This is a genomic window from Paenibacillus monticola (assembly GCF_009664975.1).
GTDB lineage: Bacteria > Bacillota > Bacilli > Paenibacillales > Paenibacillaceae > Paenibacillus_AQ > Paenibacillus_AQ monticola.
Genome location: NZ_WJXB01000005.1, coordinates 1 through 57,671, shown reverse-complemented (window position 1 = coordinate 57,671; position 57,671 = coordinate 1). Strand labels below are relative to the sequence as shown.

The following is a 57,671-nucleotide window of genomic DNA, read 5'->3' as shown; positions in this document are numbered from 1 at the left end:
TGAAACTCTATCTATTCAGTTTCCGCAATCATGGCGACTTTCACGAGGACTGTGTCAACATCATTATGAATGATCTGATTGCTCTGATGGAGCCGCGCTATATTGAAGTGTGGGGCAAATTCACACCGCGTGGTGGCATTTCGATTGATCCTTATTGTAATTGGGGACGACCTGGAACGAAGTATGAGTCGATGGCTGAGCATCGCTTGATCAATCATGACCTGTATCCGGAAAAAGTCGGCAATCGCTAATTCCCAAGGAATGAGAAGGAGATAATCTAATGATGAACAAAAAAGCACTCGTCGTATTCAGCGGCGGACAAGATAGCACGACCTGTCTAATCTGGGCGCTGCAGCAGTTTGAGGAAGTTCAGGTAGTGACCTTTAATTATAACCAGCGTCATGCCGCTGAAATTGAAGTCGCTACTGAGATTGCCGCGAAGTTTAACGTGAAGCAGCATATTCTTGATTTAGCCCTGCTTAACCAGCTGGCACCGAACGCATTAACCCGTGATGACATAGAGATTGCCGCAGGCGAAGGGGATGAGCTTCCTAGCACATTTGTGGATGGACGCAACCTGTTATTTTTATCCTTTGCCGCGATTTTAGCTAAACAGCTGGGTTATTCTCATATTGTGACAGGGGTATGCCAGACGGATTTCAGTGGTTATCCAGATTGCCGCGATGTATTTGTGAAGTCACTGAATGTTACGCTGAACCTGTCTATGGACTATGAGTTCGCAATTCACACCCCGCTGATGTGGCTGGATAAAAAAGAAACGTGGAAAATGGCCGATGAACTGGGCTATTTCGATTATGTTCGTGAGCATACCTTGACCTGTTATAACGGAATCATTGGCAGCGGCTGCGGAACCTGCCCAGCCTGTCTGCTGCGCAGCAGAGGCCTCGAGCAGTATGAGGCGGAAAGAAAGAAGGTTAGTTCTTAAATGCTTAATGAGGTTTCGGTATGTAAAATATTCACCTTTGATTCCGCGCATCAACTGGTTGGACATAAAGGGAAATGCAGCAATCTGCACGGTCACACGTATAAGCTTGAGGTTGTACTGAAAGGTAAACCTTTAGTAGAAGAAGGCCATTCTGATGAGGGTTTTGTCATTGATTTCAGCGACATCAAAAATAGTGTCCAGCAGAGTCTCATCGACCATTTGGATCATGCTTTTCTGGCTATGGGCAATGAACCTGTACTGGAGACATTAATAAAGACAGGCTCGAAAGTTGCGCTCTTGTCATTTCGGACTACGGTAGAAAATATGTCTTGTTATATTGCTTATAAGCTAAAGCAAGCCAGCCTGCCACTGTACTCTGTGAAGCTATGGGAGACGCCAACTTCTTGGGCAGAAGTGCTGGCTGCGGATATTCCAGAAGAGGGGCCTTCCTACCGCCTGTATGGAGGCTGCGATTGTGAGTAAGATACCTGTAATTGAAATGTTCGGGCCGACTATTCAGGGTGAAGGCGCAGTAATCGGTGTGAAGACGATGTTCGTCCGTACCTACGGCTGTGATTATCATTGCAGCTGGTGTGATTCTGCTTTTACTTGGGATGGATCAGCGAAGGCAAAAGTACGAATGATGGAACCAGCTGAGATTATGGCGGAGCTGCTGGAGCTTGCCGGGGACAACTTTAACTGTGTGACCATTTCTGGAGGCAATCCAGCTTTAATTGGCGAGGGCATGGGGGAGTTTATAAGCATGCTTCACGCTCGGGGTCTTCAAGCCGCTATTGAAACGCAAGGCAGCAGATGGCAGGAATGGTTCTATGAGGTTGACGTTCTGACGATCAGCCCCAAACCCCCAAGCTCGGGAATGTCCACGAATTGGGAAGTGTTGGACAGCATCATGAATAATCTAAGTGCGCGCAACAAGGTTACCCAGAGCTTAAAGGTCGTTGTATTCGATGATATGGATTATGAATATGCGAAAAGTATTCACCGGAGATATCCGTTGATACCGTTCTTTCTCCAGCCAGGTAATGAGGATGTCACAGAAGAGGGCGATATCTCGGGTAGACTGCTGGAAAGGCTGGAGTGGTTGTTTAATAAAGTCATCGTTGATAAAGAGATGAATCTGGCGCGTGTGCTTCCACAACTGCACGCACTGATCTGGCATAATAAAAGAGGTAAGTAATTAAAGCAGAAACGGGTACTGTCCATAAAAGGAGAGTATCCGTTTTTGCTTGTTTTAGAGAAACGCAGAAGACAGACCGAATTTTCAAATGACCAGCAATCCCACATTCTGCTATAATCGTCTTTATGGAAATATGTAAAGACGAACGAGGGGAGTGTTTATTTAATGAGCGGAAAAACTGCACTATTACTTATTGACGTACAAGAAGCGATGTTCTCCTATCCCGACCTTAAGCTGCACGATGAGGAAGGCGTGATGGAAAGAATAGTCTCGCTTCTGAACAAGGCTCGGTTGGCAGGTACGCCAGTTGTATATATTCAGCATACAGAAGACGAGGAGTATACTAAAGGTTTAGCCACCTGGCAGATCAGCAGCCGCATCACTCCGCTGGAAGGGGATCTTATTATTGAGAAACCGACTTGGGATGCCTTTCACCGTACGGCACTGCATGAGGAGCTGCAGCGTCGGGAGATAACGGGTCTTGTGATCGCAGGGATGCAAAGTGAGTTCTGTCTAGATACCACTACCAGACGCGCCTACAGTCTCGGTTATACAAGTGTATTGGTTAAGGATGCACACAGTACCTTTGATAATGCGAACTTAACGGGTGGAGACATTGTGAAGCATCATAATTCGGTGTTGGGAGGGAGATTTGCGGCATTGCTTGCGGAGAGTGAGGTGTTATTCTAGATGATCACGGTAAAAGCAGCCATGAAGCCCATTCGGCGCTCGCGCTTGAGATTATTTGCCGGCAAGCGATATTTTACCTGGAAAAGATACTATCAATGGTATACGCACCGGAGCAAGCTGGCGATATCACACACTGCTAATAATTTACCTTATGAGGTCATGAAGCACGCAACCCCGCTACTGCGCAGTCTTCGAAATGTAGATATGGAGCTGCAATATAATAAAATAACGAATCTACGGTTGGCTATAGGAAGGCTGGAGGGTTTGCTTATTCGACCTGGGGAGACCTTCTCTTACTGGAGAAGCATTGGCAAGCCCACTAGACGCAAAGGTTATGTGGACGGTATGGTTCTGTATTATGGGGGATTTCATTCTGGTGTTGGAGGCGGATTATGTCAGCTGTCCAATCTAATCTACTGGATGACGTTGCATACTCCGCTCACGGTTACGGAAAGACATCGACACAGCTACGATGTTTTTCCCGATGAACAACGGACTCAGCCTTTTGGCAGCGGTGCGACCTGCTCCTATAATTATCTTGATCTTCAACTACAGAATAACACGGAAAACAAATACCAACTGAAGCTGTGGTTGGATGATACGCATCTGCATGGTGCATGGAGATGTGATGCACAGCAGCTGTATGAGTATGAGATTTATGAAAGTGAACATATGATTAGTCTTGAGCCGTGGGGTGGTTATGTACGAAGCAACCGGATTCAGCGAAAAGTATTCACTCGCACCGGTGAGCTGGCCGGCGTTGAAGACGTAACTGACAATCACGCTCTAATGATGTATTCTCCGCTGCTGCATGGAACAAGCTAAAGAATCAAATCGCTTGAATATATTGCATAGACCTTCATCTGGAGTGGAGGACTATGCTTTTTTATGAAAAAGGGCTGCAATTTTCGGCGGTCTGCGTTACATTTACATATGTGACTTTATGATACGGAAAGGACGCTACTCCTGTGAATCGAAAAAACCCGCCCGTCCCCGTTCCGTTGCTGATGATTATTGGGATTGTGGCTGTATCTTTTTCTTCCATCTTTATTAAATGGTCAGCGGCTCCGGCATCTGTGCAGGGTATGTACAGGCTGCTGTTTACTTCACTGTTGATGCTCCCTTTCGCCCGGCCTTATAGTGGTGCAGCTTTTGCTCTGCGTAAAAAGGACTGGTTCATGCTTGGTTTGTCCGGCACCATGCTGGCATTGCACTTTTTGCTATGGATGGGTTCGTTGAAGTATACTTCTGTGGCCAGCTCGACGATGATTATGGCATTGGAGCCTGTGTTTATTATGCTGGGCGCCTATTTTTTGTATAAGGAAAGGACTGCATTATCAGCACTCCTTGGCATGGCCATAGCCATTGGTGGTGTGCTTTTTATCGGCTGGGGAGATGTGGGTGTTTCTGCAGACAACCTTAAAGGTGACCTATTATCTATCGGAGGAACAGCTGCAGTAGCGGTACATATGTTAATCGGCCAAAAGCTGGTAGTACGCATGCCTTCGTACTTATATAGCTTAATCGTCTTCCTATCGGCTGTTATCGTCTTTGCCGTCTATAATTTTTTCATGGGAGTTCCCTTCTTTAATTATCCAGCGAGGGATTGGGGAATATTTGTACTACTGGCTGTAGTTCCAACCGTATTCGGGCATATTCTCTTTAACTGGTTGCTGCAGTATGTCTCAGCTACAACAGTATCCATGAATATTTTAGGAGAGCCAGTAGGGGCGAGTATCCTGGCCTATTTGCTACTGGGTGAACAACTAAGCGCTCTACAATGGGCCGGAGGAGTCTTGGTCATGTTTGGACTCGCTGTTTATTTGTACGGAGGACGGAAGAAAGCGGCGAAGGCGTCTGCGACTCTACAGAACGTTTCATAACAGATATTTATATAACAAAGGGGTCATAGGTAATGGAAGAACAGGATAAAGAACAAGAAACGGATTTGGTTAACAACTCAGGTCCAACAAGTGAGGAACTGTGGAACGAGGACACCTATACGGCTTGGACAAGCCGCTTTGGAACGCCGGCTGAAGCCGCCGCGAAACTGGTGAAAGATCCGCTCGGCAGACTTTATCCGCTGGCATCCTATCTGGGTGAGGTAAACGGCAGGAAGATAATGAACCTAATGGGCTCCAATGGCATGAAAGCGGTCGCGCTCGGCCTGCTGGGTGCAGAGGTGAGTGTGGCAGATTTCTCCGAGGCTAATGCCCGCTATGCAGCTGATCTGGCGCAAGAAGCAGGGGTTCAGCTTACTTATATCGTGTCTGATGTACTCAAGCTGCCGGAAGAGATTATGGACGGATCGTATGATACCGTATTTGCCGAGCAGGGGATTGTGCACTATTTTACCGATCTCACCCCTTTTATGGATACCGTGTATCGGTTGCTTGCCCCAGGAGGGAAATTTATTCTGCGTGATTTTCATCCGATTACGACCAAGTTGATCTCCTCCAAGGGATCGACAGCAAAGGTGCGCAAACATAAAGTGACTGGTGATTACTTCGATACAACGCTGCAAGAGAAGAAAGTATCTTACTCCAAGTATTTGCCTGCAACAGGGGAGAATTCAGAGCAACCTGAGCATAGTGTTGTGTACTGGCGTCGCTGGACGCTTGGCGAAATCGTTACAGCAGCAGCGTCCAGCGGACTAGTCATCAGCAAGCTGGTAGAGGAGCCCAATTTATCATCGGATGTATATGATAAAGGGATTCCCAAGACATTTACAATAGTGGCAGGGAAATCCGAACGTTAATAAAAAGAATGAGCATCACCGGTAGATCCATGCTATGTTCTGTTAAAGAGCTAGTTTGGTCGTACCGGTTTTTTTGGTTATTCATCATCTGGAGTCCGTTAATAGATCTGCAAAAGCCTGCTGCACCGGTGTAAGCGTGTGGTCTTTCCGCCAGGCCAGTACAAAACCACTGTTCTCCGGCAAAATTCCTGGCAGAGAAGTGAATTTTAACTGACCAAGTGCTAGTTCAGCTTCAATTCCTGCTCTAGAATAGATGCCAACAGTTCCCCCTTCACGGATAATCCCTTTAACGCTTGCCGGAGAATTTAACTCTGCACGGTTCCACAGGCGGACATTGTTTAACTGTGCCCATCTATCGGCAGTCCCTCGTAAGGATGATCCGCTTACATGCTGAATCCATGGCTCACGGGCGACCTGCTCCGGAGTAAGGTTACGTACACCCTCAAAATGATGTCCAGGGGCAAAGATGAGCACAGCTTCATCGCGGGCAATTAACTGGAAGCTGAATGATTCATCACTCCAATCCGTACTATGTAGAACCGCCAATTGTATCTCCCTGCTCCGTAACCGCTCTCGAACAAGAGCATCTGATTGCACCGAAAGGGAGAATTGAACTCCCAGATTTATATTCATGAATTGGGATATTGATTTAGGTAAAATATAAGTAGCAGGAATATATCCAGCTTCGAGCTCTAGGCTTCCCTGAGAAGTTGAAGTGGATTGTTTCACACTACGCTCGGCATCGGCCGCAAGACTTACGATTTTGACTGCATATTGGTGAAGGGCCCGTCCAGCATCTGTTAGCAGCACTCTGCCGCTTCGATATTCGAATAAAGAGGTTCCAAGTTCACTTTCCAGGTTCTTCATATGAAAAGACACAGTGGGTTGCTTCAAGCCTAATTCGGCGGCAACATCCGTCACTTTTTTATATTTCTCGATTAGTACTACAATCTGAAGCTTCATAATATTCATGGCTTTCCTCCGACTGAATGATTAGCTATATTACAAATTATATCTTTATTATAGATTATATCTATAACGATATACATATTCTATTAGTATTTTTATCCTTCCCTTTACATAACTCAGATGTTTACCTAACGAACGAGCTCTAGAATAAGAAGAGTCAGAAGCGTCATTAAAACAATCAGGAGGAGACAAACAAATGCAATTTAAAAAAACGTGGGTCATGACTTTGGCTTTAACAAGTGTATTGGCACTTTCGGCATGTGGTAACAATAATGGTGGAAATAATGCAACAACCAATAATGGGGGTACTAATGCAGCTGCAACTAATGCACCTACAGAAACAAGCAGCGGCGCTGAATTAAGCGGTTCGATTCTGGCTTCAGGTTCCACAGCCTTGCAACCACTGGTAGAGCAAGTAGCTGAGAAATTCATGGATACCAATGCAGGTGTTGATATTCAAGTGCAAGGCGGCGGCAGCGGAACTGGCCTGACTCAAGTAGCTGAGAAACAAGTGGATATTGGTAACTCTGATGTGTTTGCTGAAGAGAAATTAAAAGATGCAGATGCAGAAAAAGCAGCAGCACTGGTTGATCATCAAGTAGCCGTTGTAGCCATTGCAGCGGTAACCCATCCGGATGCAGGTGTAACTACCTTGACCAAACAACAGCTGGTAGATATTTTCACTGGCAAAGTGACCAACTGGAATGAAGTTGGCGGCGCAGACCAAAAGATTCAAATTATCAACCGTCCAAGCAGCTCAGGAACACGTGCAACCTTTGAAAGCTTTGCACTTGGAACTAAAACCGAAGATGTTCAAGGCTCCATTCAAGAAGATTCCTCGGGTACAGTTAAGAAAATGATCGGAGAAACACCAGGCGCTATTGGTTATTTGGGGCTCTCTTACCTTGATGATTCTGTCAAAACACTTAGCTATGACGGTGTTGATCCATCTGTAGACAATGTGATTTCTGGTAAATATCCAGTATGGGCTTACGAGCATATGTATACAAACGGCGAACCCAATGAAACAGTTAAAGCATTCCTTGATTACTTCTTAACTGATGAAGTGCAAACAGGTGATGTTGTGGAACTTGGATACATTCCTGCTTCACAAATGCAGGTATCACGCGATGTAGCAGGTACTGTTACAACAAAATAATACAACATCATGTTAAGATTTACATCAGAATTTCAAGTGATTAGAGGCGGGATTTATCTGCCTCTCTTTTCACTTTAGAAAGAGGGAGCAGCTTGAGGGTGAAACCAAAGAAAGCACGTATTGAAAAACATCATATTGAAGACTTTATAGGACGTACATATATGTCCTTTTGTGTGGCGCTATTGATCATAATTATTGTATCGATGGTATATTTTGTAGCATCTAAAGGGATTTCTACCTTTATTGGCGGTGATGTTACTGTTTCTGATTTTTTATTCGGTACCAAGTGGTCACCTGAAGGGGACACGCCATCCTTCGGAGCCTTTCCATTTATTGCGGGCTCTTTCTTAGTTACACTGCTTGCTGCACTTATTGCCAGTCCGCTTAGTTTATGTGCCGCTTTATTTATGACCGAGATTGTTCCGGGCTGGGGCAAAAAGCTCCTGCAGCCTGTAATTGAGCTGCTGGCTGGTATCCCTTCAGTGGTTTACGGATTTATCGGATTGAGTGTTATTGTTCCGTTTCTGCGCAACACGCTGCCTGGTCAGGGCATCGGGGTAGCTGCAGGCGCGCTTGTGCTGGCTGTAATGATACTGCCAACCATTACAAGCGTGGCTGCAGACGCGCTGGCTTCATTGCCGCAAAATTTGAAAGAATCTTCCTTTGCGCTTGGTGCCACCCGGTGGCAGACGATATCCCGGGTCATCATCCCAACCACGTTTCCTGCCATCATGACAGGGATTGTTCTTGGCATGGCTCGTGCATTCGGTGAAGCACTTGCTGTACAGATGGTTATCGGTAATGCACCATTCATACCGCGCTCGCTTTTCGAATCGGCTTCTACCTTAACAAGTGTGATTACACTCGGAATGGGGAACACCACTATGGGCTCGGCGCATAATAACGCACTGTGGAGTATGGCGCTTGTGTTAATGCTGATGACCTTTGTATTCGTCTTCCTCGTAAGACTGCTTGAAAGGAGAAATAAAATTTGAAGCCGAGAACTGTAGACAAGATTGCCACTAGCGTGATTGTATTTTTCGCACTTTTTATCGTAGCCATTCTTGTAGGTCTATTAGGATATATTCTATTCCGGGGTTTAAGTCATGTCAGTTGGGACTTCCTTACCTCTGCACCACAAAAGATTCGTGCAGGCGGTGGGGTTGGGCCACAGCTGTTCAACTCCATTTTTTTGCTCGTATTGACATTGATTATTACGGTACCACTTGGGTTGGGCGCCGGTATTTTTATGGCCGAATATGCTCGCCCTGGCAAGCTTACCGGCTTCATCCGCCTGATCGTGGAAGTATTGTCTTCTTTCCCTTCCATCGTAGTCGGCTTGTTCGGACTGTTGTTGATTGTCAATTACTTTAATCTGGGCTTCTCCTTAATATCCGGTGCGCTGGCGCTGACGGTATTCAATCTGCCGCTGATGGTGCGGATTACGGAGCAGGCCTTCCGAAGTGTACCGAACCAGCAAAAGGAGGCAGGCTTTGCGCTTGGACTATCCAAGTGGAAAATCGTAACTTCCGTATTGTTACCGGTGGCTTTGCCTACAATTATAACCGGAACTATACTGTCCGCAGGTCGTGTATTTGGGGAAGCCGCCGCGCTGATGTTCACTGCAGGTATGAGCAGTCCACGGCTGGATTTCACCAATTGGAACCCGTTAAGCCCTTCTTCGCCGCTAAATCCATTCCGTCCAGCTGAAACACTGGCTGTGCATATTTGGAAGATCAACAGTGAAGGATTGGCTCCCGATGCGGCTCAAATTGCCGCCGGGGCTTCAGCTGTGCTCGTATTAACCGTATTAATCTTTAATCTGGCTGCGCGTTACTTTGGCAGATTGATATACCGCAAGCTCACTGCATCAAAAAGCATGGACTAATGCGGGCTTATAGCAGATACCTTTAGGAGGAGTAAGACATGGGAGCGACGGCGATAGAAACACCAGTTGGTGAAGCTTTTCAAACTGAGCAGTTGAGTATTTATTACGGAACCTATGAAGCGGTTAAAGGAATTAGCTTACCTTTTGCCCAGAATACAGTTACGGCGTTAATCGGCCCTTCGGGCTGCGGTAAATCCACCTTTCTTCGTTCACTGAACCGGATGAATGACGAAATCTCCGGATCGACAACCAAAGGCAGCATCTGGATCGATGGTATCGATATTAATGCTCCAGGCACGGATGTGATCAAGCTGCGGCAAAAGATTGGCATGGTCTGGCAGAAGCCCAATCCGTTCTATAAATCTATTTATGACAACGTCGCTTTTGGACCCAAATATCATGGAATTAAAGGCAAAAAAGCCTTGGATGAGATTGTGGAGAGCAGCCTGCGCCGCGCCGCACTGTGGGATGAAGTGAAGGACCGACTGAAGGATTCGGCGTTGGCTCTGTCCGGTGGACAGCAGCAGCGGCTATGTATTGCCAGAGCATTATCGGTTAATCCACAAATATTGCTTTTGGATGAGCCAGCTTCGGCGCTTGACCCTGTCTCTACTGGTAAAATAGAGGAGCTAATCAAAGAGCTGAAGGAAGATCTACGTATTGTCATTGTGACGCACAACATGCAGCAGGCAGCGCGTATATCTGATTATACCGCCTACTTTTACTTAGGCTCGCTTGTTGAATATGATAAGACTGAGAAGGTCTTTACGAATCCAACGAATCAAATGACTCAGGAATATATCATGGGCCGGTTCGGCTGATGGAAGAGGGGGCTGTCCCATAAGCCATGAAATGGCTGCTTGGGACAGCTTTTTTTTGGAGTCAGATAGACGGTTGCGCTTGTGAGGACGTTCCGCGAACGGACCGTTGCTCCAATCGCTGTGGTCTCCAGGTTTTTTTCATTCCCCTTAGCGGTGAAAATCCGGACATCAAGGCGACCGCTATCGCTTTTCCGCAATCATTCCGTCCTCTCCGCTGGTTTCAGCGGAAAAATCATACTCAAAATCTTCATTGAAATCACAAAAAGAAATCGTCCTTTGGTAAAATGGAAGGACCAGCAACCCGTTCAACGGAGCGATTTCTTTGTACAATCCATTGTCCATGGACCCACTTGGCTTGCCAATGGATTTAGAAGAAGATATCCCGAGCCATCACCTCGTTCGTGTCGTCAATACCGCCGTCAACCGGCTAGACGACACTATCTTTTCCGCAGCGTATCCCGGTGGCGATCGGGACAACTATCACGCCAAAATGCTAACCAAAGTCATTATTTACGCCTACACCCAGCGCCTCTATTCCTCCCGTCAAATGGCCAAGACTGTGCGAGAATATATTCCCTTCATGTGGCTAGCCGGAAGGCCAGGTCACTACGGATCAAAAACGAAAACGGGCCAGTCTCCAATAACCCGAAGACTGGCTCATTTTTTTTGCTTTTAAGGCTTTGAAATAAGCTATCTCATTCTTCAAAAATATCTACTTTTGAGACAGCCCCTATATTTTTTTTGCGTTTTGAGAATTTGCTAAAAAATTAAGGATGTTGTAATATTTATGATAATCATTCTCACTATCATAATTGGAGGACATCCTATGAATCAGATCCAATCGACACCGGTTTCCGGCATTGCTGCTGTGATTAAGGAACGGCGCTCTATTAAACAATTCAAGCCTGATCCACTCCCTGTGGGACTTCTGGAAGAGCTGCTTAATGTCGCTGTATGGGCACCAAATCATGGGCTGCGCGAGCCGTGGCGGTTTATTGCTTTTCAGGGAGAGGGTGCGAAGTTCTTGGGCGAGGCTGCCTTTTCGTTTATGAAACGTACAGTAGCTGACTCGGATTTTGCAGTGAAGCGCAAAGAATATCTCTCAAGCGTTCCGTTGACCTTAATTGTGATCATGCCGGAAGATCCGCGGCAGCGGGAATGGGACGAGGATTATGCCGCCGTATCCGCACTTGTGCAGAATTTTCAGCTCGCCGCATGGGAACAGGGTGTCGGCACAATCTGGAAGACTGATCCCTATATTTATGCACCGGAATTCCGTAACAAGCTTGGTGTACAGCCGGGTGAAAAGATCGTAGCCATGGTCCACGCTGGATATCCGGAGACCGTGCCGGGCAGCCGCCCACGTACCGAAGCCTCCAAGCTGCTGAAGATTGTAGACAGTTATCCGGAGAGTGGAGTAGTAGAATAATAAACATGGAGTGAGTGGGACTATGGCAATAGATCAAATCATTTACTGGATCGGCGGCTCGGCATGTTCAGGGAAAAGTACGTTAGCCAAGAGGTATGCAGATAAGTATGGGCTTGAACTTTATGCATGTGATGAGTACTATGATAAACATATGCAGAACATTTCACGGGATAAACAGCCCGCTATGCATAAAGTGTCTATGATGAATCCGAACGAAGCTTTCTATACCAGGGATGTCCAAGAACAATTAAGAGTATATCTTCAATTCTTTAAGGAGGATTTCTTATTGGTCTTGGAAGACCTTGCTGCCAGACCTAACGTTCCTATTGTCGTAGAAGGAAATCAATTATTACCCCATTTGGTGCTGCCCCATTTGAGACCCAATCATAAGGGCATATGGATTATTCCTTCGGAGCGTTTTCAAAGGGAACATTATAGCCAGAGATCTTGGATACAAGAGTTATTACAGCAAACAGAAGATCCTACAGTATCTTTTAATAATTGGATGTCGAGAGATGTTTTATTTGCTGAGCTTATCCAACAGGAAGCCAATCATTTAAAGCTGAATTTGTTAAAGGTAGATGGGGTCAAAAGCTTGCAGGATAATTTCGAACTTATTGAGGAATATTTCTCTATTGGGAAAAATGAAAATTGAAGTATAGAGGTTCCTATCCAAGAGGGAATTTCTATATTGCAAAACTAATTACATTAGTTTATATTTAAGCTAATGTAATTAGTTTATTGGAGGGATACCTATGAGAGTTACTCGTGAAGGTCAATTGCTGCAGCTTACTTGGATGCCAAGACTGTTTCCAGTGAATTGTTACATTGTGGAAGAAGAGCTGGACCTGACACTAATTGATGCGGCGATGCCCTTTAGTGTGAAAGGGATTGTCCGTACAGCAGCGAATTTAAATAAGGATATCACCAGAATCGTCTTAACTCACGCTCATGATGACCATGTGGGCGGGTTAGACGGACTTAAGAAAAAGTTTCCTAATGCACAAGTTTATATTTCGGAGAGGGATGCGGGTTTACTACGTGGAGACCGTTCTTTACGGGATGGAGAGCCCCAGAGTCCTATAAAGGGTGGTGTGCCCAAGAAGGTTATGACTCAAGCGGATGTATTGCTTTATGAAGGGGATACGATTGGATCATTGACTGCGATTAGTACACCGGGTCATACTCCAGGTTCGATGTCATTTCTGGATAGCCGCAGCGGCGCTGTTATCGTCGGAGATGCTTTTCAGACCTTCCGTGGGACGGCGGTAGCGGGAACGATTGTTCCGTGGTTTCCTTTTCCGGCCATGGCTACCTGGAATAAAGGCTTGGCCCTGACCAGCGCCCTCAAGCTTCTAGAGACTGCACCGTCATTACTCGCGGTAGGTCATGGGGATTTGCTTAAAGAGCCCGTTCACAAGATTAAGGAAGCTATTCGCAAAGCACAAACTATATAGGGATAGGAGTAGATCAACATGTCACCAAGAGCAGGCTTGGACACCCATACCCTTGTAATTGCTGCAGCAGATATAGCTGATGAACAAGGAATCGAAGCAGTAACCCTGGCTGCACTAGCAGCCAAGCTGGGCGTACGTTCCCCATCCTTGTACAATCATATCAATGGGTTGCAAGGTTTGCGGACTTTACTGGCTATTTACGGATTGGAGCAGCTCTACACTATGATGTCAGCGGCTGTAGAGGGAGTTAGTGGTGATATCGCAGTTCACGCTATGAGCCAAGCGTATGTCGATTTTGCAAGAAGTCGTCCGGGTCTGTATGAAACGACACTGCGGGCACCAGAATTGGAGAATGTTCCACTGGAATTGGCAGGCAATCTTATTTTGTCGCTGATGATTCATGCGCTAAAAGCTTATGACCTGGGAGAAGAGGGAGAACTGCATGCCATTCGGGGGCTGCGCAGTATTCTGCACGGCTTCACTTCATTGGAGCATAAAGGAGGGTTTGGTATGCCGCTTGACGCCAATATCAGCTTATCCCGACTCATCAGTACGTTTATTGCTGGTATAGGAAATATGAAGGATGTAGGAAAGGGATGAACGTGCAATGAAGAGTATGGAAGAACAGATTAGAATTACCACTTATGAAGAGGCGGCGGAAATATTAGCGAAGGTCGGTGTTTTGCCACTAGCCCCGCTAATCCCTGAGCATCCTTCGATAAGTGGTATCACAAAGGCTGAGAATTGGCATACCGGAACTGAGCTGGACCCATGGGCGTGGCGTGCACGATTTCCAGGTGAGGGTCTGGCCGGATACGGAAAGTTTATCAAGAAAAAGGCAGTATTAGTAACTAAAGAGTGGTTTCCCGTATTCGTAGCAGCATCCGGAAGTACTCTAGCTCTTGAAGAACGATACAATAATGGTCTATCTAGCCGAGAAGCACTGACCTTGCTGAAGATCATTCGTGCGAATCAAGGAATTGATACACGCAGCTTGCGTGCCGAAGCAGAGATGAAGGCGAAAGAAAAGAAGTCGTTGTTTGATAATGCGGTTACAGAGCTGCAAGGATCACTCGATATCGTTATTTCGGGAGTGAAGGAGCGCCATAATGCGGAGGGAGAGAAGAATGGCTGGAACAGTACTTCTTTCGAGACGGCGAGTCACTGGTTGAAGGAGAGTGGGTTGTCCACGTATCCCGGCAGCAGGGAGGAAGCCATTCAGTGGCTGCATACAAGAATGGATGGCGTATGGTCACCGGCTGCGATAGCGTGGATCAATAAGGCATTATCCTGGTAAACATAAAAACGGCTAGTCATTGCCCAGGGTGAGCGAGATTAGCCGTAAGCGTTCTCTATTGAGTTGTATATACATAGTCAACGATTACAGCATAGGCGCCAAGTATTCAATAACGAAGTACAGAAATCCGAATAGCAGCATGACAAAGGCGGTATATTTAATTGCATTAGATGCAACGATACTTGAATCAGTGGGCTTTTGGTCATCAGTCCGTTCTGTTTCTACCAAATCCATGTCTTTTGATGATGGATCCTTAATCATGTTGATCTCCTCCTTGGAAATTCAATCCTTAACTGTATTGTGACATATTTGTGAATAAAAATCAACGATATTGTGAACATTTTTTGAACAAATATTCAAATTTGATGTATTTGTACTGCGGATAATCGTTTGCACACAAAAAAACAACCCACATTTCCCTTTGTAAGAAGGAAACGCGGGTTGTTTTCTAATTAAGCTATATAGAGATTTAGACGTTTAGGCCCAATTGCCATTTCGGAATATCGGTTCACTTACTCCATCGTCGGTGATCCCATCAATATTCATGTCCGGAGAACCCATCATGAAGTCAACATGGGTAAGGCTTTGGTTCATGCCTTTATCCGCTAACTGCTCTTTAGTCATATGGATACCTTCTTGCAGGGTGAAGGCGTAGGCTGCACCTATTGCCAGATGGCAGGAAGCATTCTCGTCAAACAACGTGGTGTAGTAAAGAATTCCGCTTTCCGAGATTGGCGAGTGGAAGGTCACCAATGCTACTTCACCAAGAAAAGCAGAACCTTCGTCCATGGAAAGTAGCGCAGCTAACGTTTCACTGCCTTCTTCTGCAGTATAGTCCGTTACCTTTCCGTTCTCCAAGGTAAGGGTAAATCGATCAATGATGTGGCCACCATAGCTGAGTGGCTTCGTGCTGCTGACCTTGCCGTTAACACCTGTCTTGAGCGGAGCCGTAAATACTTCTTCTGTCGGAATATTAGCCACAAAAGGGACTCCACGGCCGTTCACGGCACCGGCTTGACACCAAATATGTCCTTCGGGCAATTCGATTGTCAGATCTGTTCCCGGCGCTGTATAGTGCAATTTGCGGTATTTTCTATTGTTTAAGGTATTGCAACGTTTCTGTAATCCATCAAGATGTTGCGTCCAGGCGGCGATAGGGTCCTCCTGGTCCGCACGGACCGCTTTGAAAATGGCATCCCATAATAGATCAACCTGTTGCTCAGGCGGAGCATCAGGGAAGACTTTGGCCGCCCAAGAAGGTGAAGAGAACGCAAGGCCGTTCCAACTGATATGATTTCCCATCATTAGCTCACGGTAAGGAGTCATAGCCTGGCCAGTCGTCCGTTGGTTGTCAGCAATCCGTCCAGCTTCAATTCCATTTAGTAAATCCGGATTGGTGGAGATGATCGTCAGAATCGCGGCACCCTTCTTGGCAAGATCCTCCATCTCATCCGCATGCCATTGTGGTGCTTCCAGAAAGGAAGCGGAGGGAGCCAGCTCGTAGCGGGCGCGTGTAACGAATTCATCACTATAAATAACTTTGACAAGCTTGGCGCCTTCTTCATAAGCCTTGCGCACCACTAAGCGTACCAGTTCTGAGGCTACAATATCGGCATTTACGACAAGTGTCTGTCCGGGTTGGATATTAACTCCGATTTTCACAGCCAGAAGTGCGTAATTCTCCAACTTTTGCTTGAAATCCAACATGGTTTCTGCTCCTCCTAATAACTCTGATCTCTCTATTTGCGATCCTAAAACGCCCAATTCCCTTTCAGGAATACGGGCTCCTTGCTGCCGTCAGCAGTAATCCCGTAAATATCCATCTCCGGTGAACCGATCATGAAATCAACATGAGTCACGCTGGTGTTCAGTCCGTGTTCGATCAGTTCCTCTTGAGTCATTTCTTTGCCACCCTCTAGACAGAATGGATAAGCTGTACCAATGGCCAAGTGATTGGAGGCATTCTCGTCAAACAGTGTGTTGTAGTATAAAATATTGGATTCGGAAATGGGAGACTTGTGCGGAACCAGCGCGACCTCGCCGAGGTATTTCGCACCTTCATCCAGACTGATCAGGTACTCCAGTGCTTCCTGTCCCTTTTCGGCACTTACACTTACAATTTTGCCGTTCTCAAAGGTAATGGAGAAATCGTCAATGATGTTGCCACCGTAGCTCAGCGGTTTCGTGCTGTGGACAGTACCATTAACTCCTGTCTTGAGCGGAGCTGTAAATACTTCTTCTGTCGGCATATTAGCTACAAAAGAGTGGCCTTTAGCGTTAACGCTGTCTCCTTGCGCCCAGATATGTCCTTCAGGCAGCTCAATACTAAGGTCAGTGCCTGGTGCTATGTAGTGCAGCTTCTTATATTGCTTGGCATTGAGAACATTGGCCTTTTGCTCCAACGTATCCAAATGCTCTTGCCAGGCTGCCAATGGATCTTCACGGTCAAGACGCACCGTATGAAAAATAGCCTCCCAAAGAGTACTCATTCGTTCTTCGGCAGGCACGTCGGGAAATACTTTGTCTGCCCAAGCCTGCGAAGGTACGGCTACGACACTCCAGCTAATCTTATCCGACATTTGGTATTCACGGAATTTGGACATGGCCGTTCCCCGCGTTTTTTGAAAATTGGCAATCCGTTCGGGATCAATGCCTTTAAGGGCATCTGGATTTTCAGCTACAACGGCAAGGATAGCGGCACCATTCTCGGCAAACTCGGTCATCTCACCCGCTAACCAGGTCGGAGCTTTAGTGAACACCTCTGGCGCTGCATGCTCGAATTGCTGGCGCGTAATACTCTCGTCACTCCAGTTTACTTTGACTAAACTTGCACCTACGGCATAGGCCTTGGCTGTAATGAGGCGTACAAATTCTGCAGCTGTAATCGGTGCATTCACGACCAAAATCTGTCCGGGTTGAATGTTCACACCTATTTGGACAGCCAAATCTGCGTATTTGCTAAGCTGAGCCTTGAAATCAGTCATTGTTATTTCCTCCATTTGTTAATAATCTAGATCTTTACAAGCGTTGCTCTAAATTATTAACCGCCGGATGAAAAAAGTCAATTACAGCTTAAAGAGAGGCAATTACAGCCCGTTCAATGATATAATGAGAGGGTTAGAATGATTAGACGAAAGGAAGGAAATTGCATGAAGGTTGAGATATTTAGTGCAGAGATGGGCCGCAAAGAGGACCGGAGTTATGTAGGAAGAACCATATTTACTCTTGAAAATCATAAAGCCCAATATGAAATCACTTTTTTCAGTACGAGAGGTACGGAATGGGATTATAGTCTCAGCTTTGCCGGGGAGCCAGGAAATGAAGACCAATTTCTGGAAACAGACGCCTTACTGGAAAATGATGATGATGTTTACAATCAATTGCTGGATGCAGCACTCGATACCCAGGAAATTCCAGAAGAAGAATAGAAACTAAACAAGCCAGGTAACGATTAACGGTTAAACAACACCGCTTGATCGTTACCTGGCTTTGTAAGAGCTTTATCCAATGGTAATATTGCCTTCGGGATAACGGTAAAGTTCCTTACTATTCTTGGGTTTAAGTGCGTAAGCTAGGGTGAGTGGGCCTATCCGTCCAACAAACATCAGAATAATCACAAGCACCTTGCCGATCGCAGTAAGCTCAGTAGTAAGACCCATTGTGATGCCAGAGGTACCAAAGGCGGATACGGCTTCAAACAGCACACTCAGAAAATCAGCATTTTCTGTTACAGACAGCAACATGGTCGCGATAACTACTAGCATTAGAGATAGTAAAGTCATGGTAATAGCTTTGTAGACATTCCCTTTAGCAATTCTATTGCGGAACAATACAATATCCTCTCTACCCCGCAACTTGGCGTACACAGCAGTCACCAGAATGGCAAAGGTTGTAATCTTGATGCCCCCGCCAGTTGATCCAGGTGCCGCGCCAATGAACATCAGCAGAATCATCAGAAATTGAGTGGATTCACGCAATAATGGAATTTCAATGGTAGTAACACCTCCGGAACGCGGCGTAATGGCTTGCAAGAAAGAGGCCATAATTTTACCACCGGTATGTAGAGGTTTCAGGGTGTGATTCAACTCCAGCAAGAAGAATACTGCCGCACCGGCCAAGACTAAGATTACAGAGGTTGTGAGCACAACCTTGGAGTGAAGAGTCAGCCGTTTGCGTTTCGGGAAATCAATTACATCAGACAGTACAATAAAGCCGATGCCGCCAAGGAATATTAACAGCATGGAGGTAAGATTGACAATCGGATCTTCCACATAACGTGTCAGCCCACTAAACGGTCCATGTATATCCCCAAAGAGATCAAAGCCAGCATTATTGAAGATGGAGACGCTATGGAATAGCCCGTAATATATGGCTTTGCCAAAAGGCATATCCGCCATAAATCTTCCCGCAAGTAATATAGCTCCACTGAGTTGAATGATAAGTGAATAGATCAGTACTCGGCGTATCAGCAGGACGATGCCCTGCATGGAATGTTGATTCATGGATTCTTGCAGCAGCAATCGTTCCTTTAGTGAGATGCGTTTATTTAGCACAAAGGTGATCAAGGTTGCCATCGTCACGAATCCAAGACCACCGAATTGAAACAGCACGAGCAATACTACTTGTCCGAAAGTGGTCAATTGCGTTCCGGTATCAATAACGGCAAGACCTGTAACGCAGGTCGCTGAGGTAGCCATGAACAAAGCATCGATGAAGGAAATTCTTCCTTCAACAGCTGCGGCAGGCAGACTTAACAGTGCAGTCCCAACAGCGATAAGCAACATAAAGCCAAGTGATAATATTTTGGGCGGTGTTAGTCTTAAGTCGCCGAAGTTTAGGTTGGCCAATGATATTCTCCTGACGTTTTTATTAGAAATATGCTGACAAGAGTATAACACAACTGTTTATAGCTTCTCCAAGAGAAGGAAAATGACATATTATATCGAATTGGTTTAGAGTATATCCCACCCTGCAACTACAAAGAGGAGGTTTACTTACTGTGACAAGTCCGATTGTAAATCAGATTGGCGCTGTCTTCATTTCGGTTAGTGACATTGAAAGGTCAAAGATATGGTATTGCAGCTTGCTCGGACTGCCGCTCGATGGAGATGTACTGTTCGGGCATTTGTATGTGGTTCCCATGAAGGGTCCGGGAATAGTATTGGACAGCAAAATTTTCACTTCTGAGTCTGTCTTGAACTTACCTACCTTTCACCTCCTTACTGAAGATATTGATGCCGCTTATGACTTTGTAAAAGCGAGCGGAGCAGAGATTCTAACCGATATTGAGCATGATCATTGGTTTAACTTCAAAGACCCGGACGGTAATGTTCTGATGATTTGCCGTATTTAGATGAGACATTCAGGGAGTGAGTTATATGATTATTACGCTGAGGAAGCTTGTTCCAGAGGATGCTGGTGACCTGCTTCGTCTTCAGCATCGATTAGACCTGGAATCAAGCTTCATGCTTCTGGAGCCAGAGGAGAGACAGACAGGTCTGCAGCAGGTAGTAGAGATGATTGAGAGCTTTGCGAAGGCGGAAACTTCAATCCTAATTGGTGCTGAAGCGGATGGAAGTCTGGCTGGATTCATGTCTGTCAGAGGGGGAAGCGTGAACCGCAATCGGCATACTGCTTATATTGTGATTGGGATTCTGCAGCAATTCCAAGGCATGGGCATCGGTAGTGGATTGTTCCGGGAATTGGATACTTGGGCTTTGGGCAACGGAATAAGTCGTCTGGAGCTTTCGGTCATGACTCATAATCAAAGAGCCTTGGCCTTATACACCAAAAGTGGCTTCGAGATCGAAGGAACTAAGCGGAAAGCACTTAAAGTGGATGGACAATGGGTAGACGAATATTACATGAGTAAAATTTTAGACTAGGTTTATAGTAGACAGACTTTTTAGAAGAAGGTGAGAGCTATGTCTAGAAAATTGAATAGCAGAACAGGCGCTCCGCTGACGGAACGCCTGTTTTATTTTGATTAGCTTATTACTTTTACTAATTCTGTCTATAGTTTTTATTTCGCACTACCAGCCTGCTCCATAACAAGCTCGACCTTACGAATGCGGTGCCTGTTCATCTCACGAATGGTCAGCTTTACATGATTAAGGACAATGCTCTTACCCACCGCTGGGTCTGGCAGGTGACTATATAACCATCCACCCACGGTAGTAACCTCTGCATCATCGAAATCCAGCCCCGTTAGCTGCTTAATCTCAAGCAAGGAGACCTTTCCGTCGAACAAATAATTGGACTCACTCAGCTTTTCTACATTTTTGCGTTCATCCCCGTCGAATTCATCGCGAATCTCACCGACGATTTCTTCCAAGATATCCTCAATCGTAATCAGACCGGAGGTCCCGCCGTACTCATCCAACAAGAGGGCGATATGCACACGCTCGAGCTGCATGCGGGTCAACAGGGTTTTGACCGGTGTGACTTCAGATACGGTCAGGACTGGCTGAATCAAGCTTTTGAAATCGAAATCCGGATTGTTGTCGTACTGTAAATACAGTTGCTTCGTATTAATCATCCCAATGATATTATCTTTACTGCCTTCCGCAATGGGAAAGCGCGTATACTGCTCCTTGCGAATAATATCGAAATTCTCTTTAAGTGAATTATTACTGTAAAGACATACCATATCTGTGCGGGGAACCATGATTTCTTTGCCTAGCATTTCATCAAAAGCAAAGATCCGGTTCACATAACCGTATTCTGCTTTATTAATTTTGCCGCTCTCATAGCTCTCGGACAAGATCAGTCGAATCTCGTCCTCGGAGTGTGCTTCCTCATGCTCACTGGCAGGCTTCATTCCAAACACACGAACCAATAAATTGGCAGAGCCGTTTAGGAGCCAAATGAGAGGATACAGGATTTTGTAGAACAAAATGATCAATGGAGCCGTAAAGAGACTGATTTCTTCCGGTTTATTAATAGCTGCAGTCTTTGGAGCAAGTTCTCCAACTACAACGTGCAGGAATGTTGCAATAAAGAAAGCTAAGGCAAAAGAAAGAGGAAGACTTAAGCTTCTATTAATACCGCTCCAATCAAAAAAAGGAAGCAGTAAATGTTCGAAGGCTGGCTCCGCGAGCGCACCAATTCCCAGTGCTGTAATCGTGATACCCAATTGGCAAGCGGATAAATATCCATCCAGATTGGCAGCCACACGTTGAACGGCTAATGCATTCTTGCGTCCGTCAATCACCAATTGGCTAACCTGACTTCCTCGTATCTTTACCAATGCAAATTCCGTAGCTACAAAAAAAGCGGTTAAAATAATCAAAATGGCCACCAACATCAAACTAAGTCCTATACCCATAAAATCTTTACCATCCCTCTCGTTCTATAAAATAGGTTATACTCAAATTATGAGTTCTTATGAACCTATTCTACGAACTTTTCAATGAAATATCAAATAGGGAGGGCTATCCAATATGGAAGCATTCACTTTAAGCCGAATAGAAATGTCCTGCTTGATGCATTCACTGGCAGGGGTTTCAGACCAGAAGCCGTTACATATTCTAAAGGAGGCTTGGACCAAGTTTCATCATGAAGAGATTCAGAAGGGCATGTCCCTACCAGCCTTTTTATCCACAGATGTCCCACCCATTCTGCAAAAAATAATTAAAGGCGGCTGCGCGAAAGGTTTATCCCTTGGGGATATTGCCACGCTGGGCCACCTCATAGAGTATTCCACACTTTCGGTTACCGCTATGCAAAATTGGGTGAAACGCGATTTTAAGGAATATCTGGGCTCGCCAATGGAAGGAAAGAAATATTCGGTGAATCAGGCCGCGCTGCTGTTTATGATTGATGATCTAAAGGCAGCGCTTGATTTTGAGAGTATCCGCCAGCTGTTCCGTATGTTGTTCCTGAAACCGGATCGGGATGATGATGATTTAATCGAGCCCGCACAGCTTTACTACGCATACGCCAGTCTTTTTGAAGAGATCAAGCGTGATCCCTCCCAACAAGTCCAAGGGCTGGATGAACGGAGTTTACACCAGAAATATTCAGTGAAGGAAGATAGTCTACTCAGAGCTTCTTCTCGTAAAATCATGATGAGGCTAACCCATCTCACACGAACACAACGGGAAGCTGTTCATAATATGCTGCTCATCGCGGCTATATCTGTGCAGACCTGTTATTTTCAAGCACTGGCCAGACAATACTTTAATGCGGCGTTATTCCTTGATTTTTGAGCGCAGCAATTTTAGAATGTGTAAGAGAAACAAGCTGTAGATAGCTTTAACAGACGGAGTTGGGAAAGAGAGGTCCTGAAAGTGAATCAAATGACGCTGCTGCGGAATCCCAAGCAAAGAAAGCTGCTCTTTAGTGCAGGCTTGAGTTGGATGTTCGACGCGATGGACGTCGGGATGATATCTTTTGTAGTTGCCGCTCTGGCGAAGGAATGGAAGCTCGGACCGGAGCAGATCGGGCTATTGACGAGTATTAACTCTTTAGGGATGGCCGCAGGTGCTGCGGCAGCAGGTATTCTGGCGGATCGTTTCGGACGGAAGCCTGTGCTGCTGTGGACGCTGTTGATTTTTTCTGTGGCGAGTGGATTATCTGCTTTCGCCGCTGGCTTCGCTATACTGTGTGTGTTGCGGTTTGTGGCAGGTTTTGGATTAGGCGGTGAACTGCCAGTCGCTTCTACCTTAGTTTCCGAAAGTATGCCTGCAGCTGAGAGAGGGCGGGCCGTTGTCCTGTTGGAGAGCTTCTGGGCAGTCGGCTGGATCGTGTCAGCCTTAATCGCTTTCTTCATTATTCCTGATTACGGCTGGCGTATTGCTTTTGCGATTGGTGCGGTTCCAGCTTTATATGCTCTATACTTACGGCGCGCAATTGATGATTCTCCCCGGTTTGCCGAGATTAAGAAAGCGCCAGTCTCTTTGCGCAACCGTGTAATTGCTGTCTGGTCTTCAGAATATCGCCGTTCGACGATTATGCTCTGGATTCTGTGGTTTACTGTTGTCTTTTCCTATTATGGAATGTTTCTGTGGCTTCCTACGGTGATGGTTCTCAAGGGATTCAGTCTGGTCAGAAGCTTTGAGTATGTACTGATCATGACCTTGGCTCAATTGCCTGGATATTTTACAGCCGCCTATTTGATAGAGAAATTCGGACGTAAGTTTGTACTTGTAGTCTATCTATTATTTACGGCAGTAAGTGCTGCCTGGTTCGGAAACGCTACGACGGAAGGAATGCTTCTGGCGGCGGGGATTTGTCTTTCTTTCTTTAATCTTGGGGCTTGGGGCGGGATGTACGCCTATACACCGGAGTTGTATCCGACTGCTATCCGCTCTACGGGAGCAGGATTGGCGACATCTTTTGGGCGGATTGGCGGCATTATTGCTCCTCTATTGGTTGGAGTTCTCGTAGGACGTGATATGGCCATCGGCTCTATCTTTATGATATTTTTCGTGACGATTATCATTGGTGCGTTGGCCGTGTTATTCCTGGGTAAAGAAACCAAAGGAACTGAACTTCTATAGAGCAAATTCTTCGTTAACTTTACTTGAAGTTGTTCTACCAACAATGCTAATATTACAGATATGAGAAGTTTTTCGGATGAATTCGACAGAAGTGCAAAACGGTTCCTTCACAACTGTGAACAGGACCGTTTTTTACTTTTCTTTTCCAGAATGGGGTGATGGAACATGAGTAATGACGGGAAGCAACCACATTTCACTGAATTGGTCTGGGAAAGCCTGGAACAGAATGTGGCCATCCCTCCGCGAGATTCCGCTGAAGAAGCTCCGCCACAGCAGACTTCTACTATTAGAATAAAGTCAACTTCTGAGGATACCGTACAGCTGAAATTGTGGGATATAGAAACCACGCCGGAACCGGTAACTACAACGGAAGGTCAGTTCGTGCTGCGGGCCAAGGAACTGGTACAGCGAAGCGAAACTGTGGCGGCCCTCTTTGTTCCTTTTAAAAGCTATTGGCCTACTTATGGTCATATGACAGGTGCGCAGAGCAACTGGTATTTCTATTGGCGTACTGAAGTGAGGCAAGGCAGATTTCATAAGACAGATCTTTCCTATATTTTTCTGCATGTATATGAGCTCATAAATGGAGTAGGCTGGGAAGAACCTGCTGATGGCTATAGGAAGCTCTGCCAAATATGGGAGGCTTATCGGGATAAGTATAAGAGGCTGGATCAATATCTCGGCGGCTGGATCGCTGATTTCTCCCTTGTTCATAAGCTCGATGTCCCACTCTCGGTAATCGTTGCTCGTTCTCGCGGACTTGCTGGAGATCTTGCTGAGCTTGAATTGATGCGTTGTTTGTCTTCTGCACCAGAGCAACTGTCTTTTGCAGTTTTAACAGCCATGTCGGATTATGATATCAGCAAGTCCAAATTCTATATGGGTGAGGGTAAAGAAGCAGCTGAGTTATATATTCCTCAGGTTATCGCCTTGATCGACGCTTACGTTACTCGGAAACATGGATCGAATCTGATCCAAATGTTTCCGCCTGCTCCTCCAGTGCTGCGTGAACGTTTTTTATTCCGTAGTGCAGTATATGACATTTCGCTGTATGGGTATTCTGTGCTTGTACCCGTTGTACGCATCAGTAAATCCGCACCGCTGCGCAGCCTGATTACACGCCTGTTCCGCCTAACTGAGAATAAGCTGCGGGAATTGCTGGGATATAGAGGAAGACTTAAGGGCGTTAACGTAGACGATGATATGGCCGACCTTGTGACCCGCTTTTTACAGAGGGAGTTCCATAAGCGCGAGCAGGAGGAGGCAGGTCCGGTTGTTGTTATCGATCAAGGGAAGCTGGAGCGTCTTCAGACCGACTCGGAGATTGTCCGCACATTGCTTACGGTTAATGATACGGATGTCGTTACTGATCCTGATGAGTCCAATGAAAGCTCTGATGCGACTGATGTTCCTGTAACAGACCTCGTAGAGGACCGGCATGATGAAGAACTCTTGTCCGAGTCAGTTGTCGAAGATGTAGCTGCCAGTAAGCAAACAGACGCTATTACAGAATGGGAGCAATTTACGATTGCGCTCAGTCCGCTGCAGCGGGAAGCCTTGCTAACCCTGATGGGTGACAATGGCTTGATTACGCTGCAGCAGCTGGCTGCTGAGAGCGGAACTATGCCGGAGCTGCTGATCGACGAGATTAATGAACTTGCAATGGACAATCTCGGTGACCTGCTAATCGATGGGGAAGAGATTTCCGAGGAATTTGTGCCTATGCTTTTATATATTAAGAGGTGACCCACTACGATGAATGAATTGAAAATACCAAAACGAATGACGACAGCAATCGTTAACTCGCTGACCGCAGGTGTAGTCCCGCGAATTGGACTGGAGCATATAGCTGTAGGACGCCGTCCTGAGGTGGAAGCCATCTTAAGAGATATGGACAATATCGCCGAAGGCGGAGCCGCCTTTAAGCTGATTACCGGAAAATTCGGCAGTGGCAAAAGCTTTCTTTTGCAGATTATTCGTAACCACGCCATGGACCGGGACTTTGTAGTCGCGGATGCCGATCTTTCACCAGAACGGCGGCTGGTGGGGACAAAGGGGCAAGGTTTAGCTACATATCGGGAGTTAATGAGCCATTTATCCACCCGTACACGTCCAGACGGCGGGGCGCTGGAGATCATCCTGCAGAAATGGATTTTCTCACTGCAGCAAGCTGTCATGCAAGAACAGGGGTATAGTCCTGATGCACCGCTGCTCGGTGAAGAGGTAGAGAAGCGGATATATGCGGTAACTTCCGAAATGCGGGGACTAGTGCATGGCTTTGATTTTGCCAAGGTACTGGCTTCATACTGGAACGCCCACAAGCTGGCTGATGACGAGCTGAAGCAGGATGCGCTACGCTGGCTGCGCGGTGAATTTGCCACTCGTACCGAAGCGCGGAAGGCTCTGGGTGTAGGTGTTATTATCGACGACGATAATTGGTATGAGTATATGAAGTTATGGGCGGAATTCACGGCTGCTATCGGCTATAAAGGATTACTGTTGTTTATTGATGAGGGTGTTAATCTATACAAAATCACCAATAGTATTTCCCGTCAGAGCAACTATGAGAAGCTGCTCACCATGTTTAATGATACGATGCAAGGCAAAGCCGAGAGTCTGGGCATCTTTCTGGGGGGAACCCCACAATTTGTTGAGGATTCACGGCGCGGGTTGTTCAGCTATGAGGCACTGCGATCCAGGCTAGTGGCGGGCCGTTACGGCGGAACGAGCATGAATAATTTCACCGGACCGATCATTGCGCTGGACATGCTTTCTCATGAAGAAATTCTTGTGCTGCTCACTAAGCTAAGAGATATTCATGCCCTGCATTATGGATATGAAGCGTTGCTGAATCAAGATCAGCTGGTGCATTTTATGGAGGAAGCCGTAGGGAGATTGGGTGCGGACGAGCTGCTCACTCCGCGCGAGATCGTCCGCGATTTCATGGATCTGCTGCATACCTTGCGCCAACATCCGGAGATCTCCTTTGAGAAGCTCGTTGGCGAACGAACCTCAAGTCCCGCCGAGGCTGAACAAAGTGAGCTAGACGGGTTTCTGGCGGAGTTTGAATTATGAGCGATAATCCGTTTTATCGGCTGGCTCCTTTCATTAAGGAATTTATATATAAGAACCGTTGGGAGACATTGCGTGAGGCGCAGGTTGATGCCTGCCGTGTGTTATTCGACACGACGCATCATCTGCTGATTGCCTCTGGCACGGCCTCGGGGAAGACAGAAGCGGCTTTTTTTCCGGCGCTTACAGAGCTGTATGAACGGCCATCCACCTCTGTCGGGATACTCTATATTGCTCCACTCAAAGCGTTGATCAATGATCAATTTACGCGGCTGAATGATTTATTGCGTGAAGGTAACATTCCAGTCTGGCATTGGCATGGGGATGTGCCACAGGCAGACAAGACGAAGCTAATGCAGAATCCCTCCGGAGTCTTACAGATCACGCCAGAATCGCTGGAAGGCTTGCTGATGAACCGTCCGAATGCCATTCCGGCCTTATTCCATGATTTAAGATTCATCGTAGTCGATGAAGTGCATGCGTTCATGGGAGCGGATCGCGGGATACAGGTTCTTAGCCAACTGGCGAGAATCTCACGGATGGCTGGGTGTACTCCGCGTAGAATCGGGCTCTCCGCCACGCTAAGTGATTACGCTTCAGTGACGGAGTGGCTGAGAGCAGGGACGAGAGAAAGCGTGGAAGTATCCGCTCCGCAAGGAGGTCGTAAACTACGACTAAGTGTGGAGCATTTCTCATTCCCAGACGCGCGAGATGAGGTACAGGCTGAGCATTTAGAACGGGCCCAGCGGGCTTATTTCGATTTTATTTACGATCATACCTATCTCAAGAAAGCTCTAATCTTCACTAATAGCCGCTCGGATGCCGAGAGTGCTATTCTGGAAATGCGGCGGATAGCCGCAAAACGAGGGGAACGAGATGTATTTCACGTTCACCATGGCAGCATTTCCGCAATGCTGCGTGAAGAGACGGAAGCTGCACTGCGACAAGGCATAGGCCCAGCGGTCGCCGCAGCAACGTTGACCTTGGAACTAGGTATCGATCTTGGCGATCTGGAGCGGGTGCTGCAGATTGGTGCACCTTACAGCTGCGCCAGCTTTGTGCAGCGGCTGGGACGCTCCGGCAGGCGCGATGGTGCAGCATCTGAGATGATCTTCGTGACACCAGAGGAAGAGGATGAGGAAGCACAGCTGCCCGCTCGCATGCCATGGAGCTTGCTGCGAGCGATTGCGGTCATTGAGCTGTATGTAAAGGAGAAATGGGTCGAGCCGCTGCTCGTACGACAATTGCCTGTCGGGTTACTATATCACCAGACGATGAGCATATTGAAGAGCATGGGCGAAGCCGAACCTGACGATTTAAGAGAGGCAGTGTTGAGCCTGCCATCTTTCCAAGGAATCGATCCTGAAGACTATGAGACCTTCATGACCTACATGCTGGGCATGGGACAGATTGAGAGGATGGATGAAGGAAACTTGCTCATTGGGCTTGCTGGAGAAAAGATCGTCAACAATTTCCGCTTCTACGCTGTGTTTAAGGACGATGAGGAGCATGTCGTCTATAACGGAACTGAGGAGATTGGCTCCATTACCACGGTTCCACCTCCAGGTTATTGTTTCACTTTGGCTGGCAAACTGTGGAAGGTTGAGGAGGTAGACACTCGTCATAAGGCGGTGTATGTCAAGAGTTCACGTGGTAAAGTGGATACCTTGTGGCTTGGAGCGGGAGGAGATGTGCATACCCGCATTATGACGAAGATCCGTGAAGTTCTGGGAGAGACAACCTTGTACTCTTATTTGGCCCCAAGTGCAGCAGCACGGCTGGAACGGGCCCGCCGCTTAGCCAAAGAGAGTGGCTTGCTCACGCGATCCGTTCTGCCAGCAGGCGGTGATTCCATGTTCGTCCTGCCTTGGGCGGGTAGCCGCCAGTTCCGCACCTTGGAACGTTTGCTTAAGAACAATCTGAAAGGTCCGCTTGGGCTCCGTTCGATTGTCCCAATGGAGCCGTATTATATGGTTGTCGCCGGGAAAACGGATGCCGAAACACTGGAAGCGGAGATCCTGGCCGAGAGTGCTGCCGCAACAGATCCCCTATCTCTATTGTCACCGGATGAAGCACCTTATCTCGGAAAGTATGATGAGTTCATTCCACACGAACTTCTGCGCAAAGCATTTTCACTGGACGGGCTTGATGTTCCAGGATTAATTAATGTGCTGAAACAATGGCGGTAGTCTAATTAGAGTGAAACACAAAGAGCAAGTCACCTGGTAAACGGGTGACTTGCTCTTTGTGTTTGAGGTCCATTACGGATTATAAGATTAACGAGCCTACTGCCCCACTCAGTAAACCTAATGCAATAACAGACACGAGTACGAACCAGACTACCCGACGCGGGAAGGACCGGTAAACCATAAGCAAAGAGGGCAGGCTGATGGATGGAAGAGTTACAAGCAGTGCTCCTGCAACACCCGTGCCAAAACCAAAGGAAAGAAATGTTCCAATAATCGGGATTTCGGCAGCGGTCGGAATGACGAACAGTGTGCCAGCAATCGAAAAAATAACAACAGCGAGAATGCCATTGGCAGCGCCTTCTCCGAGAACTGGAAACATCCAGGCACGTGTTGCCCCAAGCAAAAGGACACTTATAATATAGGCGGGAACAACCGTCAGCAGCATCGAACCTGCCCCCTTTAACCAACGACTAAGAAGCGATCCTTCCGGTTCGATGTTATCGTTAATCAGTTCATCAACAGGTTGAGGGACTGAGGAATTTCCAGCGAATCGATTAGCGAAATAACTAACAGCAAAGGTAAGTATCAGGCCAAACACTAACCGCAATAATGTGAATTTCCATGATAGCACAAACGTCATAAAGATAAGTGTAGCTGGATTAAGCACCGGATTACCAAGCCAGAAGGCCAGGCTGGCGCCTACTGAAACATTTTTCTTGCGCATACCTACGACAATTGGAGCAGCACAGCAGGTACACATCATGCCTGGAATAGAGGCGAGACCGCCATACGCAGTGCTTTTAAAATCCGTCTTACCCAGAACTCGCAGCAGCCACCCCGAAGGAATTAGCACCTGTACCAAAGAGCCGAGTAAAATACCAAGAACTGCAGCTTTCCACACCGATTTAAAATAACCAACAGCATAGTCCCAGGCAACCTGCAGAGAAGGGTCTGGGGCAACTGAAGAGTCGCCGGTCAAAATAGATGAGCCGATCGTATGCTCGGCTGCGGCCTTTATTGCTTTGTGATAGTAAGGCCACCATTTGACATAGGATAGACCGGCAACCGCAACGAGTATGAAGATTACCGTCAATAGTATAGCTTTATAACTAGCAGGACGCTTATAGCCAAGCGAGGAACCATCTGAAATTGGTGACATTATTATTTACCCCCATATTTTCTAAACTTCAAGTTTACAATTATAACATAGCAGATTAAACGAAGTGACTTAATATTTTGTACTTTGGCAGCGGTCTCGTGTAGTATTAATATGTTAAATCATTGAATACTAAAGGAGCTGAGTCAACATGTCTCAAGCTGAAACTATAAAACTTACTTCATTTTCTTCAAAAGGAGGCTGCGGTTGCAAAATCGGGCCTGCTGATCTGATGCAAGTTCTTCGGAGCCTGCCACCTACCGTTCCCAACCCTAATCTGTTAGTTGGACTTGATACGAGCGATGATGCGGGAGTATATCGCTTAACTGACGAGTTAGCGTTAGTGCAAACCGTTGATTTTTTCACACCCATAGTGGATGATCCGTATTCCTTTGGGCAAATTGCCGCCGCGAATGCTTTAAGCGATATTTATGCTATGGGTGGGAAACCTCTTACGGTGCTTAATATCGTTGCCTTTCCTATTTCAGTTCTGGACAAAAGCATCCTTGCAGATATTCTGCGCGGAGCAGCCGATAAAGTTGCAGAAGCCGGAGCGACCCTTGTAGGGGGTCATTCCATTGACGATCAGGAGCCTAAATTCGGATTAGCTGTAACAGGGCTTGTTCATCCGGACAAAGTAAGAACAAATGCGGCCGCACGACCGGGTGACATGCTTATCTTAACGAAACCTATTGGTGTAGGTATCCTAACTACATCAATCAAAAAGGATCAGTTGTCTCCAGAAGAGACAACACGCCTTACGGCTGTAATGTCAATGCTCAACAAAACAGCTGCCGAGATTATGACACCCTATGAGGTACATGCCTGCACGGACGTTACCGGATTCGGATTACTCGGTCATGCCTCAGAAATGGCAAAAGGAAGCGGCGTAGGTCTGATTATTCACCATGATACAGTGCCTATGCTGCCAAGAGTAAGAGAACTTGCTGAGAAGGGTTTCGTCCCCGGAGGGACTAAGAACAACTTTACCCATCTCGAAGGCTCCATTGTGTATCCGGAAGACATGGACCAGATTAACCGGTACATTCTCTGTGATGCGGTAACTTCAGGCGGTCTGTTGATTTCTGTAGCTCCAGAACAAATGGAGAAATTATTACAGGAACTTACGGATGCTGGTGTAGAAGCTGCATGGATTGGAGAAGTAACGAAGGACCATCCTGGCTTGATTACGGTCACAGCTTCAAAGTAAGAATCCAACTAGTCGGAAGTGAATGTGAAGATAGTTAGATTTTAAGAGGAGAGAGAAGCCATTTGTTTCAGGATATTACGTTGGAAGAGTTAAGAGCACTTCAAGAGAAGAAGCAAATGACGGTTATTGACGTCCGGGCTCCTTCTGAATATAGGGATTCAACGTTGCCCCATTGTATCAATATTCCTTTTTTTGATGATCAGGAGCGAGCAGAAATTGGCACACTCTACAAACAGACTAGTGTACAGGCAGCCAAGGATCGCGGTTTGGAGATCATCTCTGCCAAGCTGCCCACTTTCATTAAAAAGTTTGCAACAATCCAAGGAGATAAGGTTGTCTTTTGTTGGAGGGGAGGCATGCGCAGCCGAACCACCGCGACTGTTCTTTCTTTAATGGACATTCACACTTATCGACTTGTTGGTGGTTACAAAGCATACCGGACATGGGTTTTGGAAGAACTGGAAAAGCATAATTTCAAGCCAAAGTCATACGTTATTCATGGCAATACTGGAACGGGTAAAACAAACCTTTTACATCGTTTGAAGGCACAGGGATATCCAGTTTTAGATTTGGAAGGTATGGCTGGACATAGAGGTTCGATCTTCGGGCAGATCGGTCTGCATGCGAATAATCAAAAAACATTCGATAGTCTGTTATTGGAGGATTTGATTACGCTCGGGCCTTCTCCTTATGTTCTATTTGAAGCGGAGAGCAAAAGAATCGGGAAGATTGTCATGCCGCCGTTCATGGCCCAGCAGAAAGAAACCGGAACACAGATTTGGATCGATATGCCACTGCAGTCCAGGGTGCAGCAAATCCTTGCGGATTATAAGCCAGAACAATTCAAAGAGGAATATATCGCTGCGTTCCGGAATATTAAATCCCAAATCCATATTCCAGTAGCAGTAGAGATCGAACGAAACTTACAGGCTGATCTGTTTGGTGAGGCTGTAGCTTTATTGCTTGAGTATTATTACGATCCTAAATATGAGCACTCGACTAATCAATATGAAGACATCGAGAAGATTGTCTTCTCGGTGAATAATGTGGATGAAGCCGAGGCTGCTGTAATTTCGTACCTGAATAGTCTGACTTAACTGACTTCAATATCAGAGACTTAGCTCCAGACCATACTTTTCTCTATGAAGGAGTTAAGGGCGTGTCATACAGCAAGTTGCCGTTTATTCGGTGACTTGCTGTTTTCTTTAAATATAAGGATAATATAGCCAGTTTTACTTGAACTCTAGATAACTAATAATTTCCAAATATTTGTTGTTTAAATAATATAGAAAAAACAAACCTTAAACCTACATTTCCTACCTTGATGGAAGCGCTTCAAAGAATGATAATAAACCTATCACTAAAACATCAATAACAGGGGGCATTAACGAATGGATAAAAAAAGAGTAAAACAATCAGTTACTTTAGCATTATCAGCAGCCATGGCATTAAGTTTAGCGGCTTGTGGAAATTCAAACAACAACGCTAACACCAGCACTAACGAAGCTACAAAGGCACCTGATAACGCTGCTGCCGCTACAACTGCTCCAAGTGACAAAAAGGTCACCATTACATTCCAAAATATTTATCCTGACCCTGCAACACCAGCTTACAAAATGATTCATGAGCTGTCTGACGAGTATCACAAGGCTCATCCGAATGTAACAATAGAGCTAGATACTTTGAATACGGATCAGCAAAAAGTGAAATTGAAAACACAAGCTGCCTCAAAAGAAATACCTGATATCACGATCGTTAACCCAGCTGCACAAATGAAGCCTTTTGTAGATGCAGGATTGTTCTCACCACTGAACGACATGCTCGATCAAAATGGTCTGAAAGATACTTACCAAGCAGGATTGCTCGACTATTACAGCTTTGACAACAATGTCTACGCACTTCCTGACGGTAACAATATCGAAGTTGTGTACTACAACAAAGATCTGTTCGCCCAAGCCGGAATTGCAGCACCTCCGACAACTTTTGATGAATTGCTCCAGGACGTTAAACTCCTGAAAGACAAAGGCATCACACCACTGGCAATCGGCGAAAAAGATTCCTGGACGGGTTCATTCCTGTTCATGAATATCCTGCTTCGTACGAACGGCGGCCCTGGCTTCCTGAAAGACGTTGTAGACGGCAAGAAAACATTTGAAGATCCAGCATTCGTTGAAGCCGTTGATGCATTCCAGAAACTGGTTGCAGCTGGCGCATTCCCTGACGGTGCAACTTCCATCGATGCCAATGCCGGCGGTAACATCTTCAAATCCGGTAAAGCAGCTATGTGGGTAATTGGTACTTGGGAAACTGGCGCAATTGACGCTTCTTCTGTAGCTGGTAAAGTTGGAGCTTTCCAATTCCCTACAGTAGACGGTAAAGGCGATCCAAATGAATTCATGCTTGCACCAGGTAGTGCGTTTGCGGTATCCGCTAACAGCGAACACCTGCAAGAAACTAAAGATTTCCTCAACTTCTTCGCATCCAGCTACCCTAAAAAACAATTTGAACTTAAAAATGCTGTAGGTCTGGGACAAAAAGTTGACGGCGACCTGAAAGCTGCTGGTTACTCTGATCTGGCTATCACTGTTGCTGGCTTGTTCAACCAAGTTAAAGGCGGCGACCTATCTTTTGACAATACGATGAACCCTGCAACATCACAAGTACACTTGAGCAGCATTCAAAATCTATTCGTACAAAAAGTAGATTCCGCAAGTGTTGCCAAAGAACACCAAACTGCATTTGAAGCTAATAAATAAGTAATAGAATGATTGACTTAATCGATGCGAAGCGAGCTGACCCAAGCTTCTTCGCATCGAATTATGATAGAGATAGAAAAAAAGAATCTGCTTGTTTAGGAGGCGGGAAAGATGAAAGTACTTAAGGTACCAGCACGCACAATAGCCGTCTTCATAGTGCCATGTCTGCTCTTGTATGTGTGCCTTGTGTTTGTTCCCATATTGGTTTCATTGTATACAGGCTTATTGAAGTGGGATGGTCTTACTTCAGCGCATTTTATCGGATTTGGCAACTTTAAAGAAATGTTCTTTCATGACCCTGTTTTCTGGCCTTCGGTAAAAAGAACATTGCTGTACTCAGTAGCATCCATGCTGGAAATTCCATTATGTCTTGGAATGGCAATTTTACTTAACCGTAATTTGAAAAAAGGTAATACCTTGGTATCGATCTATTTCACACCAGTTATTCTTTCCGTTGTAATCATCGGACAACTTTGGAAAACGATCTACAACCCAGCCTCCATGGGAGGTATGTTGAACGGAGTTCTGATTTCACTGGGACTGGACAGTTGGACACACAACTGGCTTACTGAACCCAATATCGCCATGTTCGCACTTTATGTAGTGTCTCTGTGGCAGTATTTTGGCTACCATCTGCTAATTCAATATACTGGGGTACAGAATATACCGGATGAACTTTATGAAGCGGCAAAAATCGACGGAGCGGATGGATTCAAAGCGGATCGTTACATCACACTTCCGCTGATCGTTCCGATCTTTAAAATATCTATTATCCTGGCGTTTATCGGTTCTTTGCAGGCTTTCGATCTGGTTATGGTTATGACCGCCGGCGGACCCGCACATGCGACCGATGTAATCTCCACACATATGTATAACAGTTCCTTCATGTCCTTCAAGTACGGGTACGGCAGTGCTATTGCTACCTTCCTGGTTGTTGTCTGCCTTGTCTTCACCGCATTCATTAATACCATATTCAATAAACTCGAGAGAAAATACACTTAAGAAAGGAGTGCGCGAACATGTCGAAATTAAAAAAAGGAGTCGTGTATCTTCTTTTTGCAATCCCAGTAGTAACCCAACTGTATCCATTGCTATGGTTGGTGCTGTATTCTTTGAAAACCAATGAAGAGATTATGGATGGCAGCTTTTTTTCCTTTCCAAAATCTATTCAATGGCATAATTACACCGAGGCTTATACATCAGGAAGCTATCTGAAGTATCTCACCAATAGCGTTTTCGTTACGGGTGTAACCATGATATTCGTTATTCTACTGGCTTCGATGGCGGCTTATGCGATCTCACGGTTCCGCTGGAAGTACGGAAATTTGGTAATGACGATCTTCCTAATGGGAATGATGATTCCTATGCAGGCAACTTTGTTACCACTAATGATCATCTTCAAAAATATTCATGTACTTAATACGCATTGGTCCTTGATCTTGCCATACGTTGCTTTCTCCACTCCAATTGCCGTATTCATCTTAACCGGATTTATGAAGGCCATCCCTCATGAAATCGAAGAATCGGCGTTTATTGATGGAGCTAATATTTACCGGATCTTCCGCAGTATTATTCTTCCGGTTTCGGTTCCACCAGTAATGACCGTATGTATTCTGACCTTCATTAACATTTGGAATGAATACATCTTGGCAGCAACCTTTATTTCTTCGGAGAAGTTGAAGACTTTGCCTTTCGGGGTCTACACTTTCGTCAGTCAGTATTCAGTCAATTATGGAAACATCGGTGCCTTTCTGGTTATGGGCGCGCTGCCAGTCATCTTGATCTATTTCTTCCTATCCAATCAAATCACAAAAGGTATGGTGGCTGGGGCAGTAAAAGGATAAACTTCATTGCAAACAAAATCGAAATAGCTTTATAATAAAGGAACGGCAGGACAGGGTGTTGAAAGGAGGAGAGTCCTATGCTTAATGGCTTTCATTCCATTCACCATCGTTTGTTCATGCTGTTTCTTTTTTGCATGTCAGGAATTCTGTTGATTGTCAGTCTGCTGTACTATAGCCGGACTACGGTGCAGATTCATGAGAAGATTAGTGATCTATCGCAGAAAAATGTGGCTCAAACCGCCGGTTTGTTCAGTTTACTCTACAAGGGTTATGATAGTCTTTCCAAATCGCTCAGCAATAATTTCGAGATGATTCGTTTGCTAAATGAAACAACAGATGAACCGGCAGTAGCCTATATCAATGAGCAAACGATTACGAATATTATCGGTGCCATCTTTTATTCACGCGATGACCTGATTGGTATTCACGTTATTTCCGATAAAGGAAAAATTTATAATTATGGTAACTACTTGAATGTAATGGACCCAAACTACAAGACCGAGGAGTGGTATCGTCAGATTCAGGCTTCTTCAGGCAAAATGGTCTGGCTTGGCGTGTATAAACATTCTCTCATAGATCAAGTGGAGGACAGTCCGGTCTTTGCCTTTGGTCGGCAAATCTATGACCTGAATGAGCATAAGCCGATTGGGATCGTGCTGTATGAAACGAATCCTCAGCCTGTGCTGGATGCCTTGGACAATCTGAAGATCGGCGAGCATAGTCAGGTTTATCTGATGTCTCCGGATGGTCGTTTTGTATCGTCATCTACAGATCCGGCACCAGATCTGAAGACTTTGCCTTCTTTGCAGAATTCCAGCAATGTTGTTGTTAAGCAAGAGAAGGGACGTCTGATCGTCGCTTCCAAGCTGTCCTTTTCTGGTTGGTGGGTATTAAGTATAACGCCTAACCGTGATTTGAATGTAGAATTGGTGGAGATGAAGCGTTATCTGCTGATTGTGATCTCTATACTTATTATTGTCTCGACCTTGATTGCTTCCATCGTCTCGAAGACGATATCCTCGCCACTCAAGAAGCTGATTCGTGAGATGAAACAGGTGGAGATCGGGAATTTTCGTGGGATGGTGAATGTGTCTTCCTATCAGGAGATCAATATTCTGGTCGCTTCGTTCAATCGAATGGTTAACCGTATTGAAGAGTTAATTGAACGGGTGAAGCTTTCCTCTGTTAGTGAGAAGAATGCCGAGCTCCACGCTTTGCAATCTCAGGTGAATCCCCATTTTCTATACAATACACTGGATATGATCTATTGGATGCTCGATGAGGAAGGTAATGAGCAGTTGGGTGAACTTGTGCTCTCACTTTCCTCGATGTTCCGGTACAGCAGCCAGTGGGAAGACGGGGTCGAGGTAACACTTCGTGAAGAATTGGAACAAATCGGCCACTATTTAAAAATTATCTCAATCCGGCTAGAAGGCCGGGTACAAATTGTGATGGATATCGACGAGCGTTTTTTGAATATACGTATTCCCAAGATGACAGTGCAACCTGTCATTGAGAACGCGGTCAAACATGGCTTAGAATCATTGGGTCGCCAGGGAATCCTGAAGCTGTACACCCAAGAAGAAGGCTCTTCCCTAAAAATAATTGTTGAAGATAATGGTGTGGGTATGGATGAAGAGCAACTGAATCATATGCTTGATTCTCTATATGGGCAGAGTCCTAAAGAGTCGGGCAAAAATGGAATCGGACTCCAGAACCTACACCGCAGACTTCAGCATATGTTCGGAGAGAGTTATGGTCTGCAAATTCAAAGTTTCCCGGGAGAAGGAACACAGGTAGCCATTGTGCTGCCGATTCCAACGGAAGGAGAAATACATTCGTGAACATTCTGATTGCTGACGATGAACGAGTTATTCGGGAAGGTATCAAGCGAAGCATCAGACAACTGTGCCCTGAATATGAAGTGTTTATAGCTGCTTCAACTGAAGAAGCAATCAAAATCATGGAGGAACAGCGAATTCATATCGTGCTGACCGATATTCTAATGCCGGGGATGAACGGCTTGGAGTTCATGAAGATTTCCAAACGCCGGTATCCCTATGTGAAATGGGTCGTTATTTCGGCGCACAGTGAGTTCTCCTACGCGCAAGAAGCTGTGCGTCTCGGAGCAAAAGATTATTTGCTGAAGCCGATCGGTAAAAATCGCTTGTTAGAGATCATCAACAACCTTGCTGTAGAAATTCAACAGGATACTGAAATATCGAAGAAAGGTGAACGACTGAAAGTAAGCCTGAAATTCCTGCGGGAAGGCGTGTTTCAGCGGTTAGCTTCTGGACTCGATATCGGAAATCTCGACATTGCCTCTTTCGTTGAAGACTTCGACAACTATTATTTAATTATGGTGCAGTTGGATGCCGGAGATAAAAGTGTCCGTTTGGAACATTTTATTGTTGAGAATGTGTTGTCCGAACTGATCGAGCAGCGTGGGGGCGGTTTTGTGGTCAGCTATGACCGGCAAAGTCTGCTAGGTCTGGTCACTTTCAAAGATGACTTTCAGATTGAGCAATTTCAAGAAGAGATAATGGTTCATCTGAAGCATTACTTGAAGATACCATTCCAGATTATTCATTCAGGTTTATGTGTAGATTTCAGTACGGTTCCGCAAGTAGTGACACGGATGAGGAAAGCCTCGGCTTCGCAAGCCTTTGAATTTGAACCGATAAAAGGAAGCGGCGAGAAAGCTATCGATGTTGCTCTTCACTATATAAAAGAACACTATTATGAGGATCTCACATTAGAGAAAATGGCTTCAGTAGTGTTCTTGAATCCGGCTTATTTCAGCCAATTGTTCAAGCAGAAGACAGGCCAGGGGTATAAGGAATATGTTACTACACTGCGACTGGAACAAGCGCAGCAGCTGTTGTTAAATCCTAAGCTGAAGCTGGCAGAAATAGCTGAACGTGTAGGGTATCAGGACATGCGGCATTTCACTCAAATGTTCCGTAAACGATTCCAGCTAACTCCAACAGAGTATCGGCAGCAGCAGAACATTAATATTCACATGGCCAATGGGACATCTCAGCAATGACAAAGAATCTAGCACCGATGGGTATCGGAACTAGCTTCTTTTTTTTGAGTGAGGAACTGTACTAATCTAAATGTTACTAAAGTTACTAATATTACTTATGGGATCTAAGTTGAAAACTACAAACGCCAAAATAATCAATACAATTATAACTGCATAGAGAATGGTGCCTACAATTCCACAGACCAGACCCGCTATAGCCAACCCTCTTCCTTGTTCATTCCCCATCCGGATTTCCTTAAAGGAGATAGCGGAGAAAATGATGGCGATAATTCCAAACAGTAGGCCGATGTACGGGATAACAATGGACAAGATACCGAGCACCAGAGCAGCAATTGATTTGCCGTTAGTACGTGCCGGTGGAGGTTGGGGTGAATAAAATTCCTGATTTCCGTAGGGCTGATAACTCATTATACAATACCTCCCAAATTATCTCTTACTTCATAATAAATGATTTCTCATCAAAAATATGTATTTTATTTACTAAGGTAGGGTAATTAAGTAGTTAATCCAATGTTCCAGCTTTACGGCTGGTTTTAGTCCAATGGATTCTGCTAGCTGGATAGAGGCATAGTTGTCCTCAAGCACATGGTAACGTGGGATATAACCTCTATTTAAAGTATGAAATATCGCAGTGCGGACCACATTTTGCGCCAACCTTTGTCTTCTTGCAGACTCCACTGTATGAACCGCTCCGATTTCCCATATCAGCTTCGTATTCCTGAAAGCGAGACAGGTGCTAACAGCTACGCCCTCTTGAAATACCGACACAGAGAACGCACCTTCTTGAAAATACTCTGTTATTTCCTCGATATTATATTGGTTTGCTTCCCATAGCGGAATCAGTCTTTCATCGATGCTGTGATTTAATACGGTTTCTATATCCTGTGGGAAAACTTGGCCAGCCGGAGTACTATAAGAGATGAAACCGCGGACTTTGTGCAGCGAAAAATGTTCCGCAAGTGCAACTCTGTATTCTTCCTCCTGCAGCTTGAAGACGAGTTTGGCCTGTACAGGCAGCAGATCCAGCATAGCAAGGAAAACAATGGGGCTGCTGTAATCCATAAATACAATGAAATCAGCTTCAGAATATACCCGATTATCGTATGAATAGGCCGTTGAGGGTAGAAGCAGAAGTATTCCCCATTGCTCCCCTTGTTCAACAAGATGAACATCCATTACATCAGGGTATGCGCTTAGCATTTTTAACAGGCTTATATTTCGCAAGGGGTTAGTACCTAATCGCTCGATAATTAAAGGAATTTGCTCCACTTCATTCAACTCCTGATTCGTAATGATATGGGATCAATAGATTTAGTATATAATACAACGGGTTGACAGTGATTGATATAATAAACATACAATTAGAGCTTGCTGTTTGTTGCAGCCTAGATGATCGGAGGAACTCATACATATGTCACAACCCAATGCAGTCACTGCAAGTAAAGCGGGAGGAGCAGGCTTATCCAAAAGTCTCATTCTGATACTGGCTGCAACCTCAGGTCTTGCTGTAGCTAACCTGTACTATAATCAGCCACTCTTGGCTGATATTGGGCGGACGTTTCACGCTTCCTCGAGCGCTATCGGCTATGTCTCGATGCTGACACAGATCGGATATGCGCTTGGAATGCTTTTATTCGTACCTTTAGGTGATATCCGCGAGCGCCGGACTTTGATCACAATTCTCCTAGTGGCTGTATCGCTCTCGCTGATTGGCTTCGCCACGGCTCCTAGCCTGATCTGGCTCTATATCGCGAGCTTTGCAATTGGAATCACAACGGTAGTGCCGCAGATTATTGTGCCTCTCTCAGCACAGCTGGCTTTGCCAGAGGAACGTGGCAAGGTTATAGGGACGGTAATGAGTGGTCTATTATTCGGCATTCTGTTGGCTCGTACCGTCTCTGGAATTATAGGTGATGTCTTTGGCTGGAGAGCCATGTACTGGATCGCTGCAGCCATTATTTTGGTGGCTTCAGTGTGTTCTGGACCTCACTCGCTTTCTACCTGGAAGGCTCACCCTACCATTATAGCAGCTCGATTGCCGGATTGTTTGGGCTGGTAGGCGTTGCTGGTGCAGCAGGTGCTCCTTTCGTCGGCAGGCTGGCAGATAAGGTTGCACCTAAGAAGATTATCGGCGTTCTAATTGTACTGACATTGCTCGCTTACGGATTGTTTGGATTATCCGGGCTATCCATTTGGAGTCTGATTGCCGGAGTGATTGTGCTCGATCTTGGAGTGCAGGGAACACAGGTTAGCAATCAGACACGAATATACGCGTTGGAGCCGGCCGCTCGCAGCCGGATCAATACGGTGTTTATGGTCAGTACCTTTGCAGGAGGTGCTGCTGGCTCTACACTGGGAAGCTATGCTTGGCATCTATGGGGCTGGAGTGGTGTCTGCTGGACAGGGGGAACCTTCATTGCTGCAGCTCTAATGGTTTGGGGGAGTGCATCGTTTAAGAGAATAGAGGTTCTTCCCTATAATCCCGTATGGAAGACGGAATTCGACAGAATTAGGAAACCCCATTATTGATATTGATCTCGTGATGGAGAGCTATGAGGTATTTCCGGAGAAGTGAGAATGACGGATTTATGAACTATCATCTGTATGTATGCCCGAAGAATGGTAAAGGCTATGTGGAGCATATCGCTTTTCGTGACTATCTGCATTCAAATGCCGCGGCCCGGCTGGAGTATGAAGCGGTGAAGTTGCGGTTGGCGGAGCAATACCGATATGACATTGATGCCTATGGTGAAGGGAAGACCGCAATTGTCACTTCTATCCTTAAAAAAGCAATGAAATAGAATAGTAATTATTGCTAAAGACGATTCGGACATTTCTGTAATGTTCCGGCTTGTCTTTTTTGTTCAAAGATAAGGAATGTATCCGAGAATTAAAGCGTGGGACTTGATCTAGCTGGATTTAATGCTGCCGGGTCTGAATGGCCTGGAGTTGTGCCGACGAATATGAAGGTGGTTGATGTGTATATCAGCTATATTCGAAGCAAAATAGATGAGACGGGGACAACCGAGCGTAGTGCAGACACTGTGTGGCTTGGGGTATGTGATTCGAAAAAAAAATTACGCGAGCGGAAGCAGAACTTTCCTCCGGATATCACTTTTCGGCAGTTATTAGAGATACAATAGAATATACCTTGAAGAATTTCGTTATGAGGATATGCCTTATGTGTTCCAGCGCTTTTACCGTGTGGATAAATCAAGAAGTCGCGAGCAGGGAGGCACGGGTCTGGGTCTGGCCATCGCAGAACGGCTGGTTGCCAGATATGATGGCCAGATCAGTATTGCCAGTATTTCTGGCAAGGGAACCATCGTAACCTTATCCTTTTCTCTTTCCGGGCAAAACAGTAATCAGCCGCTCTAAATTTATATGTTCTTAATGATTGTTTCACAAGCAGTTAATCATTGGGATGTATTGTAAATCTAAATAGACGTTACCACAAAGGAGAAACCTACCGTGCAAATTGTTCACAATTTCCCCCTTATGGCTGCTCTGCTCGCAATGATTGCCGCGCAGCTCATTAAAGTTCCATTTAATCTAGTGTGGAGTAAATCCTGGAATGTTGCGCTAGCTATCGGAACGGGAGGTATGCCTAGCTCTCATTCGGCTGCTGCTGCCTCACTAACGGCGGCAATTGGCATAAGCGAGGGACTGGATTCTTCTACTTTTGCTATTGCTACTGTACTTAGTGCCATTACCATGTACGATGCAGCAGGAATCCGCCGACATGCCGGGCTGCACGCTTCATTCTTGAATCGCATATCGAAATCTTCTCCCTCACTGCTCAAGGATGATGGTCCAAAGGTGATTGAGCTAAAGGAACTGCTTGGGCATCGTCCGATTGAAGTGCTTGCTGGTGCGATATTTGGGATCGGGATTAGCATTCTTTTGCATTCCACGTTATATGCATAAGAGAGTAAAGAGAGAGTCAACGTTGTAGGATGGAGTGAGGAAGCATGCATCAAATCGTAGCCTGGATATCAGATACGGCCCTGAACCTTGTTAATACCATGGGTTTATGGGGCATTTGGATCGGAATGATTCTGGAGAGTGCCTGTATACCGATTCCGAGCGAGGTAATTATGCTAAGCGGGGGTTTGCTGGTTGCTCAAGGAAAGTTAACGTTTACCGAAGTGGTGGCGGTGGGTGTATTGGGGAATCTTATAGGTTCGATCATCGCTTTTTACGTTGGAGCTGTCGGTGGTCGAAGATTGCTGGAGAAATACGGGAAGTATATCTTCTTTAATGCCCGCCACCTGGAACAATCGCAGCGATGGTTCGACCGTTATGGGGAAAGTACTGTTTTTTTCACGCGCATGCTGCCGTTTATCCGTACCTTTATATCTTTGCCAGCCGGGATTGCGGGCATGAAGGCATGGAGGTTCGTCCTCTTTACCTTTCTGGGCTCTTTACCCTGGAACATGGCGCTTGTGTATCTAGGGTACCGTTTGGGGGATAATTGGAGCATAGTGGAGACCTATCTGCGTCCTGTCAGTTACGTCATCGGTGCAGCTGTAGTGCTTTTGTTAATAGTTTGGCTAGTACGCAGAAAAAAAGAGCGTGTTGCGTAAGTAGAAATTCCTACGCCTTTAGCCCTTATTCATTCTTAACTTATTTCGGAATTCGCTTGGCGACATTCCGCTCCATTTGCGAAACTGTTTGGAGAAATAAAGCGCATCATTAAATCCAACGGAAGAAGAAACTTGGTCGATGGTTAGTGATCCGCCCAGCAAATCCTTAGCTTTATCCATTCGCACCTTGAGTAAGTATTGCTTGGGTGACAGTCCCGTCTTCTGCTTGAAGACCTTGGACAGATGTGCGCGGTGATAGCCGAGGGTTGAGGCCATATGATCAATGCTGATCTGCTGATAGAATTGCAGTGAGATCCAGCGAATTGCTTGATCAATCTGGCGGTCAATCACATCCGGCATTTCCAACGGATGGACGGGTAGGATGCTGCGGTTGACTAATCCAAAATGATGAAGCAGCAGCCGGAGCCACCCCGAGGCCTCCAGACTTTCCAGCCGGGGATAGGCCGACTGCTGAAATGATAACCGAATCCGTTCATAGAAGCGATAGAGCTCACTCGTGTCCTCTATGTGGATTAGCGGCTTATCTCTTGTAATGCCTACCTCACTGAGCAGTTGCTGGGCTATATCACCTTGCAGGCCAACCCAGACATAATGCCAGGGTGTGTTCAGGTCCGCCTGATAGCTGAAAAGCGAGCCGGGGAAGATCACAAAGGTGTCACCCGCAGTGCATGTTTGCGAGATATTCCCACTTTGGAACGTTCCTACTCCGTCCAGTACGGTATGAATGAGATAATAATCATGAACGGACGGTCCGATCTTATGCGCTGGGTGTGGTTTGCCTTCACCGCTGAATAATACGGCTAGATCACGTTCATCCGGCAAGAGATTAAAACCCGCAGAAAACTGATAATGCTCCGGATTCATGGACAGCCTCCTCTATAGAAAGTTTTACCCTGAGAGTATAACAAACCTCGTTCAGATGCAACAAATATCCATATCTCTCTTGTATTTCTCCATACTCATTGTTGGCTCTTTAATTTATAGTTGGTAGTGAAGAGAGCAGCGAATAATACCTGCCAATCCGGTGCTTACGAGCTATTTGGTTGCTTTAACAGTACCTTTAATTGCGATGACTGCGCAGGATCGCCTCAACAATAAGGAGGAGTATTTGTTATGTCTAAAATTACATTTATCGGTGCAGGAAGTACCGTATTCGCCAAAAACGTATTGGGTGACTGTATGGGAACACCAGCGCTTCAGGGTTTTGAGCTGGCCTTGTTTGATATTGATCTTCAGCGCCTTACCGATTCGGAAAATATGCTGAATAATATCAAAAGCAGCAGCGGGAGTACGTGTAAGGTCAAAGCTTATACGGATCGCAAAGAAGCACTGCGTGGTGCGAAATATGTTATTAATGCCATACAAGTCGGCGGCTATGATCCTTGTACGATTACCGATTTTGAAATTCCAAAGAAATATGGCCTACGTCAGACGATTGCCGATACGGCCGGTATTGGAGGGATCTTCCGAAATCTGCGCACGATTCCGGTCATGCTGGATTTTGCTGCAGATATTCAAGAGGTTTGCCCGGATGCACTCTTTCTGAATTATACGAACCCGATGGCGGTGCTGACGAATGTTATGAACACTTATGGAGGTGTGCAGACGGTAGGGCTATGTCATAGCGTCCAGCAATGTATTCCTGGATTATTCGAGCATCTTGGGTTAGATCAGACGGGAGTGCAAGCCAAGATCGCTGGAATTAACCATATGGCCTGGCTCTTGGAGGTATCTAAAGACGGGGAGGATCTATATCCGGAGATCAAACGGCGGGCTGCCGCTAAGCAACTGGAGCCTCACGGTGATATGGTTCGCTATGAAATGATGCTGAAATTCGGCTATTATATTACGGAGTCGTCAGAGCATAATGCGGAGTACCATCCTTATTTCATTAAACGCAATTATCCAGAGCTTATCGAACGCTTTCAAATTCCACTCGATGAGTATCCCCGCCGCTGTGTGGAGCAAATCGGACGCTGGCAGCAAATGCGTGAGGAATTGGTCAACAATAAAGAGCTACAGCATGAACGCTCACATGAGTACGCATCTTACATTATGGAAGCCATCGAAACCAATATTCCCTTCAAGATCGGCGGCAATGTGATGAATACAGGACTTATTACCAACCTGCCGAGAGAAGCTTGTGTAGAAGTTCCCTGTCTGGTAGACAGCAGTGGAGTAACTCCAACCTTCGTCGGTGATTTGCCTCCGCAATGCGCGGCATTAAACCGCACAAATATCAATACACAGCTGCTTACGATCGAAGCGGCTATTACACGAAAGAGAGAGCATATTTATCATGCCGCAATGTTGGACCCTCATACAGCAGCCGAGCTCTCGATGGACGATATTGTAAATATGTGCGATGAGCTGATCTCTGCTCATGGAAAATGGCTGCCACAGTATAACTAAAAGCGACAGCCAGATCATAAATATTAAAGTGCTCAGTTAGCGCTCACCGACAAGACGTGGCGGGCTGTAGTATAATGCTCGTCCCACCAGCCGGCGTTCAAGTCAGTAACAGTCACTCCACCCTCGCCAAAAGTATGCAGTATTTTACCATCGCCTATATAGACGGCTACATGATGAATAGGGGAGTAGAAGAACACCAAATCTCCCGGCTGAAGCTGACTTCTGGCTACAAACGTCCCAGCAGTGGATTGTTGTGTGGAAGAACGGGGTAGGGTGATGTTATTCTGTGCGAAGATATATTGGGTGAAAGATGAGCAATCAAAGCTGGAGCTTCTACCTGCTTCGGCTCCAAATTCATAGGGAACACCTTGTAGACGGAGTCCAGTAGCGATGATCTGATCCGCAGTGGTCTGCCTAGCTACACTTTTAGTTGTTGATGCAGTTGCAGCGAAGGCTGTATTGGAGTTGTCGAACATTCCGATACTTGATGCGGCCAATGCAATACTCAGACTGACACCGATACATACTTTGCGGAGTCGATTGTGGCTATTTGTTGTAGTCATATCTTAACCTCCTGTTTGTTTGAAATACTGGGTAACTACCTGTACAAACCTTATCACATTATCACTTCACAGAAATTACCACCTGCTGCAACAATTCAAGGCCAGCAAGTGTTTGGGTCTGTTTATTAAAATATGATGAGAAAATTAAGTTGCTTTTCTCCTTGACAAGATTTTGAACGGGTACTCGAAGTAGACCATAGGGATATTCCTTGTGGTCTTTTTGTCTTTTAGTCCAAACAGTAAAGCTGCAACAGCATACTAATAATCTAATAACATTGAGGCTTAGAAACGCGGAAGGTTACGCCAGAGAAGTCCGATTGAAACCATGCGGAGGTGAGATACGGTGTTCGTTAAAAAGTACATTTTAGCATCGGCTACTCCTTTTGCCACACCATATTATATCTTTACGGGTCAGTTTCCGGGGCCTGTCTTCATGGTGGTATCTGGGATCCATGGCAACGAAACCGGCAGTATACGAGCAGCTCAGGAATTAGTAAACATGCTTATGCGCAGAGAGTTGTCGATTCAAAAAGGAACCTTAATCATCGTGCCGCTTGTTAATATTAAAGCTTACCGCAAGCGCAGCAGAGGAGTTCCGGATCTGAACCGGACTTTCCCGCGCAAAAGCAATACAACTGCACGCCATCCGTTAGCCGCAGCGTTGTTTCAATTAGTACAGCGATATCGTCCTGCATGGTATTTGGATCTTCATGAAGCGAATGGTCTATCGCAAAGAAATGCTAAACGGCTCGGTCAGACATTAATTATTCAACCTGGTAGCCGTGGCGTATCTATAGTGAGGCATATTATTAAAAATATCAATTCCTCGATCGCTAACCCAGCTTATCGATTTAACCTCCGTCTGCGGGAATTGCCAGGTTCTTCACGTACGGCTACGGCCCGGATAATTGGAGCTAAAGCAGTCACCGTAGAAACCTGTTGGAGTCTGGAGCATGCATTGCGGGTTAACTATCAGAAAGACATCGTGTGTCGTTTTTTGAAAATAGCTGGTTTAATGAGCTAAAGAGGCTGGTATAGCCATTCAACAAGCTGATACAGTATCAACCCGTATCAGCTTGTTTTTTGAAATAAAACACACTTCCGTAGCTTCCCTTGAACACCGGCTGTCCAAATTTCCCCACCCATTCTCTATACAGATTTCCAGAGACACTGCTCTGCACAATGACATATTCAGGATGGTCGTATTTCACAATGTCCGGCAGATAATCAGAGAATCCATACATCGAACGTTCGAAAGCGGTCCAGCCCATAGCCCCAAGCGATGCTTTGGTGACAAAAGGGTCCTGTCTTCCGTCACAGAGGACATCACCTCCCCGGAACATGACATATCCGGATGAACCGTACTTCGCCAGCACTTTGGGATGGTTCCCATCGGGGGTGCGGTCCAGAATATACGTCATCTCATCTACTGGATAGTCTTTGGCATCAATAACGGGCGGTACGATAAATACATAAGCCATATTAAAGATTAGTCCCAATGAAAGACAGAGGATAAGGGTACGCTTGCGCAATTGAAAGATGCTGAGCGAACGTAAATTGGGAATCACTTCGAAGAACACCGCTGCAAAATAAGGGATGAACAGCCACATGAACAGATTTTGCTTGAAATTGGAAACCCCTAAATATAAGATGCCAAGCATCATAAAGAAACGGAAGGGCTTGCGATAAAGGGCAAAAGGTAACGTCACCGCAAAGAATAACAGCAACAGTAGAATAGGTAAATTGTCCGGTCGGTTGAACTGAATCGGCTGCCACTCATTGATCAGCATGTTAAAGTTCTTATGGGTTACCGTCAGAATATAGAGCAGGCTCTTGATCCCGCCCGGATTCAGCAGTCCGACCAGCCCTACGAGAATGAAGACTACAATCCGTCGCACAGTAAGCTTCTTTGCAATTAGTGCTTCAAGCAAGGCCATTCCCGTAAACACAACAATAACAAGCCACACACCCGCATGAAAGTTGGCGATCGCACAGGAGAGAGCGATCATCGCTATAGCGTATTTGGTTCGGGTCAGCAGCTGGAATTCCCGCAAATAAACGAAGAACCACACAATCATAAATGAGGAGATCATCTGTGGTCTTCCTTTAAAGTAGTTGTAATAAATCCAGCAGGAGATGAGGAGTACAAAAGGAAGCAATAGCGGGTGCGCCTCCGGAAGTCCCAGTTCTTTACGTGAGACTCTGCCTAACCGCAGTAGCCCAAGGAGTAGAAAGAACAAACAAACGGCTGTCAGTAGATAAACGCCAGGCCACCCAAAGGTTTGATATAAAGGGGCCACCAGCAACTGAAATCCGAATTCATGTGGAACATAGGGCAGCTTGTCTCCATAAAAGGTATGTATGGCATGGTGCAATATGGTTCCGTGTTTGAGCATATAGCGCCCCACTTCAATGTGCCAGAAGGTATCTGGATCATTGTAAGAATATTTAGGGATCATTAACATGACGACAATAATAATTAGAACTCCGTAAAGAAATTTGAACCCTTGTGGTTTCATGAGAATGAATCCCCCCTGTGTAAGTAAATTAATAAATTGTTAAGAGTTGTTTCACGCTCCGTTTATGATTGAGGATTAAAGTAAAGGGGAGCCTAGATAAAAAGGAGCCCTCTCATGAAACCCAATCCTGTTGTGCTTATTGTATCTGCTGGCTTCGGAGACGGTCATGCCAAGGTAGCTGAGGCAATTGAACAGTCCTTTATAGCAAAAGGAATAGATCAGGTATTTATTGTAGACCTCTTCGCTGAAGTTCATCCCTATCTAAATGAGATATCCCGGAGGTTCTATATGAGGGCTGCCGTCTATGTACCCAAACTATATGGAATACTATACAGAATTACGAGCAGGATGAAGCCTCAGCAGCCCCTCAGTCAGTTTCTGCATTCCATAGGCCAAAAAAAAGCAAAGGCCCTGTTGGATGAGTTACAGCCGGATATTATCATCCATACCTTTCCCTATCTTGTGGCCTCAAGGCTGAGTGAAGAAGCAGGGAATGAGGTATCCATATTCACCGTACTGACGGATTACGTCCTGCATGGTAGATGGCTTCACCCATATACGATGAAGTATTTCACCGCTACGGAGAGCATGAAACAGGAATTGCTGGCAGCAGGTGTTCCAGAGGAGAGGATCACGATTAGCGGGATCCCGATTCGGGCTGCTTTTCGTAAACCCATGGATCGGGGAAAGCTCTTGATCAAGCATGGATTCAGCGAGAGCCGACGTTATATTCTGCTGGCAGCCGGAGCCTATGGCGTAATGTCCAACATCAGCATGCTGATAAATACCGTACATGAATATTCTGACTTTGATTTAATTGTACTTTGCGGGAATAACGATGGACTACGGGTATCTCTAGTAAATCTTTATCTTCACAATCCCCGTATTCATATCTTGGGTTATACAGAGGAAATGCATGAACTCATGGCGGTTTCCTCTGGTCTACTGACTAAAGCTGGAGGGATTACACTTACCGAGGCTATGGCTATGTCACTGCCTGTTATCGTATATCGTCCGCTCCCTGGTCAGGAGGAAGGCAATGCACATCTGTTAACTGGACTTAGAGTTATATATACTGCCTATAACAAGCATGAATTAATCCATAGATTGCGCCAACTGGAGATACAGCCGTGCCGGGAAGAAATGCAGCGATTCATGCATACCCTCACACGTGAAGAATCGTCTCAAACCATTGTTTCTGAAGTACTGACACTCCATAGTAATCGTTGACAGATAGATGAGCTAGGACTATCTCATTCCTTGCTTTCTGTCGTATGATTATAGGGTAGTGATAGAATATTGTTAGAGAGGAACTCCAGTGATGTCAATTCGTATGAAACTGCTCTTATCCTATGCGGCCATGTTAATTATTCCGCTTACTCTGCTAATCGCAACCTCCCTGCTGCTTGCAGTCGTCTTTCGCGGTGATTTACAAAGTCTGAAGAGTGCCCATGAGATGAAGTTTGAGGGGCTGGAAGAAAGTGATTATCATAGCCTGATCAAGTATACGATTCTGAAGGACCCGGTTTTTCTGACAGATAAGAGCTTTCTGGATGATATATCTGCGGATATGCTGAATAAAAACACCCATCTGTATATCCGCTCGGGAAGCGATGTACTCTATTCGTCGGATGATATCTCCTCCAAAAAAAAGCTGATCGCCGGACTTCCATCCTTCAATCACGCCGGTACCTGGAGTGAATTGAAAAATAAAGCAGACGGAAATGAATGGTATCAGATCGTGCAGTACGATGTCTCCACTAAGGGTCAACAGCCAGTCAGCTTGTTCCTCCTGACTGAGATTGACCCGCTCGTACATTTTGCCCGCAGCTTTTTCCCGATTCTGTTTCTCTCCACGTTGGTCATACTGGTGCTGACACATACACTGCTGACCTATTTCATGTCCAAGAGGATTATTAGGCCATTGCTTGAGCTGCGCAAGGCGGCACAGCAGGTTTCTGAGGGAAACCTTGATTTTCAGGTCCGGGTTAGCGGCAAGGATGAGATTGGTCAGTTGGGGATGGCTTTTGAAGAAATGCGCTCACGCTTACAAGAATCCATCCAGCTGCAGCAACAGTATGAATCCAATCGCAAGGAACTGATCACGAATATCTCCCACGATTTGAAAACACCACTTACAGCTATCAAAGGTTATGTGGACGGTATTCTGGAAGGAGTGGCAGACTCCCCGGAAAAAAGTGAAAAGTACATGCGGACCATTGCCACGAAAGCGGGAGAAATGGATCGCCTGATTGATGAATTATTTTTGTACTCCAAGCTGGATATGCAAAAGTTGCCCTTTACGTTCGAGTCCGTACCGATTTACGCCTTTTTGCTGGATTGGGCGGAGGAGTTGCAAATGGAACTGGAGAAGCAGGGCGTCAGACTAGATGCGGAGATTTCAATTGAAGAGGGAATACACGTTGCGGTTGACCGTGATTCCTTTAAGCGTGTGTTGAGTAATGTGATACAGAACAGCATAAAGTACATGAACAAAGAGCAGAAGAGAATCTCTTTACAGTCCTTTGCCCAGAATAATAAAATCATCCTCGTCATTGAAGATAATGGTCCAGGCATACCGAAAGAAGCAGTTCGACATATCTTCGAACGATTTTATCGAGCGGAGCAATCAAGAAATAGCTATACCGGTGGCAGTGGACTTGGATTGGCGATCGCCAAAGGCATCATGCTGGGACATCAGGGGGACATCTACGCAGAAAGTGTAGAAGGGGAAGGCACAAGAATTTATGTTGTCTTACCGATTGAAGAGGAAGGAAGCTCGCAATGATGAATAAGAACATTCTAATTGTTGAAGATGAACCGGCAATTGCTGAATTGCAGCGTGATTATCTGGAGATGAGCGGATTCCTGACTGAAATCGCGGTGAACGGCGAAGAGGGACTGGAGAAGGGACTATCCGGCAAATACGATCTTATTGTACTTGACGTAATGCTGCCCAAACTGAATGGATTTGAGGTATGCAAAAGAATTCGCGACGCACTAGATATACCCATTCTTATGGTTACTGCCCGCCGGGAGGATATCGATATCGTCCGTGGGCTGGGACTTGGAGCCGATGATTATATAACCAAACCGTTCAAGCCTGCGGAGCTCGTTGCGCGAGTGAAGGCTCATCTATCGCGTTATGATAGACTGAAGGGCGGCCGTTCCGCATCCAATGAGGTGGAAGTCCGTGAGCTGAGACTGGACCCAGACACCCGCTGCACCTTTATGCGCGATGAGGAAGTGATGCTGACAACCAAGGAATTCGACCTGCTTCATTTCCTGGCGCTGCATCCGAACCGGGTATTCAGCAAGGATCAATTGTTTGAAAGACTGTGGGGAATTGACTCCATAGGGGATACCCAGACCGTCACTGTTCATATACGCAAGCTGAGAGAGAAAATCGAGGCCGATTCGGCTAATCCCGTCTATATTGAAACCGTTTGGGGAGCAGGCTACCGCCTTCGAGGCTGAGTTGCATCATCACTTAAGATTTATTTAATATTCTCTTCACTAGGGATTTATATTTAGAGTCTAGACTGGTAGAGTAAGGCTAAATTTGTGTGAGAGGCAGGCTAAAGAGATGAAGAAGAAGTGGCTTATGACAGGAGGCGCTGTCGGAATCAGTGGTGTGATCATGCTGGCTACCGGTTTAACAGCGTTTGCAGGCACCTCGGGTTATGATGATTATAAGGCGGCGCTTAAGAATACACAGGGATTAGAGAGTGTAACAGCTCAGGTATCTGCAGTTCTTAAAGATAATGGCAATCTGCTCAGTCAGGCTCAAGGAAGCTTAAAGGCCAATTTGCAGAATGAAGCTGTAAGTGGAACTGTTAAGATTAGCGGCACAAAAGGTACAGAGTCCCTTAGTCTTTATAATCAGACTGACGGAGCCGTATTGAAAAGTGATGCTTCCGACATTTACTACGTCATGCAGGACAAGTCCGAGCAGAAAGATAAGAACTCCAAGAGCAAAGATGCAACATGGATTAATAATGAAGCAGAGACCGTAATTGATGCATTGGTAGGCAATTTACAGAATGAGGTCACATCAACCACTGCATCCGATGGCTCCAAGCACATTTCGCTGCAACTAGAAAGTGCGCAGATTCCTACGGTTGTCCAAGCTTTAGTTCCGATCGCTTTTAAACATGCTTCTGCTGTAGAAGAAAAACAGACTGAGAATAAACAGACTGATCCACAGGAACTTTTTCACCAAAGCCTGTTTGACTTCAAAGATCTATCACTGACCGAAGGTGTGCAAATTCAAAGCGTAAGCTTGAATGCTGACATTAACGCTGCAAATGAGCTTGAAAGCCAACAGCTTATCGTTACGATTACAGGTAAAGATGCCAGCGGTACAACGCATACACTTACCTCCAATCTGGATGTACAGCTATCTGGCTTCAATGGAACCACTCCTGATTCTATTGATCTGACGGGTAAACAAGTGAAGCCATTGCCTATGCATCATGGGGATCGTTTTCACGAATAAACGAAAAGCAAGTTGCAATTCTAAGCAATAAACAGCGGATAAGGTGCGTTTTGCTTTATCCGCCTGTTTATTACCAAAGGGGAGATAAGCTTGGAATGTATCGCTAAATTAAGCGGTTTGACGAAAGAATATCGGAATGGCCGAGGCATTAGGAATGTTGGGCTTGAGTTATATAAGGGTGACATTTATGGTTTGCTTGGCCCGAATGGTGCCGGCAAGACGACCCTGCTCAAGATGATGACGGGACTGATTGCCCCAAAGCAAGGCTCTGTAACCTTATTTGGCCACAATACGGAGCAATCCTTTGCTGCAGCCATGAGCAAGGTAGGCTGTATGATCGAATCCGCAGATTTCTATGATTATGTTACAGCAGGTCAATATTTGAAATCGGTGGCTAGTTTCTACCCCAATGTACAAAAGGAACGAATTCACGAGGTGCTTGAAATCGTTGGCCTCACTGCTAATGTTAAAGAAAAAATAAGACACTTCTCCACGGGCATGAAGCAAAAGCTGGCTTTGGCCGCTGCTATTATGCCATACCCCGAGCTGGTCATTCTGGATGAGCCGACGAATGGCTTAGATATTGAAGGAATCGTACTCTTTCGTGAACTGGTAACTCGTTTGTCGAAAACGGAGGGGATCACTTTTATCATATCCAGTCACATGATTCATGAGCTGGAGCAATTGTGCAATCGGGTGGGTATTATCTATGAAGGTGCGCTGATTCAGGAAGGAAACGTGTCAGAATTACTACAGGATATTCCCTCACTGGAGCAGTTCTATATCGGTGAGCTGCAAAAGGCGAAAGGGGGGCCACGGATTGTATAATTTACGCGCGGGACTTAAGAATGAATTAATGCTCATGCTGTATCGCCGGAAGACTCTGTTCTTCTTCATCCTAGCTGCTGCTATTCCAATTCTGCTGGCCCTGACTTTCCATGCGCTGCAGCCCATGTTGGGACTAGTCGCGGCCAGCTCCTCTTACCCTATACAAATGCTGAACCTTTACACGATCTTTATAATACCGCTGTTTCTATTCCTAACGATTGCTGACCTGTTCCCCCAGGAAATTTCGGCACGGACGCTCAAAATAGTCCTTCTGCGGCCCATCCATCGGTTTAGTGTGTACACGGCCAAAATTCTTGCTTTGGGGATAACAATTGCCGCTTTACTTCTTATTTTGGCAATAGTAACAAGCGCCTGTAATGCCTTTCTTGGGAGTCAGGAACTGGGAACGATAGACTGGCTTAGCTACGGAAAAGCATATATTGCCGCCTTTTTCTCAATGTGGGCACTCTCCGCAGTATTTGTGTTCGTTGCTCAATTTTTCCGAAGCGCTAGTGGATTTCTGGTATTTTCCATTCTTCTTTATGCGGCAGCCAAAGTGACCCCCTTCTTCCTAAAGGGTTTCTCCTCCTTTTCTCTAGCCTCCTATACGGACTGGTATATGCTCTGGTTAAGTCATTCCGTATCTGCTGGAAAGCTGATCACTTCATCTTTGTTTGTCACATCCGGATTAATCTTGTTTTTCACCCTAGGCTATATTCTCTTTGATCGTAAAGAAGCTTAATGACGGAATACGATACAGCCACATCTTGAGTTCTCTCTAAATGTTGTTTGCGGAAACATTTTAGGTGAGCGGGGATCGTGGTTTTTTTGTTACATTTTATATTGACACCATTGTCTATAGTGTATATATTACACATATACATTAAATACAATCACTCCGAAGGATGATGGTGCGATCACATGAACATATTGATAACGGGCACCTCGGGAGAGCCCATCTATGCCCAAATTGTAAGTCAGGTTCGCCAACTGATTTTGCAGGGGGAGCTAGTCTCTGGAACCGCACTTCCGTCGATCCGGTTATTGGCGAAGGACCTGCAGATCAGTGTCATTACCACTAAACGGGCTTATGAAGAGTTGGAACGGGAAGGGCTGATCAATTCGATCGTCGGGAAGGGCTCCTTCGTATCTGGTGCAGATCAGGAATTCATCCGAGAGCAGCGTCTGCGGATTATGGAGCACAAGATGAAGGAGGTTATCGACGAGAGCAGGCTACTCCGTATCAATTTTACTGAAATCACCGAAATGATGAAACTACTCTATGAGGAGGAGAAGGGATGAGTGACTCTATACAACTGAATCATCTGCACAAGAATTATGACCGCTTTGCGCTGCGGGATCTTACATTTTCCATTAAAGAAGGATATATTACCGGGCTGATTGGGCCTAATGGGGCAGGTAAGACAACAATAATCAAAATGATCATGGGGATGGTTCATCCCGATCAGGGCTCCATTTCGATATTCGGCCAAGAGAATTCCTCAGATGAGGCTTCAGTCAAGGACCGAATCGGGTATGTCTCAGACGAGAATTTCTTCTATGAACAGCTGACCCTGAAGCAGATGAAGAAGGTCATAGCCCCTTTTTATAGCCGCTGGGATGAAGAAGCTTACCGTAAGTACTTGGAGTTGTTCAAGCTCCCTGAGCTTAAGAAGATTAAGGAATTATCCAAAGGCATGAAAATGAAGTTCTCACTCGCAGTTGCTCTGTCGCATGGTTCGGAGCTATTAATTATGGATGAGCCTACCGCAGGTCTAGACCCTGTGTTTCGCCGAGAGCTGCTGGAGCTGCTAAGTGAACATATTCAGGATGAGAAGAAATCCATTTTGTTCTCTACACACAATACAGCGGACTTGGATCGCATTGCAGATTACATAGTGTTTATAAATGATGGCAGGCTTGTGTTTAATGAAACGAAGGAGGCCCTGCCAGAGAAATATATGCTCGTCAAAGGTGGCAAAGAGCTGTTAGACCGTGATGTACGTAAATGGTTTACTGGCATTCGTGAGACGGCACATGGTTTTGAAGGGCTGGTGGCCAATCGAATGGAAGGTGAACCGTATTTTAAGAATATCGCCATTTGTGAAACGCCGACGTTAGAGGAAATTATGTATTTTACCGTAAAAGGAAGCGTTATGCATGCATAATCTATTGTATCTGCTGCGAAAAGACTTCGTACTGCTTAAAAGTTTTATTCTGTTTGTGCTCCTATACAATCTATTTATGGCAGCTATTCAAATAGATAACTACTGCATGTATGCCGCCTTCCCATCGCTTTTGCTCCTAACCTGTTCCTGTTCGTACGATACACAACATCACAATCAGCGTTTTGTAATCAGCCTACCCCTAAGAAGACGTGAAATTGTTCGAGCCAAGTATTTAACGCTTGTTCCGTTTGCAACGTTTGGTGTAGCTTGCTCAGTAGTCCTATACATCGTGCTTAATATACTAGGACATTCGATAGACCCCGACTATTGGCGAGCTGTAGGTTTAACCTTATTTCTCATTCCATTGTTCGCAGCCATTTACCTACCCATCCATTACTGGATCGGTCACAAAGGTTCGCAGGTGAATATCATCTTCAATGTGGTTATAGTCCTAGCTACGATTAATGCGGGAAGCTCAGTTCAACAATCGCCGCTGCTCACTAAAATGCTCCATATACAGGTACAGGATCATCTGCAGCTGATAGGATTGACTGGAATCGTCTATCTGTTTATTCTATATGGTTCTTATGTAACTCAACTTTCGCAGCATGAAATCGGCAGATAAGCCTTGATGTAGCTGGGCAAAGCAGAGATCCAGTGCTGGAGTTGACTTTTAATCATAGCG

The 57,671-nt window shown here is 45.7% G+C and carries 62 protein-coding genes and 1 pseudogene (1 of these 63 running past the window's edge); 51 read left to right on the top strand and 12 right to left on the bottom strand.

What is annotated here, in order from left to right:
• The 8 genes from queF to GJB61_RS15730 form a co-directional block, all read left to right on the top strand.
• A protein-coding gene (gene queF / locus GJB61_RS15765) for a preQ(1) synthase (RefSeq protein ID WP_154119587.1) crosses the window boundary here: on the top strand, positions 1-251 show its 3' portion. The gene continues 250 nt to the left of window position 1, outside the view; 251 of the gene's 501 nt are visible here — the last part of the coding sequence; the start codon falls outside the window, past its left edge; the stop codon is at positions 249-251.
• Between the two features lie 29 nt (positions 252-280).
• The gene (queC, locus tag GJB61_RS15760; RefSeq protein WP_229521839.1) at positions 281-946 is read left to right on the top strand and encodes a 7-cyano-7-deazaguanine synthase QueC; all 666 of its coding nucleotides are present in this window, start codon (positions 281-283) and stop codon (positions 944-946) included.
• Positions 947-1,429, top strand: a complete 483-nt coding sequence (locus tag GJB61_RS15755; protein WP_154119585.1) for a 6-pyruvoyl trahydropterin synthase family protein — start codon at positions 947-949, stop codon at positions 1,427-1,429.
• Positions 1,422-2,144, top strand: coding sequence for a 7-carboxy-7-deazaguanine synthase QueE (gene queE / locus GJB61_RS15750; RefSeq protein WP_338115866.1), 723 nt, complete (start codon positions 1,422-1,424; stop codon positions 2,142-2,144). The genes GJB61_RS15755 and queE overlap by 8 nt, the downstream gene beginning before the upstream one ends.
• A 165-nt stretch (positions 2,145-2,309) precedes the next feature.
• Entirely contained in the window at positions 2,310-2,834 is a 525-nt protein-coding gene (locus GJB61_RS15745; protein WP_154119581.1) for a cysteine hydrolase family protein, read from the top strand.
• Positions 2,835-3,659, top strand: a complete 825-nt coding sequence (locus GJB61_RS15740) for a VanW family protein (protein WP_229521831.1) — start codon at positions 2,835-2,837, stop codon at positions 3,657-3,659.
• Positions 3,660-3,802: 143 nt separating this feature from the next.
• Complete coding sequence (locus tag GJB61_RS15735; protein ID WP_338115865.1) at positions 3,803-4,717, top strand: DMT family transporter; 915 nt, start codon at positions 3,803-3,805, stop codon at positions 4,715-4,717.
• A gap of 32 nt (positions 4,718-4,749) precedes the next feature.
• Positions 4,750-5,592 carry a class I SAM-dependent methyltransferase gene (locus GJB61_RS15730; protein ID WP_154119580.1) on the top strand — a complete coding sequence of 281 codons (843 nt, stop codon included), beginning with the start codon at positions 4,750-4,752 and terminating at the stop codon, positions 5,590-5,592.
• 84 nt (positions 5,593-5,676) lie between these two features.
• Here GJB61_RS15730 and GJB61_RS15725 read toward each other — a convergent pair whose 3' ends face one another.
• Positions 5,677-6,564: a LysR family transcriptional regulator gene (locus tag GJB61_RS15725; protein WP_154119578.1), complete on the bottom strand. Its 888-nt coding sequence runs from the start codon at positions 6,562-6,564 to the stop codon at positions 5,677-5,679.
• 193 nt (positions 6,565-6,757) lie between these two features.
• On the opposite strand from GJB61_RS15725, the gene GJB61_RS15720 reads away from it, so the two are divergent.
• From GJB61_RS15720 to GJB61_RS15675, 10 genes and pseudogenes are all read left to right on the top strand, one after another.
• Positions 6,758-7,720: a phosphate ABC transporter substrate-binding protein gene (locus GJB61_RS15720; protein WP_154119576.1), complete on the top strand. Its 963-nt coding sequence runs from the start codon at positions 6,758-6,760 to the stop codon at positions 7,718-7,720.
• A gap of 92 nt (positions 7,721-7,812) precedes the next feature.
• The gene (gene pstC, locus GJB61_RS15715; protein ID WP_154119574.1) at positions 7,813-8,715 is read left to right on the top strand and encodes a phosphate ABC transporter permease subunit PstC; all 903 of its coding nucleotides are present in this window, start codon (positions 7,813-7,815) and stop codon (positions 8,713-8,715) included.
• Entirely contained in the window at positions 8,712-9,608 is an 897-nt protein-coding gene (pstA, locus tag GJB61_RS15710; protein WP_154119572.1) for a phosphate ABC transporter permease PstA, read from the top strand. Before pstC ends, pstA begins: the two co-directional genes overlap by 4 nt.
• 38 nt (positions 9,609-9,646) lie before the next feature.
• Positions 9,647-10,429: a phosphate ABC transporter ATP-binding protein PstB gene (pstB, locus tag GJB61_RS15705; protein WP_154119570.1), complete on the top strand. Its 783-nt coding sequence runs from the start codon at positions 9,647-9,649 to the stop codon at positions 10,427-10,429.
• Between the two features lie 340 nt (positions 10,430-10,769).
• Positions 10,770-11,027: pseudogene (locus tag GJB61_RS15700) on the top strand (transposase); the annotation flags it as partial.
• A gap of 228 nt (positions 11,028-11,255) precedes the next feature.
• On the top strand, positions 11,256-11,858 hold the full coding sequence (locus GJB61_RS15695; RefSeq protein WP_154119568.1) for a nitroreductase family protein: 603 nt from the start codon (positions 11,256-11,258) through the stop codon (positions 11,856-11,858).
• A 22-nt stretch (positions 11,859-11,880) separates the two neighbouring features.
• Positions 11,881-12,513: a hypothetical protein gene (locus GJB61_RS15690; protein WP_154119566.1), complete on the top strand. Its 633-nt coding sequence runs from the start codon at positions 11,881-11,883 to the stop codon at positions 12,511-12,513.
• Positions 12,514-12,613: 100 nt separating this feature from the next.
• Positions 12,614-13,315, top strand: coding sequence for an MBL fold metallo-hydrolase (locus GJB61_RS15685; protein ID WP_154119564.1), 702 nt, complete (start codon positions 12,614-12,616; stop codon positions 13,313-13,315).
• Positions 13,316-13,333: 18 nt separating this feature from the next.
• On the top strand, positions 13,334-13,915 hold the full coding sequence (locus GJB61_RS15680) for a TetR/AcrR family transcriptional regulator (protein ID WP_154119562.1): 582 nt from the start codon (positions 13,334-13,336) through the stop codon (positions 13,913-13,915).
• Between the two features lie 7 nt (positions 13,916-13,922).
• Complete coding sequence (locus GJB61_RS15675) at positions 13,923-14,612, top strand: AlkZ-related protein (protein ID WP_154119560.1); 690 nt, start codon at positions 13,923-13,925, stop codon at positions 14,610-14,612.
• Between the two features lie 84 nt (positions 14,613-14,696).
• On the opposite strand, the gene GJB61_RS15670 is transcribed toward GJB61_RS15675, so the two are convergent.
• The 3 genes from GJB61_RS15670 to GJB61_RS15660 all read right to left on the bottom strand — a co-directional run bounded on the left by GJB61_RS15670 (position 14,697) and on the right by GJB61_RS15660 (position 17,596).
• Positions 14,697-14,873 (bottom strand): hypothetical protein, encoded by a 177-nt coding sequence (locus GJB61_RS15670; RefSeq protein ID WP_154119558.1) that lies wholly within the window; start codon positions 14,871-14,873, stop codon positions 14,697-14,699.
• 216 nt (positions 14,874-15,089) lie between these two features.
• Positions 15,090-16,319 carry an aminopeptidase gene (locus GJB61_RS15665; RefSeq protein ID WP_154119556.1) on the bottom strand — a complete coding sequence of 410 codons (1,230 nt, stop codon included), beginning with the start codon at positions 16,317-16,319 and terminating at the stop codon, positions 15,090-15,092.
• Between the two features lie 44 nt (positions 16,320-16,363).
• Positions 16,364-17,596, bottom strand: coding sequence for an aminopeptidase (locus GJB61_RS15660; protein ID WP_154119554.1), 1,233 nt, complete (start codon positions 17,594-17,596; stop codon positions 16,364-16,366).
• 165 nt (positions 17,597-17,761) lie between these two features.
• On the opposite strand from GJB61_RS15660, the gene GJB61_RS15655 reads away from it, so the two are divergent.
• Entirely contained in the window at positions 17,762-18,040 is a 279-nt protein-coding gene (locus GJB61_RS15655; RefSeq protein ID WP_154119552.1) for a hypothetical protein, read from the top strand.
• Positions 18,041-18,112: 72 nt separating this feature from the next.
• Here GJB61_RS15655 and GJB61_RS15650 read toward each other — a convergent pair whose 3' ends face one another.
• Positions 18,113-19,396: a TrkH family potassium uptake protein gene (locus GJB61_RS15650; RefSeq protein WP_154119984.1), complete on the bottom strand. Its 1,284-nt coding sequence runs from the start codon at positions 19,394-19,396 to the stop codon at positions 18,113-18,115.
• 215 nt (positions 19,397-19,611) lie between these two features.
• On the opposite strand from GJB61_RS15650, the gene GJB61_RS15645 reads away from it, so the two are divergent.
• Both GJB61_RS15645 and GJB61_RS15640 read left to right on the top strand, forming a co-directional pair.
• Positions 19,612-19,965, top strand: coding sequence for a VOC family protein (locus GJB61_RS15645; protein ID WP_338115864.1), 354 nt, complete (start codon positions 19,612-19,614; stop codon positions 19,963-19,965).
• A gap of 25 nt (positions 19,966-19,990) precedes the next feature.
• Positions 19,991-20,497, top strand: a complete 507-nt coding sequence (locus GJB61_RS15640) for a GNAT family N-acetyltransferase (protein ID WP_154119548.1) — start codon at positions 19,991-19,993, stop codon at positions 20,495-20,497.
• Between the two features lie 137 nt (positions 20,498-20,634).
• On the opposite strand, the gene GJB61_RS15635 is transcribed toward GJB61_RS15640, so the two are convergent.
• Positions 20,635-21,939, bottom strand: a complete 1,305-nt coding sequence (locus tag GJB61_RS15635; protein WP_154119547.1) for a hemolysin family protein — start codon at positions 21,937-21,939, stop codon at positions 20,635-20,637.
• A gap of 115 nt (positions 21,940-22,054) precedes the next feature.
• Here GJB61_RS15635 and GJB61_RS15630 point away from each other — a divergent pair, with 115 nt between their 5' ends.
• The 5 genes from GJB61_RS15630 to GJB61_RS15610 all read left to right on the top strand — a co-directional run bounded on the left by GJB61_RS15630 (position 22,055) and on the right by GJB61_RS15610 (position 29,376).
• Positions 22,055-22,822 (top strand): DUF1836 domain-containing protein, encoded by a 768-nt coding sequence (locus GJB61_RS15630; protein ID WP_154119545.1) that lies wholly within the window; start codon positions 22,055-22,057, stop codon positions 22,820-22,822.
• 90 nt (positions 22,823-22,912) lie between these two features.
• Positions 22,913-24,115, top strand: a complete 1,203-nt coding sequence (locus GJB61_RS15625; RefSeq protein ID WP_154119982.1) for an MFS transporter — start codon at positions 22,913-22,915, stop codon at positions 24,113-24,115.
• Between the two features lie 165 nt (positions 24,116-24,280).
• Positions 24,281-25,861 (top strand): TerB N-terminal domain-containing protein, encoded by a 1,581-nt coding sequence (locus GJB61_RS15620; protein ID WP_154119543.1) that lies wholly within the window; start codon positions 24,281-24,283, stop codon positions 25,859-25,861.
• 9 nt (positions 25,862-25,870) lie between these two features.
• Positions 25,871-27,190 (top strand): ATP-binding protein, encoded by a 1,320-nt coding sequence (locus tag GJB61_RS15615; protein WP_154119542.1) that lies wholly within the window; start codon positions 25,871-25,873, stop codon positions 27,188-27,190.
• Positions 27,187-29,376, top strand: coding sequence for a DEAD/DEAH box helicase (locus GJB61_RS15610; protein ID WP_154119540.1), 2,190 nt, complete (start codon positions 27,187-27,189; stop codon positions 29,374-29,376). Before GJB61_RS15615 ends, GJB61_RS15610 begins: the two co-directional genes overlap by 4 nt.
• Positions 29,377-29,455: 79 nt before the next feature.
• Here the strand turns inward: GJB61_RS15610 and GJB61_RS15605 are convergent, their stop codons facing one another.
• Positions 29,456-30,535: a permease gene (locus GJB61_RS15605; protein WP_154119538.1), complete on the bottom strand. Its 1,080-nt coding sequence runs from the start codon at positions 30,533-30,535 to the stop codon at positions 29,456-29,458.
• Between the two features lie 148 nt (positions 30,536-30,683).
• Between GJB61_RS15605 and selD the strand changes: the two genes are divergently transcribed.
• The 7 genes from selD to GJB61_RS15570 all read left to right on the top strand — a co-directional run bounded on the left by selD (position 30,684) and on the right by GJB61_RS15570 (position 39,391).
• A complete protein-coding gene (gene selD, locus GJB61_RS15600) occupies positions 30,684-31,742 on the top strand; it encodes a selenide, water dikinase SelD (RefSeq protein WP_154119536.1) in 1,059 nt (352 codons plus the stop codon).
• A gap of 62 nt (positions 31,743-31,804) precedes the next feature.
• Complete coding sequence (mnmH, locus tag GJB61_RS15595; RefSeq protein ID WP_154119534.1) at positions 31,805-32,839, top strand: tRNA 2-selenouridine(34) synthase MnmH; 1,035 nt, start codon at positions 31,805-31,807, stop codon at positions 32,837-32,839.
• 294 nt (positions 32,840-33,133) lie between these two features.
• Positions 33,134-34,498, top strand: coding sequence for an extracellular solute-binding protein (locus GJB61_RS15590; protein WP_154119532.1), 1,365 nt, complete (start codon positions 33,134-33,136; stop codon positions 34,496-34,498).
• A 111-nt stretch (positions 34,499-34,609) separates the two neighbouring features.
• Positions 34,610-35,500: a carbohydrate ABC transporter permease gene (locus tag GJB61_RS15585; protein ID WP_154119530.1), complete on the top strand. Its 891-nt coding sequence runs from the start codon at positions 34,610-34,612 to the stop codon at positions 35,498-35,500.
• Between the two features lie 17 nt (positions 35,501-35,517).
• Positions 35,518-36,342: a carbohydrate ABC transporter permease gene (locus GJB61_RS15580; protein ID WP_154119528.1), complete on the top strand. Its 825-nt coding sequence runs from the start codon at positions 35,518-35,520 to the stop codon at positions 36,340-36,342.
• A gap of 77 nt (positions 36,343-36,419) precedes the next feature.
• Positions 36,420-38,186, top strand: coding sequence for a sensor histidine kinase (locus tag GJB61_RS15575; protein ID WP_154119526.1), 1,767 nt, complete (start codon positions 36,420-36,422; stop codon positions 38,184-38,186).
• On the top strand, positions 38,183-39,391 hold the full coding sequence (locus GJB61_RS15570) for a response regulator (protein WP_338115861.1): 1,209 nt from the start codon (positions 38,183-38,185) through the stop codon (positions 39,389-39,391). Before GJB61_RS15575 ends, GJB61_RS15570 begins: the two co-directional genes overlap by 4 nt.
• Before the next feature lie 66 nt (positions 39,392-39,457).
• Here GJB61_RS15570 and GJB61_RS15565 read toward each other — a convergent pair whose 3' ends face one another.
• Together GJB61_RS15565 and GJB61_RS15560 are read right to left on the bottom strand one after the other, a co-directional pair.
• Entirely contained in the window at positions 39,458-39,799 is a 342-nt protein-coding gene (locus tag GJB61_RS15565) for a DUF4190 domain-containing protein (protein WP_154119524.1), read from the bottom strand.
• Positions 39,800-39,871: 72 nt separating this feature from the next.
• Positions 39,872-40,660 (bottom strand): GNAT family N-acetyltransferase, encoded by a 789-nt coding sequence (locus GJB61_RS15560; RefSeq protein ID WP_154119522.1) that lies wholly within the window; start codon positions 40,658-40,660, stop codon positions 39,872-39,874.
• 142 nt (positions 40,661-40,802) lie between these two features.
• Between GJB61_RS15560 and GJB61_RS31750 the strand changes: the two genes are divergently transcribed.
• The 7 genes from GJB61_RS31750 to GJB61_RS15530 all read left to right on the top strand — a co-directional run bounded on the left by GJB61_RS31750 (position 40,803) and on the right by GJB61_RS15530 (position 43,977).
• The gene (locus GJB61_RS31750; RefSeq protein WP_229521820.1) at positions 40,803-41,450 is read left to right on the top strand and encodes an MFS transporter; all 648 of its coding nucleotides are present in this window, start codon (positions 40,803-40,805) and stop codon (positions 41,448-41,450) included.
• On the top strand, positions 41,366-41,920 hold the full coding sequence (locus GJB61_RS31745; RefSeq protein ID WP_338115860.1) for an MFS transporter: 555 nt from the start codon (positions 41,366-41,368) through the stop codon (positions 41,918-41,920). The genes GJB61_RS31750 and GJB61_RS31745 overlap by 85 nt, the downstream gene beginning before the upstream one ends.
• A 59-nt stretch (positions 41,921-41,979) precedes the next feature.
• Complete coding sequence (locus GJB61_RS15550; protein WP_195724349.1) at positions 41,980-42,192, top strand: GrpB family protein; 213 nt, start codon at positions 41,980-41,982, stop codon at positions 42,190-42,192.
• A gap of 96 nt (positions 42,193-42,288) precedes the next feature.
• Entirely contained in the window at positions 42,289-42,534 is a 246-nt protein-coding gene (locus GJB61_RS15545) for a helix-turn-helix domain-containing protein (RefSeq protein ID WP_154119519.1), read from the top strand.
• A gap of 31 nt (positions 42,535-42,565) precedes the next feature.
• Entirely contained in the window at positions 42,566-42,769 is a 204-nt protein-coding gene (locus GJB61_RS15540) for an ATP-binding protein (RefSeq protein WP_154119518.1), read from the top strand.
• A gap of 93 nt (positions 42,770-42,862) precedes the next feature.
• On the top strand, positions 42,863-43,318 hold the full coding sequence (locus GJB61_RS15535; protein WP_338115859.1) for a divergent PAP2 family protein: 456 nt from the start codon (positions 42,863-42,865) through the stop codon (positions 43,316-43,318).
• A 44-nt stretch (positions 43,319-43,362) separates the two neighbouring features.
• Positions 43,363-43,977: a DedA family protein gene (locus tag GJB61_RS15530; RefSeq protein WP_154119516.1), complete on the top strand. Its 615-nt coding sequence runs from the start codon at positions 43,363-43,365 to the stop codon at positions 43,975-43,977.
• Between the two features lie 18 nt (positions 43,978-43,995).
• Here the strand turns inward: GJB61_RS15530 and GJB61_RS15525 are convergent, their stop codons facing one another.
• Complete coding sequence (locus GJB61_RS15525) at positions 43,996-44,862, bottom strand: AraC family transcriptional regulator (protein WP_195724348.1); 867 nt, start codon at positions 44,860-44,862, stop codon at positions 43,996-43,998.
• 249 nt (positions 44,863-45,111) lie between these two features.
• On the opposite strand from GJB61_RS15525, the gene melA reads away from it, so the two are divergent.
• Positions 45,112-46,410 (top strand): alpha-glucosidase/alpha-galactosidase, encoded by a 1,299-nt coding sequence (melA, locus tag GJB61_RS15520; RefSeq protein ID WP_154119512.1) that lies wholly within the window; start codon positions 45,112-45,114, stop codon positions 46,408-46,410.
• 32 nt (positions 46,411-46,442) lie between these two features.
• Here the strand turns inward: melA and GJB61_RS15515 are convergent, their stop codons facing one another.
• Positions 46,443-46,973, bottom strand: coding sequence for a C40 family peptidase (locus GJB61_RS15515; protein WP_154119510.1), 531 nt, complete (start codon positions 46,971-46,973; stop codon positions 46,443-46,445).
• Positions 46,974-47,316: 343 nt separating this feature from the next.
• Between GJB61_RS15515 and GJB61_RS15510 the strand changes: the two genes are divergently transcribed.
• Positions 47,317-47,997 (top strand): succinylglutamate desuccinylase/aspartoacylase family protein, encoded by a 681-nt coding sequence (locus GJB61_RS15510; protein WP_338115858.1) that lies wholly within the window; start codon positions 47,317-47,319, stop codon positions 47,995-47,997.
• Positions 47,998-48,034: 37 nt separating this feature from the next.
• Here GJB61_RS15510 and GJB61_RS15505 read toward each other — a convergent pair whose 3' ends face one another.
• Positions 48,035-49,492, bottom strand: a complete 1,458-nt coding sequence (locus GJB61_RS15505; protein WP_154119508.1) for a hypothetical protein — start codon at positions 49,490-49,492, stop codon at positions 48,035-48,037.
• Positions 49,493-49,606: 114 nt separating this feature from the next.
• Between GJB61_RS15505 and GJB61_RS15500 the strand changes: the two genes are divergently transcribed.
• The 9 genes from GJB61_RS15500 to GJB61_RS15460 all read left to right on the top strand — a co-directional run bounded on the left by GJB61_RS15500 (position 49,607) and on the right by GJB61_RS15460 (position 57,611).
• Complete coding sequence (locus GJB61_RS15500) at positions 49,607-50,722, top strand: MGDG synthase family glycosyltransferase (RefSeq protein WP_154119506.1); 1,116 nt, start codon at positions 49,607-49,609, stop codon at positions 50,720-50,722.
• A 103-nt stretch (positions 50,723-50,825) separates the two neighbouring features.
• Entirely contained in the window at positions 50,826-52,280 is a 1,455-nt protein-coding gene (locus GJB61_RS15495; protein ID WP_229521813.1) for a sensor histidine kinase, read from the top strand.
• Entirely contained in the window at positions 52,280-52,969 is a 690-nt protein-coding gene (locus GJB61_RS15490) for a response regulator transcription factor (protein ID WP_154119973.1), read from the top strand. The genes GJB61_RS15495 and GJB61_RS15490 overlap by 1 nt, the downstream gene beginning before the upstream one ends.
• Before the next feature lie 109 nt (positions 52,970-53,078).
• A complete protein-coding gene (locus GJB61_RS15485) occupies positions 53,079-53,990 on the top strand; it encodes a hypothetical protein (protein ID WP_154119504.1) in 912 nt (303 codons plus the stop codon).
• A gap of 90 nt (positions 53,991-54,080) precedes the next feature.
• Positions 54,081-54,818, top strand: coding sequence for an ABC transporter ATP-binding protein (locus tag GJB61_RS15480; protein ID WP_154119502.1), 738 nt, complete (start codon positions 54,081-54,083; stop codon positions 54,816-54,818).
• Complete coding sequence (locus GJB61_RS15475; protein ID WP_154119500.1) at positions 54,811-55,560, top strand: ABC transporter permease; 750 nt, start codon at positions 54,811-54,813, stop codon at positions 55,558-55,560. Before GJB61_RS15480 ends, GJB61_RS15475 begins: the two co-directional genes overlap by 8 nt.
• Positions 55,561-55,739: 179 nt before the next feature.
• Positions 55,740-56,120, top strand: a complete 381-nt coding sequence (locus GJB61_RS15470) for a GntR family transcriptional regulator (RefSeq protein WP_154119498.1) — start codon at positions 55,740-55,742, stop codon at positions 56,118-56,120.
• Positions 56,117-56,986 (top strand): ABC transporter ATP-binding protein, encoded by an 870-nt coding sequence (locus tag GJB61_RS15465; protein WP_154119496.1) that lies wholly within the window; start codon positions 56,117-56,119, stop codon positions 56,984-56,986. Before GJB61_RS15470 ends, GJB61_RS15465 begins: the two co-directional genes overlap by 4 nt.
• Positions 56,979-57,611: an ABC-2 transporter permease gene (locus GJB61_RS15460; RefSeq protein ID WP_154119495.1), complete on the top strand. Its 633-nt coding sequence runs from the start codon at positions 56,979-56,981 to the stop codon at positions 57,609-57,611. Before GJB61_RS15465 ends, GJB61_RS15460 begins: the two co-directional genes overlap by 8 nt.
• Positions 57,612-57,671: the final 60 nt, after the last annotated feature.

Coding starts and splice junctions, on each gene's coding strand:
- pstB (WP_154119570.1), top strand. CDS start 9,647: ATGGGAGCGACGGCGATAGAAACACCAGTTGGTGAAGCTTTTCAAACT.
- GJB61_RS15745 (WP_154119581.1), top strand. CDS start 2,310: ATGAGCGGAAAAACTGCACTATTACTTATTGACGTACAAGAAGCGATG.
- GJB61_RS15490 (WP_154119973.1), top strand. CDS start 52,280: ATGAATAAGAACATTCTAATTGTTGAAGATGAACCGGCAATTGCTGAA.
- GJB61_RS15680 (WP_154119562.1), top strand. CDS start 13,334: ATGTCACCAAGAGCAGGCTTGGACACCCATACCCTTGTAATTGCTGCA.
- GJB61_RS15460 (WP_154119495.1), top strand. CDS start 56,979: ATGCATAATCTATTGTATCTGCTGCGAAAAGACTTCGTACTGCTTAAA.
- GJB61_RS15720 (WP_154119576.1), top strand. CDS start 6,758: ATGCAATTTAAAAAAACGTGGGTCATGACTTTGGCTTTAACAAGTGTA.
- queC (WP_229521839.1), top strand. CDS start 281: ATGATGAACAAAAAAGCACTCGTCGTATTCAGCGGCGGACAAGATAGC.
- GJB61_RS15605 (WP_154119538.1), bottom strand. CDS start 30,535: ATGTCACCAATTTCAGATGGTTCCTCGCTTGGCTATAAGCGTCCTGCT.
- GJB61_RS15565 (WP_154119524.1), bottom strand. CDS start 39,799: ATGAGTTATCAGCCCTACGGAAATCAGGAATTTTATTCACCCCAACCT.
- GJB61_RS15530 (WP_154119516.1), top strand. CDS start 43,363: ATGCATCAAATCGTAGCCTGGATATCAGATACGGCCCTGAACCTTGTT.
- GJB61_RS15630 (WP_154119545.1), top strand. CDS start 22,055: ATGGAAGCATTCACTTTAAGCCGAATAGAAATGTCCTGCTTGATGCAT.
- GJB61_RS15610 (WP_154119540.1), top strand. CDS start 27,187: ATGAGCGATAATCCGTTTTATCGGCTGGCTCCTTTCATTAAGGAATTT.
- GJB61_RS15695 (WP_154119568.1), top strand. CDS start 11,256: ATGAATCAGATCCAATCGACACCGGTTTCCGGCATTGCTGCTGTGATT.
- GJB61_RS15690 (WP_154119566.1), top strand. CDS start 11,881: ATGGCAATAGATCAAATCATTTACTGGATCGGCGGCTCGGCATGTTCA.
- GJB61_RS15655 (WP_154119552.1), top strand. CDS start 17,762: ATGAAGGTTGAGATATTTAGTGCAGAGATGGGCCGCAAAGAGGACCGG.
- GJB61_RS15650 (WP_154119984.1), bottom strand. CDS start 19,396: ATGTTGCTTATCGCTGTTGGGACTGCACTGTTAAGTCTGCCTGCCGCA.
- selD (WP_154119536.1), top strand. CDS start 30,684: ATGTCTCAAGCTGAAACTATAAAACTTACTTCATTTTCTTCAAAAGGA.
- GJB61_RS15660 (WP_154119554.1), bottom strand. CDS start 17,596: ATGACTGATTTCAAGGCTCAGCTTAGCAAATACGCAGATTTGGCTGTC.
- GJB61_RS15755 (WP_154119585.1), top strand. CDS start 947: ATGCTTAATGAGGTTTCGGTATGTAAAATATTCACCTTTGATTCCGCG.
- GJB61_RS15550 (WP_195724349.1), top strand. CDS start 41,980: ATGAACTATCATCTGTATGTATGCCCGAAGAATGGTAAAGGCTATGTG.
- GJB61_RS15515 (WP_154119510.1), bottom strand. CDS start 46,973: ATGACTACAACAAATAGCCACAATCGACTCCGCAAAGTATGTATCGGT.
- GJB61_RS15740 (WP_229521831.1), top strand. CDS start 2,835: ATGATCACGGTAAAAGCAGCCATGAAGCCCATTCGGCGCTCGCGCTTG.
- GJB61_RS15505 (WP_154119508.1), bottom strand. CDS start 49,492: ATGAAACCACAAGGGTTCAAATTTCTTTACGGAGTTCTAATTATTATT.
- GJB61_RS15470 (WP_154119498.1), top strand. CDS start 55,740: ATGAACATATTGATAACGGGCACCTCGGGAGAGCCCATCTATGCCCAA.
- GJB61_RS15725 (WP_154119578.1), bottom strand. CDS start 6,564: ATGAATATTATGAAGCTTCAGATTGTAGTACTAATCGAGAAATATAAA.
- GJB61_RS15585 (WP_154119530.1), top strand. CDS start 34,610: ATGAAAGTACTTAAGGTACCAGCACGCACAATAGCCGTCTTCATAGTG.
- melA (WP_154119512.1), top strand. CDS start 45,112: ATGTCTAAAATTACATTTATCGGTGCAGGAAGTACCGTATTCGCCAAA.
- GJB61_RS15580 (WP_154119528.1), top strand. CDS start 35,518: ATGTCGAAATTAAAAAAAGGAGTCGTGTATCTTCTTTTTGCAATCCCA.
- GJB61_RS15465 (WP_154119496.1), top strand. CDS start 56,117: ATGAGTGACTCTATACAACTGAATCATCTGCACAAGAATTATGACCGC.
- GJB61_RS15620 (WP_154119543.1), top strand. CDS start 24,281: ATGAGTAATGACGGGAAGCAACCACATTTCACTGAATTGGTCTGGGAA.
- GJB61_RS15730 (WP_154119580.1), top strand. CDS start 4,750: ATGGAAGAACAGGATAAAGAACAAGAAACGGATTTGGTTAACAACTCA.
- GJB61_RS15485 (WP_154119504.1), top strand. CDS start 53,079: ATGAAGAAGAAGTGGCTTATGACAGGAGGCGCTGTCGGAATCAGTGGT.
- GJB61_RS31750 (WP_229521820.1), top strand. CDS start 40,803: ATGTCACAACCCAATGCAGTCACTGCAAGTAAAGCGGGAGGAGCAGGC.
- GJB61_RS15685 (WP_154119564.1), top strand. CDS start 12,614: ATGAGAGTTACTCGTGAAGGTCAATTGCTGCAGCTTACTTGGATGCCA.
- GJB61_RS15615 (WP_154119542.1), top strand. CDS start 25,871: ATGAATGAATTGAAAATACCAAAACGAATGACGACAGCAATCGTTAAC.
- GJB61_RS15625 (WP_154119982.1), top strand. CDS start 22,913: ATGACGCTGCTGCGGAATCCCAAGCAAAGAAAGCTGCTCTTTAGTGCA.
- GJB61_RS15670 (WP_154119558.1), bottom strand. CDS start 14,873: ATGATTAAGGATCCATCATCAAAAGACATGGATTTGGTAGAAACAGAA.
- GJB61_RS15590 (WP_154119532.1), top strand. CDS start 33,134: ATGGATAAAAAAAGAGTAAAACAATCAGTTACTTTAGCATTATCAGCA.
- GJB61_RS15540 (WP_154119518.1), top strand. CDS start 42,566: ATGCCTTATGTGTTCCAGCGCTTTTACCGTGTGGATAAATCAAGAAGT.
- GJB61_RS15500 (WP_154119506.1), top strand. CDS start 49,607: ATGAAACCCAATCCTGTTGTGCTTATTGTATCTGCTGGCTTCGGAGAC.
- GJB61_RS15675 (WP_154119560.1), top strand. CDS start 13,923: ATGAAGAGTATGGAAGAACAGATTAGAATTACCACTTATGAAGAGGCG.
- GJB61_RS15525 (WP_195724348.1), bottom strand. CDS start 44,862: ATGAATCCGGAGCATTATCAGTTTTCTGCGGGTTTTAATCTCTTGCCG.
- GJB61_RS15575 (WP_154119526.1), top strand. CDS start 36,420: ATGCTTAATGGCTTTCATTCCATTCACCATCGTTTGTTCATGCTGTTT.
- GJB61_RS15665 (WP_154119556.1), bottom strand. CDS start 16,319: ATGTTGGATTTCAAGCAAAAGTTGGAGAATTACGCACTTCTGGCTGTG.
- GJB61_RS15495 (WP_229521813.1), top strand. CDS start 50,826: ATGAAACTGCTCTTATCCTATGCGGCCATGTTAATTATTCCGCTTACT.
- GJB61_RS15635 (WP_154119547.1), bottom strand. CDS start 21,939: ATGGGTATAGGACTTAGTTTGATGTTGGTGGCCATTTTGATTATTTTA.
- GJB61_RS15640 (WP_154119548.1), top strand. CDS start 19,991: ATGATTATTACGCTGAGGAAGCTTGTTCCAGAGGATGCTGGTGACCTG.